Annotated in this window: 53 protein-coding genes, 1 pseudogene and 2 riboswitches (1 of these 56 only partly in view); of the genes and pseudogenes, 26 read left to right on the forward strand and 28 right to left on the reverse strand. The window is 70.1% G+C overall.

The features are described 5' to 3' along the window. Nucleotides 1–642 (forward strand): hypothetical protein (locus KXR53_RS30050; RefSeq protein ID WP_437379212.1); only part of this gene is annotated, 642 nt, incomplete at its 5' end. 298 nt (nucleotides 643–940) lie between these two features. On the opposite strand, the gene KXR53_RS30055 is transcribed toward KXR53_RS30050, so the two are convergent. Next, entirely contained in the window at nucleotides 941–1909 is a 969-nt protein-coding gene (locus tag KXR53_RS30055) for an adenylate/guanylate cyclase domain-containing protein (RefSeq protein ID WP_437379214.1), read from the reverse strand. 175 nt (nucleotides 1910–2084) lie between these two features. Here KXR53_RS30055 and KXR53_RS30060 point away from each other — a divergent pair, with 175 nt between their 5' ends. Further along, nucleotides 2085–2363, forward strand: a complete 279-nt coding sequence (locus tag KXR53_RS30060; protein ID WP_437379216.1) for a hypothetical protein — start codon at nucleotides 2085–2087, stop codon at nucleotides 2361–2363. A 3-nt stretch (nucleotides 2364–2366) separates the two neighbouring features. Here KXR53_RS30060 and KXR53_RS30065 read toward each other — a convergent pair whose 3' ends face one another. Then, nucleotides 2367–2750, reverse strand: coding sequence for a rhodanese-like domain-containing protein (locus KXR53_RS30065; RefSeq protein WP_437379218.1), 384 nt, complete (start codon nucleotides 2748–2750; stop codon nucleotides 2367–2369). Nucleotides 2751–2764: 14 nt separating this feature from the next. Continuing rightward, a complete protein-coding gene (locus KXR53_RS30070; RefSeq protein ID WP_437379220.1) occupies nucleotides 2765–3349 on the reverse strand; it encodes a carboxymuconolactone decarboxylase family protein in 585 nt (194 codons plus the stop codon). 210 nt (nucleotides 3350–3559) lie between these two features. Between KXR53_RS30070 and KXR53_RS30075 the strand changes: the two genes are divergently transcribed. After that, entirely contained in the window at nucleotides 3560–4531 is a 972-nt protein-coding gene (locus tag KXR53_RS30075; protein ID WP_437379222.1) for a phosphoribosylaminoimidazolesuccinocarboxamide synthase, read from the forward strand. A gap of 165 nt (nucleotides 4532–4696) precedes the next feature. On the opposite strand, the gene KXR53_RS30080 is transcribed toward KXR53_RS30075, so the two are convergent. Continuing rightward, nucleotides 4697–6706 carry an alpha/beta fold hydrolase gene (locus KXR53_RS30080; RefSeq protein WP_437379224.1) on the reverse strand — a complete coding sequence of 670 codons (2010 nt, stop codon included), beginning with the start codon at nucleotides 6704–6706 and terminating at the stop codon, nucleotides 4697–4699. 10 nt (nucleotides 6707–6716) lie between these two features. Beyond that, entirely contained in the window at nucleotides 6717–7124 is a 408-nt protein-coding gene (locus KXR53_RS30085; protein ID WP_437379226.1) for a tellurite resistance TerB family protein, read from the reverse strand. Between the two features lie 158 nt (nucleotides 7125–7282). Between KXR53_RS30085 and KXR53_RS30090 the strand changes: the two genes are divergently transcribed. The 4 genes from KXR53_RS30090 (at nucleotide 7283) to KXR53_RS30105 (ending at nucleotide 11921) form a co-directional block, all read left to right on the forward strand. Beyond that, nucleotides 7283–8236, forward strand: a complete 954-nt coding sequence (locus KXR53_RS30090) for an AEC family transporter (RefSeq protein ID WP_437379228.1) — start codon at nucleotides 7283–7285, stop codon at nucleotides 8234–8236. A 100-nt stretch (nucleotides 8237–8336) separates the two neighbouring features. After that, the gene (glgC, locus tag KXR53_RS30095; protein WP_437379230.1) at nucleotides 8337–9599 is read left to right on the forward strand and encodes a glucose-1-phosphate adenylyltransferase; all 1263 of its coding nucleotides are present in this window, start codon (nucleotides 8337–8339) and stop codon (nucleotides 9597–9599) included. An 82-nt stretch (nucleotides 9600–9681) separates the two neighbouring features. Then, nucleotides 9682–11151 (forward strand): glycogen synthase GlgA, encoded by a 1470-nt coding sequence (gene glgA / locus KXR53_RS30100; RefSeq protein WP_437379232.1) that lies wholly within the window; start codon nucleotides 9682–9684, stop codon nucleotides 11149–11151. Continuing rightward, nucleotides 11148–11921 (forward strand): alpha/beta hydrolase, encoded by a 774-nt coding sequence (locus KXR53_RS30105; RefSeq protein ID WP_437379234.1) that lies wholly within the window; start codon nucleotides 11148–11150, stop codon nucleotides 11919–11921. The genes glgA and KXR53_RS30105 overlap by 4 nt, the downstream gene beginning before the upstream one ends. Here the strand turns inward: KXR53_RS30105 and KXR53_RS30110 are convergent, their stop codons facing one another. Beyond that, on the reverse strand, nucleotides 11922–12200 hold the full coding sequence (locus tag KXR53_RS30110) for a hypothetical protein (protein ID WP_437379236.1): 279 nt from the start codon (nucleotides 12198–12200) through the stop codon (nucleotides 11922–11924). Nucleotides 12201–12383: 183 nt separating this feature from the next. Here KXR53_RS30110 and KXR53_RS30115 point away from each other — a divergent pair, with 183 nt between their 5' ends. Continuing rightward, the gene (locus KXR53_RS30115) at nucleotides 12384–13772 is read left to right on the forward strand and encodes a serine hydrolase (RefSeq protein ID WP_437379238.1); all 1389 of its coding nucleotides are present in this window, start codon (nucleotides 12384–12386) and stop codon (nucleotides 13770–13772) included. Nucleotides 13773–14015: 243 nt separating this feature from the next. On the opposite strand, the pseudogene KXR53_RS30120 reads toward KXR53_RS30115, so the two are convergent. From KXR53_RS30120 to KXR53_RS30130, 3 genes and pseudogenes are all read right to left on the reverse strand, one after another. Beyond that, nucleotides 14016–14225, reverse strand: a pseudogene (locus KXR53_RS30120) (type II toxin-antitoxin system prevent-host-death family antitoxin); the annotation flags it as partial. A gap of 24 nt (nucleotides 14226–14249) precedes the next feature. After that, nucleotides 14250–17036, reverse strand: a complete 2787-nt coding sequence (locus KXR53_RS30125) for an ATP-dependent DNA helicase (protein ID WP_437379240.1) — start codon at nucleotides 17034–17036, stop codon at nucleotides 14250–14252. A 218-nt stretch (nucleotides 17037–17254) separates the two neighbouring features. Continuing rightward, nucleotides 17255–18148, reverse strand: a complete 894-nt coding sequence (locus tag KXR53_RS30130) for a fructose bisphosphate aldolase (protein ID WP_437379242.1) — start codon at nucleotides 18146–18148, stop codon at nucleotides 17255–17257. Nucleotides 18149–18367: 219 nt separating this feature from the next. Between KXR53_RS30130 and KXR53_RS30135 the strand changes: the two genes are divergently transcribed. From KXR53_RS30135 to KXR53_RS30170, 8 genes are all read left to right on the forward strand, one after another. After that, a complete protein-coding gene (locus KXR53_RS30135) occupies nucleotides 18368–19987 on the forward strand; it encodes an ABC transporter substrate-binding protein (RefSeq protein WP_437379244.1) in 1620 nt (539 codons plus the stop codon). Between the two features lie 122 nt (nucleotides 19988–20109). After that, entirely contained in the window at nucleotides 20110–20367 is a 258-nt protein-coding gene (locus tag KXR53_RS30140; protein WP_437379246.1) for a type II toxin-antitoxin system prevent-host-death family antitoxin, read from the forward strand. A gap of 326 nt (nucleotides 20368–20693) precedes the next feature. Beyond that, nucleotides 20694–21443, forward strand: coding sequence for a methyltransferase domain-containing protein (locus KXR53_RS30145; protein ID WP_437379248.1), 750 nt, complete (start codon nucleotides 20694–20696; stop codon nucleotides 21441–21443). A gap of 242 nt (nucleotides 21444–21685) precedes the next feature. Continuing rightward, entirely contained in the window at nucleotides 21686–22297 is a 612-nt protein-coding gene (locus KXR53_RS30150) for a putative adhesin (protein WP_437379250.1), read from the forward strand. A gap of 183 nt (nucleotides 22298–22480) precedes the next feature. Further along, complete coding sequence (locus KXR53_RS30155; protein WP_437379252.1) at nucleotides 22481–23194, forward strand: hypothetical protein; 714 nt, start codon at nucleotides 22481–22483, stop codon at nucleotides 23192–23194. Between the two features lie 298 nt (nucleotides 23195–23492). After that, nucleotides 23493–24473 carry an ABC transporter permease gene (locus KXR53_RS30160; RefSeq protein WP_437379254.1) on the forward strand — a complete coding sequence of 327 codons (981 nt, stop codon included), beginning with the start codon at nucleotides 23493–23495 and terminating at the stop codon, nucleotides 24471–24473. 208 nt (nucleotides 24474–24681) lie between these two features. Continuing rightward, complete coding sequence (locus KXR53_RS30165) at nucleotides 24682–25512, forward strand: ABC transporter permease (protein WP_437379256.1); 831 nt, start codon at nucleotides 24682–24684, stop codon at nucleotides 25510–25512. Further along, entirely contained in the window at nucleotides 25509–26345 is an 837-nt protein-coding gene (locus tag KXR53_RS30170) for an ABC transporter ATP-binding protein (RefSeq protein WP_437379258.1), read from the forward strand. Before KXR53_RS30165 ends, KXR53_RS30170 begins: the two co-directional genes overlap by 4 nt. 14 nt (nucleotides 26346–26359) lie before the next feature. On the opposite strand, the gene KXR53_RS30175 is transcribed toward KXR53_RS30170, so the two are convergent. The 3 genes from KXR53_RS30175 to KXR53_RS30185 are packed head-to-tail and all read right to left on the reverse strand — an operon-like array spanning nucleotide 26360 to nucleotide 28225. After that, nucleotides 26360–26719: a VOC family protein gene (locus KXR53_RS30175; protein ID WP_437379260.1), complete on the reverse strand. Its 360-nt coding sequence runs from the start codon at nucleotides 26717–26719 to the stop codon at nucleotides 26360–26362. A 27-nt stretch (nucleotides 26720–26746) separates the two neighbouring features. Next, entirely contained in the window at nucleotides 26747–27598 is an 852-nt protein-coding gene (locus KXR53_RS30180) for a helix-turn-helix domain-containing protein (protein ID WP_437379262.1), read from the reverse strand. A gap of 42 nt (nucleotides 27599–27640) precedes the next feature. Then, a complete protein-coding gene (locus KXR53_RS30185; RefSeq protein WP_437379264.1) occupies nucleotides 27641–28225 on the reverse strand; it encodes a DUF6506 family protein in 585 nt (194 codons plus the stop codon). Between the two features lie 118 nt (nucleotides 28226–28343). Between KXR53_RS30185 and KXR53_RS30190 the strand changes: the two genes are divergently transcribed. Further along, nucleotides 28344–29240 (forward strand): LysR family transcriptional regulator, encoded by an 897-nt coding sequence (locus KXR53_RS30190; RefSeq protein ID WP_437379266.1) that lies wholly within the window; start codon nucleotides 28344–28346, stop codon nucleotides 29238–29240. 5 nt (nucleotides 29241–29245) lie between these two features. On the opposite strand, the gene KXR53_RS30195 is transcribed toward KXR53_RS30190, so the two are convergent. The 3 genes from KXR53_RS30195 to KXR53_RS30205 all read right to left on the reverse strand — a co-directional run bounded on the left by KXR53_RS30195 (nucleotide 29246) and on the right by KXR53_RS30205 (nucleotide 31858). Next, nucleotides 29246–29791, reverse strand: coding sequence for a methylated-DNA--[protein]-cysteine S-methyltransferase (locus KXR53_RS30195; protein ID WP_437379268.1), 546 nt, complete (start codon nucleotides 29789–29791; stop codon nucleotides 29246–29248). 159 nt (nucleotides 29792–29950) lie between these two features. Continuing rightward, entirely contained in the window at nucleotides 29951–30922 is a 972-nt protein-coding gene (locus tag KXR53_RS30200; protein WP_437379270.1) for a DUF4436 family protein, read from the reverse strand. 30 nt (nucleotides 30923–30952) lie between these two features. Then, nucleotides 30953–31858 (reverse strand): LysR family transcriptional regulator, encoded by a 906-nt coding sequence (locus KXR53_RS30205; RefSeq protein ID WP_437379272.1) that lies wholly within the window; start codon nucleotides 31856–31858, stop codon nucleotides 30953–30955. Nucleotides 31859–31964: 106 nt separating this feature from the next. On the opposite strand from KXR53_RS30205, the gene KXR53_RS30210 reads away from it, so the two are divergent. Next, a complete protein-coding gene (locus tag KXR53_RS30210; RefSeq protein WP_437379274.1) occupies nucleotides 31965–33011 on the forward strand; it encodes an SDR family oxidoreductase in 1047 nt (348 codons plus the stop codon). 11 nt (nucleotides 33012–33022) lie between these two features. Here KXR53_RS30210 and KXR53_RS30215 read toward each other — a convergent pair whose 3' ends face one another. After that, complete coding sequence (locus tag KXR53_RS30215; protein ID WP_437379276.1) at nucleotides 33023–33766, reverse strand: tRNA-uridine aminocarboxypropyltransferase; 744 nt, start codon at nucleotides 33764–33766, stop codon at nucleotides 33023–33025. A 292-nt stretch (nucleotides 33767–34058) separates the two neighbouring features. On the opposite strand from KXR53_RS30215, the gene metG reads away from it, so the two are divergent. Continuing rightward, a complete protein-coding gene (gene metG / locus KXR53_RS30220; protein ID WP_437379278.1) occupies nucleotides 34059–35798 on the forward strand; it encodes a methionine--tRNA ligase in 1740 nt (579 codons plus the stop codon). Nucleotides 35799–35836: 38 nt separating this feature from the next. Here metG and KXR53_RS30225 read toward each other — a convergent pair whose 3' ends face one another. Further along, complete coding sequence (locus tag KXR53_RS30225) at nucleotides 35837–36667, reverse strand: helix-turn-helix transcriptional regulator (protein WP_437379280.1); 831 nt, start codon at nucleotides 36665–36667, stop codon at nucleotides 35837–35839. Here KXR53_RS30225 and KXR53_RS30230 point away from each other — a divergent pair. After that, entirely contained in the window at nucleotides 36648–37874 is a 1227-nt protein-coding gene (locus KXR53_RS30230) for a hypothetical protein (RefSeq protein ID WP_437379282.1), read from the forward strand. The genes KXR53_RS30225 and KXR53_RS30230 overlap by 20 nt on opposite strands. Here the strand turns inward: KXR53_RS30230 and corA are convergent. After that, nucleotides 37796–38767 (reverse strand): magnesium/cobalt transporter CorA, encoded by a 972-nt coding sequence (gene corA / locus KXR53_RS30235; protein ID WP_437379284.1) that lies wholly within the window; start codon nucleotides 38765–38767, stop codon nucleotides 37796–37798. The two genes, KXR53_RS30230 and corA, sit on opposite strands and share 79 nt — an antisense overlap. A 192-nt stretch (nucleotides 38768–38959) precedes the next feature. Between corA and KXR53_RS30240 the strand changes: the two genes are divergently transcribed. Together KXR53_RS30240 and KXR53_RS30245 are read left to right on the forward strand one after the other, a co-directional pair. Then, the gene (locus tag KXR53_RS30240) at nucleotides 38960–39475 is read left to right on the forward strand and encodes a hypothetical protein (RefSeq protein ID WP_437379286.1); all 516 of its coding nucleotides are present in this window, start codon (nucleotides 38960–38962) and stop codon (nucleotides 39473–39475) included. A 50-nt stretch (nucleotides 39476–39525) separates the two neighbouring features. Further along, a complete protein-coding gene (locus KXR53_RS30245; protein ID WP_437379288.1) occupies nucleotides 39526–39987 on the forward strand; it encodes a hypothetical protein in 462 nt (153 codons plus the stop codon). A 14-nt stretch (nucleotides 39988–40001) separates the two neighbouring features. On the opposite strand, the gene KXR53_RS30250 is transcribed toward KXR53_RS30245, so the two are convergent. Then, nucleotides 40002–40391, reverse strand: a complete 390-nt coding sequence (locus KXR53_RS30250; RefSeq protein WP_437379290.1) for a Rid family detoxifying hydrolase — start codon at nucleotides 40389–40391, stop codon at nucleotides 40002–40004. Between the two features lie 307 nt (nucleotides 40392–40698). Here KXR53_RS30250 and KXR53_RS30255 point away from each other — a divergent pair, with 307 nt between their 5' ends. After that, complete coding sequence (locus tag KXR53_RS30255; RefSeq protein WP_437379292.1) at nucleotides 40699–41898, forward strand: alpha/beta hydrolase family protein; 1200 nt, start codon at nucleotides 40699–40701, stop codon at nucleotides 41896–41898. Between the two features lie 56 nt (nucleotides 41899–41954). On the opposite strand, the gene gcvPB is transcribed toward KXR53_RS30255, so the two are convergent. From gcvPB to KXR53_RS30280, 5 genes are all read right to left on the reverse strand, one after another. Beyond that, nucleotides 41955–43481, reverse strand: a complete 1527-nt coding sequence (gene gcvPB, locus KXR53_RS30260; protein WP_437379294.1) for an aminomethyl-transferring glycine dehydrogenase subunit GcvPB — start codon at nucleotides 43479–43481, stop codon at nucleotides 41955–41957. Further along, nucleotides 43481–44827, reverse strand: a complete 1347-nt coding sequence (gene gcvPA / locus KXR53_RS30265) for an aminomethyl-transferring glycine dehydrogenase subunit GcvPA (RefSeq protein ID WP_437379296.1) — start codon at nucleotides 44825–44827, stop codon at nucleotides 43481–43483. Before gcvPA ends, gcvPB begins: the two co-directional genes overlap by 1 nt. Then, the gene (gene gcvH / locus KXR53_RS30270) at nucleotides 44827–45204 is read right to left on the reverse strand and encodes a glycine cleavage system protein GcvH (RefSeq protein WP_437379298.1); all 378 of its coding nucleotides are present in this window, start codon (nucleotides 45202–45204) and stop codon (nucleotides 44827–44829) included. The genes gcvPA and gcvH overlap by 1 nt, the downstream gene beginning before the upstream one ends. A 21-nt stretch (nucleotides 45205–45225) precedes the next feature. Next, entirely contained in the window at nucleotides 45226–46344 is a 1119-nt protein-coding gene (gene gcvT, locus KXR53_RS30275; RefSeq protein WP_437379300.1) for a glycine cleavage system aminomethyltransferase GcvT, read from the reverse strand. 54 nt (nucleotides 46345–46398) lie between these two features. Further along, a riboswitch (glycine riboswitch) is annotated at nucleotides 46399–46494 on the reverse strand. 1 nt (nucleotide 46495) lies between these two features. Next, a riboswitch (glycine riboswitch) is annotated at nucleotides 46496–46595 on the reverse strand. An 86-nt stretch (nucleotides 46596–46681) separates the two neighbouring features. After that, nucleotides 46682–47383, reverse strand: coding sequence for a hypothetical protein (locus KXR53_RS30280; RefSeq protein ID WP_437379302.1), 702 nt, complete (start codon nucleotides 47381–47383; stop codon nucleotides 46682–46684). Nucleotides 47384–47421: 38 nt separating this feature from the next. Here KXR53_RS30280 and ispH point away from each other — a divergent pair, with 38 nt between their 5' ends. Further along, nucleotides 47422–48408 (forward strand): 4-hydroxy-3-methylbut-2-enyl diphosphate reductase, encoded by a 987-nt coding sequence (ispH, locus tag KXR53_RS30285; RefSeq protein WP_437379304.1) that lies wholly within the window; start codon nucleotides 47422–47424, stop codon nucleotides 48406–48408. Nucleotides 48409–48410: 2 nt separating this feature from the next. Then, the gene (locus KXR53_RS30290) at nucleotides 48411–49475 is read left to right on the forward strand and encodes a lysine-2,3-aminomutase-like protein (RefSeq protein ID WP_437379306.1); all 1065 of its coding nucleotides are present in this window, start codon (nucleotides 48411–48413) and stop codon (nucleotides 49473–49475) included. 3 nt (nucleotides 49476–49478) lie between these two features. Here KXR53_RS30290 and KXR53_RS30295 read toward each other — a convergent pair whose 3' ends face one another. The 4 genes from KXR53_RS30295 to KXR53_RS30310 form a co-directional block, all read right to left on the reverse strand. Then, complete coding sequence (locus tag KXR53_RS30295; protein ID WP_437379308.1) at nucleotides 49479–49967, reverse strand: hypothetical protein; 489 nt, start codon at nucleotides 49965–49967, stop codon at nucleotides 49479–49481. 159 nt (nucleotides 49968–50126) lie between these two features. Then, nucleotides 50127–53261 carry a multidrug efflux RND transporter permease subunit gene (locus KXR53_RS30300; RefSeq protein WP_437379310.1) on the reverse strand — a complete coding sequence of 1045 codons (3135 nt, stop codon included), beginning with the start codon at nucleotides 53259–53261 and terminating at the stop codon, nucleotides 50127–50129. 2 nt (nucleotides 53262–53263) lie between these two features. Then, entirely contained in the window at nucleotides 53264–54430 is a 1167-nt protein-coding gene (locus KXR53_RS30305) for an efflux RND transporter periplasmic adaptor subunit (RefSeq protein WP_437379312.1), read from the reverse strand. A 281-nt stretch (nucleotides 54431–54711) separates the two neighbouring features. After that, nucleotides 54712–55218: a hypothetical protein gene (locus KXR53_RS30310; RefSeq protein ID WP_437379314.1), complete on the reverse strand. Its 507-nt coding sequence runs from the start codon at nucleotides 55216–55218 to the stop codon at nucleotides 54712–54714. A 150-nt stretch (nucleotides 55219–55368) separates the two neighbouring features. On the opposite strand from KXR53_RS30310, the gene KXR53_RS30315 reads away from it, so the two are divergent. Next, on the forward strand, nucleotides 55369–55566 hold the beginning of the coding sequence (locus tag KXR53_RS30315; RefSeq protein ID WP_437379316.1) for a homoserine kinase. The gene runs 768 nt beyond the window's last position; only the first 198 of its 966 coding nucleotides appear in the window; its start codon is at nucleotides 55369–55371; the stop codon falls past the right edge of the window.

Here is a 55566-nt window from a genome sequence, read left to right on the forward strand (position 1 = left end):
CCGCCCGTCCCCGCCCAGCCCCCGGCCGCCGCCCCGGCTCCCGCACCGGCCCAGCCGCCGGCGCAGCCGGCCTCCGCCTCGCTCGCCGGCACCCGCGTGTTCAGCGATGATTTCAGCGACGGCAACTACACCGCCAACCCGGCCTGGATCTCGCTGCAGGGCAGCTGGACCGTCGACGGCCGCGGCCTGCACAGCGACACCAAGGCGGCTGCGGGGCAGCAGGGCGGGGTCGCGGCGATCGCGCTGCAGCAGGGGCTGAAGAACAGCTTCGGCCTCGAATTCGATCTCACCGACGTCGCCAATCAGGGGCAGTTCGAGATCCGGGTGTATCAGGGCGCGTCGAAGGACTCCGGCTACCGGCTGGTCTACCTGCCGTCCAACAGCCCGGTCTTCGCCCTGTACCGCGCCGGGCGGTCGGGCATCACCCAGGTGGCGCAGACCACCAACACCGCGCCGCTGCGCCGCGGCGACCGCACTCGCATCACCTGGACCCGCGACGCCGCCGGCCGGATGGTGGTGGCGCTCGACGGCAAGACCATCATCGAGGCCAGCGACAACGGCTTCCGCGACGGCTGGAACGGCGTGATGCTGGTCAATTTCGGCGGCGACTTCGCCCTGCGCTCGGCCCAGGGCGTGAATTGATCCGGGGCGGGCTGCACTCATACCGGATCGAAGAAAGCGATCGTTCCTTGACAACGGTTTGCCGTGTCAAGCGCTTTCAGCTCCTTGACCGCTTCTCAGCCTTATCCGGCCATCAAACTTCAACGCCGGATCGGCTGAGATGGGTGGGAAGCGGTAATTCGCATCCGCTCGGTTAACGAGAAAGTTGCGCCAATACCGGGCATCGAAGTCAAGCCAGGAGGCTGGGCTTTTCTCGCTCGTACCGGTTCACGCCGGGCTAATGCCGTTGACACCACCGAGTCCAGTATCCGCCCGACCTTCATCCGCGATTTGTGACTTCGTTGGCCTTGATCACCCTGGCGGCAAGGTTCCGGAACATCTCTCGCTCAGGTTCAGAAAGTGCTGCCATGACCCGGTCCTGCGCCGCGGTTGCGATGGGGCGCAGCCGCTCACGAATGTCGCAACCCGCTTCCGTCAAGGTCAGGCCTGATGGCGCTCTCGCAATAAGCCCCCGTTGCTCAAGTCGTTTGACGATTTGCCTGACCTTCTTGATGTCGAGCGCGAGCCAATCGGACAATTCACGCTGATCAATACCTGGTTTATCTTCCAGAGAAGCGAGGATCGGAGCTTCGAAGAATTCCAAGCCGACGGTCTTTGTGGCCTCCCGCATGGCCTTGGACATGATGTCAAAGAGACGCCTCAGAAGATATATTTCATGTATACGATGGACCGGGGGAAGCGCCTGGGCCCGTTGGCCCGCTGGACGCGCCAGAAAGGCACGGATGGGTAAGTCGAGGTTCTTCACCGATTGCAGCCCGAGATCTTCGAAGACTATCGGCAGAACGCGGTGGACGTACTGGTGAGCTGACTCTGACAAGCACACTGTCCCCGGCTGAGCCAGACCCTGCATCCGTGCGGCCACGTTGACACCACCGCCAAAGAGATCGCCGTTCCTGACGATCACCTCGCCAACATGCAATCCAATCCGAAAGGAAACCCGACGCTCCTCGGGAACCTCCTCATGCACGGCGGCCACCCGCTCCTGGATGCCGAGTGCACACTGCAGTGCGTCAACGGCGCTTGGGAACTCTGCTAGAATGCTGTCCCCGGCGGTGTTCGCAATGCGACCACCGTGCTGTGCAATGAGACGGTCCGTAATTTCTCGGTGGGAAGAGAGAAGACGCAGTGTGCCGGCCTCATCCGCGTTCATCAAAAGTGTGTAGGCGGCGACGTCGGCACAGAAGATTGCGGCAAGCCGACGCTGAACGGTGGGGGCCGGATTGTTCATTGTCGTTCGCGCCCCTCCTGCCTGACTGACATACATCTCATGACCGGCGTGCTACGCCGAGGCTGCTTCCAAAGGACAGCATTTACAAGAGCGACGTCTCGGCCGGAAGCGCGTACCGGCACCGCAAGACCTGGCCGTCGCGGAGGGCTGCTGTGGGCTCAATCGAGCCGTTCATTTGGTCCGCCGCGACACGCGGGAGTCCTGGTCTGCCGGTCGCAAGCTCTACGAGCCCGGCGACATCACCGTCCCGGTGCTGCTGGTCCAGGTCGAATGGGACCTCGACGTGCCGCTCGGCGTGGCGCAGGCCTACTTCACCAGCCTGACCGGCGCCCCGTACCGGCGCTGGATCGAGATCGGCGAGGGCACCCACATGGTGCTGATGGAGAAGAACCGCCTGCAGGCCTTCCGCGCCATTGCCGAGTTCCTCGACGAGACCTACGTGCCGGAGGGGTGAGGGTCAGGCCGGAACCGGCTCCACCGCGCCGCCGGCCTCGGCCCAGTCCTTGAAGGCGCCGAGGTTGCGCACGTCCGTGTAGCCGAGATCCTGCAGCGCCTTGCCGGCCAGCGCCGACCGCCCGCCGGAGGCGCAGTACAGGATCACCGTCCGGTCGCGGCGGAAGGCCGGGTCGTGATAGGGCGACTCCGGGTCGGCGCGGAACTCCAGCATGCCGCGCGAGACATGCAGCGCGCCGGCGACCTTGCCGGCGGCCTTCAGCTCCGGCGCATCGCGCACGTCGACCACCAGCGCGCCCTGCTGCATCAGCGCGGCCGCCTCCTCGCGGCCGACCCGCGGCACCGCGGCATTGGCGGCGGCAAGCATCTCCTTGACCGATGTCGGCATCGGGACCTCCTGGGTTACGAGGGCTTGCGTCCGACCGCGAGCGCGGCCGCGAAGCCCTCCGGGTCGATGAAGGCGGGCTCAGGCCCGGCGCCGGTGGCGTCGAAGAACCGGGCCATGAAGCAGCGCAGCGCCGCGCACAGCGCGATGTCGGCGATCTGCATGTCGCGGAAGCCGGCGGCGCGCAGCGCGTCGATGTCCCGCTGGGTGATGCGCGAGGCGTCGCGGGCGACGGCTTCGGCATAGGCCAGCATGGCGACGTCGCGGGCGTCCAGCCCGGCCGTCCGGAAATCGGCCTGCACGGCCAGGACCTTGTCCCGAGATCCCAGATCCTCCACCAGCATTCTGCCGTAGACCATCGAGCAGTAGGTCGAGGGCACCTGCTTCGCGGCGACGAAGGTGATCAGCCGCCAGTCGCGCGGGGAGAGGGAGAAGTTCGCCTTCACCTTGGCATAGAACTCCTCCCAGGCCGGCAGCAGGTCGGGGCGTGCCGTCCAGCAGGCGGTCGCCGACATGACGAAGCCGAGCTGCGTCCGGTCCGCCGCATAGGAATCCGCGACCTTGCCGGTCGCATCCTCTTCCCGGATCGTCTCCAGAAACATCGTGCACGCCTCCAGCCGGCCGGCTGCCGCCGCAGCGGACACCGGACCGCCGCCGATCAGGATCGGGAGCAGGCGAGGGGCCGTCAATCTCCCGAATGGGAGGTGACAAGGGCGCCGGATTGTGCGTCGGGCGCAATAGGCCCGATTTCGGATGTGCGCGGAACCCAGCCGCGTTAAAGATCGCATCGGCTTCCCGAAGGACGAAGAACGATGGATTTCACGGTCCTGGACGACCGCCCCTATCCGGTGCTCGCCGACGCGACGATCCCGGAGTTGCCGGCCCATTACCGCGGCAAGGTGCGCGATAATTACGACCTGCCGGACGGGCGGCGCATCATCATCGCCACCGACCGGATCAGCGCCTTCGACCGGATCCTGGCGTCGATCCCGCTGAAGGGGCAGGTGCTGACCCAGACCGCGCGCTTTTGGTTCGAGGAGACGCGCGACATCTGCCCGAACCACGTGCTGGACTATCCCGACCCGAACGTCGTGGTCGGCCGCCGGCTCGATATCCTGCCGGTCGAGATCGTGGTGCGGGACTATCTGGCCGGCACCACCGGCACCTCGATCCTGACCCTGTACAAGGCCGGCCAGCGCCAGATGTACGGCGTCCGCCTGCCCGACGGGCTGCGCGACAACCAGAGGCTGCCGCAGCCGATCATCACCCCGACCAGCAAGGCCTTCGACGGCGGCCATGACGAGCCGCTGACGCCGGAGGAGATCGTCTCCCAGGGCCTGCTGACCGCAGGGCAGTGGCAGCAGCTCAGCGACACTGCCTTCGCGCTCTTCGCCCGCGGGCAGGAGATCGCGCGCCGGCACGGCCTGATCCTGGTCGACACCAAATACGAGTTCGGCACCGACGCCGACGGCCGCATCGTCCTGGCCGACGAGATCCACACGCCGGACAGCAGCCGCTACTGGCTCGCGCACAGCTATGAGGACCGCTTCGCCCGCGGCGAACGGCCGGAAAGCTTCGACAAGGACTTCGTCCGCAGCTGGGTGGCGGCGCGCTGTGATCCGTACAAGGATCCGATCCCGGAGATCCCGGCGGAGGTGATCCGCGACACCACCCAGGTCTATGTCCGCGCCTACGAGACCATCACCGGCCGCCGCTTCGAGATGCCGGACCGGAGCCGGCCGGTGCTGGAGCGGATCCGGGAGAATCTGGCGAAGTACTTCTGAGGCCGGCACCCGCCCCCTCACCCGAAATCGCTGACGCGATTTCGACCTCTCCCCAAGGAGAGGTGTAGGGGCGCCGCACCGATTCCCTCTCCTTGGGGAGAGGGAGGGGCCCGTCGCGCAGCGACGGGAGGGTGAGGGGGAGGACTGTGCCGCCGGGGCGTGCCTCTACGGCGCAATCCGCTCCGCCACCACCGTCCGCCCCTCGATCGTGCCGGTGATGCGGGCCACGGCGTCGGTGTCGCGGTCGTTCCAGGCCAGGGCCAGCGTGCCCACCGCCGCGCCCGCCAGCGTCAGCTCGGCAGTGACGTCGCCGGTCGCCTGGTTCCAGCGGATCGTGCCGGACACGGCCAGGTCCTCGGCCCAGCGGATCTGGTCGAGGGTGAAGGCATAGCCTTCGTCGAAAGCCTCGAAGCTGAACCGGCCGCCGCGCAGCCCGACGCCGCTGCCGGTCGAGTTGACGAAATAGCGCGCCAGCACGTCGCCCGCCGTCTCCGCCGCCGCGGAAGCGATGCGCAGGTCGGTCTCGGTCGCGGCATTGCCGGCATCGGCCTTGGCCGGTGCCACCTCGCCCGCCTTGACAGCGAAGGCCGGCACGGTGCGGATCGGCCGGATCCGTTGGGTGCAGGAGGTGTCGCCGGCGTCGCCGCCCGAGCGCACGAAGGTCAGCACGATCGGCGCGACGCAACCGGTGGCGTCGGCGCCCTTCGGCGGCACGAAGATCGCCTGGTCGGTGATCGCAGTGATGTGAGTCAGGTTGCGGAGCTGGACATAGGTCGCGTCCGGGAACAGCCGCGCCGTCTCCAGCCCCTCGATCGGCGAGGTGATGCTGTCGATGTCGCCCGACAGCACCAGGGTCGGCACCGCCGGGAAGGGCTTCTCGGGGTCGGCCGCGCTGCCGGGAACGACATCCTTCGGCGGCGCCGGCCAGTCGAGGCACAGGTCGCGCCGCTCCCATTTGTGCGGCGAGGCGTCGACCTCGGCGATGGTGAAGGGGGCATAGACCTCGCGGTCGGTCGCCTGCTTCCGCGCCGTGGCGCGGGCGAGTTGGCGCCGCCGCTCGGCCGGCGACGCCTCGGCGCGAAACAGCCGCGGATAGTCGCTGCAGACCACAGCGACATAGAGGGCGGTGGAGAAGGCGGATGGGTCGGCCCCCGGCGTGTTCCAGGACGAGGCCTCGGCCATCAGCCGGTGCAGCGGCACCGGGTCCCGGGCATCGAGAAAGGCGCGCGCCGCGGCGTCCAGCTCGCGGTAGAAGGTCGGGCTGCCGCCGGCGCTGTTCATGGTCAGGAACAGGGTCGGGGCGTCGACCGCGATGCCGACGGTGTTGCCGTCGCCGTCCGGCGCCTCGGCCTTGCCCGGCCTGGCCCGCAGCGCCGCCACCAGGCGCTCGATCCGGTCGAGCGAGCGGCCGCCGAGGGCGCGGCAGCTCTGCGAGCGTTGGCACACCAGCTCGAACCCGTCGCGGGCGGTGGCCCATTCGGTCGCGAACCAGGGCGACAGGCCGATGGTCGGATAGGCGCTGTCCAGCACCAGGGTGCGCAGCCGGTCCGGATGGCGCTGGGCGAAGACCTGGCCGAACCAGGTGCCGTAGCTGTCGCCGTAGAAGTCGATCTTGCCGATCTGCAGCGCGTCCAGCACTGCCGCCACGTCGTCGGCCGCCGGCGCCGTGCCGTACATCCAGGCGGCGGGACCCAGCTGCCGGCCGCAGGCGGCGACGGCCGCCGGCACGAACTCGCCCGCCTCCTGCAGCGCCTGGCACTGGATCGGGTCGGACAGGCCGGTGCCGCGCTTGTCGACCAGCAGCGTGTCGCGCCGGTCGCGCAGCGGCTCGAACAGCTTCAGATAGCCCTCCCGCGTGCCGGTGGAGGAATAGCCGGGCCCGCCTTCCTGGGCCAGGATCACGCCCTCGGCCGGCTGGTCGATGTCGCGGCGCGGGTAGTATTCGAAGCCGATTGTCACCGTGCCGGGCAGCGCGCCGGCGGGATCCAGCGGTCGGGTGATCCGGCCGCAGAAGCCGCCGAAATCGGGCTGGCAGGCGGTCAGAGTCAGGCTGCCGACCTGAAGCGTCGCGGCCGGGGCCTCGGCCGGGGGCGGTGCCTGTTCCTGCGCCACGGCACCGCTCGCGGCCAGCAGGGCGGCGGCGAGCCACAGCCGGGGCGGCCGCGCCAGCAGCATTTGACGGTCTCTACAAGGTCCGGTGCCGGGCGCGGGAGCCGCGCTCGATCGCCGCCGCCACCAGCCGGTCGACCTCGAACTTGTCGCGCATCAGCTCCAGGAGGCGCAGCTCTGGCTGGCTGGCGCTGCCGTCCGCGGCGATCGAATCGCAGGCGATGGCGTAGGCGGTCTCGCGCAGATGCTTCGGCAGCGTCTCGGCGATGATGTCGAGGGCGCGGTCGATGCCGTCATCCTGCTGTAGCAGCTCGATGCAGTCGCGGGTCAGGTCCGGGATGCGGTCGATGTCGAAGCCGCGGAACACCGGCAGGAACCGCACCATCTCCGACAGCGTCTCGACCTCCGCATCGGTCATGTTCTTGTCGGCCACGGAGGCAAGCACCATGGTGTAGATCAGGGCGCCGTGGGCGTCGGTGGTCATGGCAGTCTCCGCTGGCCGGCGAGTCGCGGGAAGGATCGCCCCGGATATCGCCCGGATCGCGCCGGGGCGTCAAGGCGAGCGGCCCTGACCATGGCGCCGGCCCCGGCCGCGACGACCGCGCTTCCCCCGCCCCGATGCGGCATGGCATGAGGGGCGCCATGCAGGCGGTCATCGACGTGGCGTTGCCGGTCTTCGGCGTGATCTTCCTCGGCGTCTTCGCCGGGCGCATCCGGCTGCTCGGCCGGGCCCAGTCCGAGGCTTTGAACGGCTTCGTCTACTGGATCGCGCTGCCGGCGCTCCTGTTCCTGGCCATGGCCCGCACCCCGGTGGCGGAGATCGTCAACCTCAACTTCATCGGCGCCTTCCTCGGCGGCATCCTCGCGGTCTGGCTGCTCGGGGCGGTCCTCGGCGCGCTGCTGCACCGGGCCGATGCCAGTGAGGCGACGATGCAGGGCATGAGCGCCAGCTTCTCCAACACCGGCTATATGGGCATCCCGCTCTTCGCCGCCGCCTTCGGCCCGGCCCGCGGCCTGCCGCCGGCGTCGCTGGCGACCGTGATCATGAGCGCCGCCTGCGTCGGCCTGGCCGTGGTCGCGCTCGAGCTGACCGGCCGCAACGGCCGCGGCGTCCTGGGCGCCGCCCGCGACGTGGCCCTGGCCCTGCTGAAGAACCCGCTGGTGGTGGCGCCGGTGCTGGGCGTCGCCTGGTCCGGGGCCGGGCTGTCGATACCGGCACCGCTGGCCACGCTGCTGTCGCTGCTCGGCGCCGCCGCCAGCCCCTGTGCCCTCTTCGCCATCGGCCTGTTCATGGCCGGCCAGGCGCTGCGCACCGGCCTCGGCGAGGTCGGCTGGATCTCGGTGCTGAAGCTCTTGTGGCAGCCGCTGATCACCTGGCTCCTTGCCGCCACCCTGTTCCCGATGGATCCGTTCTGGACCGCCAGCGCCGTGATCCTCGCCGCCCTGCCGACCGGGGCGCTGACCTTCGTCGTCGCCCAGCGCTACGGCGTCTATGTCGAGCGCAGCTCGGCGGTGATCCTGGTCTCGACCGTGGTCTCGGTGCTGACCCTTTCGCTGCTGCTGGCGATCTACGCGCCGCGCTTTCCGGCCGGGTGAGCGGCAGGCAGTCCTATAAAATTTGGCACAAACGAACGGTGCCGGATCGCGAAACCTGATGTTACTCTCCCGGAAATATCCGAAGCCGGGAGGATCCCCCATGCGTGACGACGGTCCGGTCCGCCAGCTCCCCAAGCGCACGATCGCGCTGGTCCTCGCCGGCGGACGGGGCAGCCGGCTGAAACAGCTGACCGACCGCAGGGCCAAGCCCGCGGTCTATTTCGGCGGCAAGTTCCGGATCATCGACTTCGCGCTGTCCAACTGCATCAACTCGGGCATCCGCCGCATCTATGTGCTGACCCAGTACAAGTCACACAGCCTGCTGCGCCACCTGCAGCGCGGCTGGGGCTATCTGCGCGCCGAGATGCATGAGTTCGTCGACCTGCTGCCGGCGCAGCAGCGGGTGGACGAGGCGATGTGGTACCGCGGCACCGCCGACGCGGTCTGGCAGAATCTCGACATCTTCGAGGCCGAAGGGCCCGACCACGTCCTGATCCTGGCCGGCGACCACGTCTACAAGATGGACTACGCGGCGATGCTCGAGGATCACGTCCGCAGCGGCGCCGACGTCACTGTCGGCTGCGTCGAGGTCCCGCGCATGGAGGCGACGGCCTTCGGCGTGATGCATGTCAACGATCAGTGGCGGGTGACCAGCTTCCTGGAGAAGCCGGCCGACCCGCCGCCGATGCCGGGCCGGCCCGACACCGCACTGGCCAGCATGGGCATCTATGTGTTCAGCATGCGCTTTTTGGCCGAGCAGCTGCGCCGCGACGCCGCCGACCCGACCTCGGAGCACGATTTCGGCAAGAACATCGTGCCCTATCTGGTCGAGAGCGCCCATGTCCGCGCCCACCGCTTCTCCGAGAGCGCGATCCCGAACCCGAGCTATGCCGAGCCTTATTGGCGCGACGTCGGCACCATCGACGCCTATTGGGCCGCCAATATCGACCTGACCACGGTGACCCCGGCGCTCGACCTGTACGACCAGGACTGGCCGATCTACACCTATCAGGAGCAGCTGCCGCCGGCGAAATTCGTGTTCGAGGACGGGGCGCGGGTCGGCAAGGCGGTGAACAGCACGGTCTCCGGCGGCTGCATCGTCTCCGGCTCCACCGTCCGGCAGTCGGTGCTGTTCTCGAAGGTGCGGGTCAACTCTTTCGCCCGGCTGCACGAGGCGGTGGTGCTGCCGGAATGCGACATCGGCCGCCACGCCCGGCTGAACCGGGTGGTGCTGGACCATGGCGTGAAGATCCCCGAAGGGCTGGTGGTGGGCGAGGATCCGGAGCTCGACGCCCGCCGCTTCCACCGCACCGAGACCGGCATCGTCCTGATCACCCAGCCGATGATCGACGCGCTGGGCTGACGGCTGGCCCCTGTGCCATTGTCGTCGCCGCCTGCCCACCGGCGGGGATGGCGGGCTGCGTCGAAGCGGAGGATCGAGCCGGATGAACGTCCTGCACGCGGTGTCGGAGATCTATCCGCTGGTCAAGACCGGCGGCCTGGCCGATGTCGCCGCGGCGCTGCCGCCGGCGCTGGCGGTGGCCGGGGTCTCGGCCCGCGTCCTGGTCCCGGCCTATCCGGCGGTGCGCCAGGCGATGCGGCGGCCGGAGCTGGTGCTGGAGGATCCGGCGCTGTTCGGCGGCGGCCCGGCGCAGGTGATGCTGGCGGAGCTCGAGGGCGTCGCCGTCCCGGCCTATGTGCTCGACAGTCCCGGCCTGTTCGCCCGGGACGGCAACCCCTATCTCGGCCCGGACCGGCAGGACTGGCCGGACAACCACCGCCGCTTCGCCGCCCTCGGCTGGGCCGCCGCCCGGCTCGGCCTCGGCGCCGATCCGCAGTGGCGGCCGGACATCGTCCACGGCCATGACTGGCAGGCCGGCCTCGCCCCGGCCTATCTGTCGTTCTGGGCCGGCGCAGCCCCCTCGGACGCCAGGCGCCCGCGCACCGTCACCACGATCCACAATATCGGCTTCACCGGCTGGTTCCCGGCGGAGACGGCGGCGGAGCTGGGATTGCCGCCGGAAAGCCTGTCCATCGACGGGCTGGAATATTTCGGCGGCGTCGGCTTCCTCAAGGCCGGGCTCTACTACGCCGACCGCATCACCACGGTCAGCCGCACCTATGCGCAGGAGATCCAGACGCCGGATTACGGCTATGCCCTGTCCGGCCTGCTGGCCGCCCGCGCCCCGGACCTCGTCGGCATCGTCAACGGCGCCGACTACGCCGTCTGGGACCCGCGCCACGACCCGCATCTGCCAGCGCCCTACGGGCCGGACGACCTGTCGAACAAGGCGGCGTCGAAGGCGGCGCTCCTGAGGGAATTCGGCCTGCCGGAGGATGACGGCGCCCCGCTCTTCGCCATGGTCAGCCGGCTGACCGGGCAGAAGGGCTGCGATCTGCTGCTGCATGCCGTCCCGGCGCTGGTCGCGGGCGGCGGCCGGCTGGCGCTGCTCGGCTCCGGCGACGGCGAGCTCGAATCCGGCTTCCGCGCCGCCGCGACGGAGCATCCCGACAACGTCGCCGTCCGCATCGGCTACGACGAGACTCTGTCCCATCTGGTGCAGGCCGGGGCCGACGTGCTGCTGGTGCCGTCGCGCACCGAGCCCTGCGGCCTGACTCAGATCTACGCGCTGCGCTACGGCACGCTGCCGCTGGTGCGCCGCACCGGCGGCCTGGCCGACACCGTGGTCAATGCCAGCCACGACGCCATCGTCGAGGACCGCGCCACCGGCTTCAGCTTCGACGACCCCACCGCCGCCGCCTTGGCCGGTACAATCAGCTGGGTCTGCGGCCTGTGGCGCGACCAGGCGCTGTGGGCGCAGCTGCAGCGCCGCGCCATGGCCCAGGATTTCAGCTGGGAGCGCGCGGCCCGGGACTACGTCGCCCTCTATCGCGACCTGCTGGCGGCGCCATGACCGAGCAGACTGGAACCATCCCGGCGGCCGACGGCGCGCCGGTCGTCTGGCGTCGCCGCGCGGGCGCCGCCGACGGCCGCCCCGGCCTCCTCTTCTGCGGCGGCTTCCGCTCGTCGATGGCGGGGGAGAAGGCGAGCTTCCTCGACGGCTTCGCCGCCGAACGCGGCCTCGCCTTCCTGCGCTTCGACTATCGCGGCCACGGCGCCTCGGGCGGCGTGTTCACGGAGCTGACGCTGGGCGACTGGATCGCCGACGCCCTTCTGGTGCTCGACCGGCTGACCGAGGGCCCGCAGATCCTGATCGGCTCCTCCATGGGCGCCTGGGTCGCGGCCTGCGCCGCGGTCGCCCGGCCGGGCCGGGTGGCGGGGCTGGTCGGCATCGCCGCCGCGCCCGACTTCACCGAGGATCTGATGCTGCCGGCCCTGGGCGAGGAGGGGCTGGCGCGGATGTGCCGCGACGGCTTCATCGACCGGCCCTCGGCCTATGGCGACGGCCCCTACCGCATCACCTGGCGGCTGATCGAGGAGGCGCGCTCGCACCTGCTGCTGCGCGGCCCGGTGCCCTTCGCCGGGCCGGCGCGCCTGCTGCACGGAATGGCGGATCCGGACGTGCCCTGGCGCCAGAGCCTGAAGCTGGCCGAGGCCCTGTCCGGCCCCGACGTCCGCCTGACGCTCATCAAGGACGGCGACCACCGCCTGTCCCGGCCGCAGGACCTGGTACTGCTGGGGCAGGCGGCGGAGGAAGTCGTGGCAGCCGCCAGGAGCGGGTGACTACGACAGGAACCCGAGAATCAGCCGGGCCGCCAGCGAGGCTACGACGCACACGGCGATCATGACGGCCAGGCCGCGAGCGGTCCGGTCAGCCCCCTCCGGCAGGATCTCCTTCGCCAGGAACATCAGCGACACGCCCGTCGCCACAGGAATGCCCTGGCCCCAGTCCGGGGTGCGGGCGATCAGCTGCGCCGTAGCCATGCACACGGCAAAAACTACGCCGATATCGAAGAGACTGCGGATCGTCGGCGATCGGAGCGGCTTGTCGAAGGCGGCCATCCGGCCCTCATGCGCAGTTGCGTCCGAACGCAATCCTATCAGACATTGCAGATCGGGTTGAGCGCCGCTCGATTCGGGCCTCCTCCCATGGAAGGTGGTGACGTCGACGCTGCCCGGATAGGCTGGCGGTTGCAAATCCTGCCTGCGCTATGACGGCCCATTGCGCCGCGCCGGGAGATGCCGATGCTGCGATCCTTGATCCTGACCGGGGGCCTCTGCCTGACGACGGCCATGGCAAACGCCCAGGCGCCCTCGCCGGTGCCGCCGGATGCCGAGATCCGCGCCATGCTGGCCGACCGGATCGACGTCCGGCAGCAGGGCGTCGGCATCGTCGTCGGGGTGATCGGGCAGGAGGGGCAGCGCATCGTGTCCTATGGCCGGCTGGACCGGGACGATCCGCGGGTGCCGGACGGCGATACCGTCTTCGAGATCGGCTCGGTCGCCAAGGTGTTCACGGCCCTGCTGCTGGCCGAGATGGCGCGGCGGGGCGAGGTGGCGCTGGACGACCCGGTGGCGCAGCACCTGCCCGTCGGGGTCCGGGTCCCCAAGCGCGGCCGGGCCATCACCCTGCAGGAGCTGGCCACCCACACCTCCGGCCTGCCGCGCATGCCGGAGAATTTCGCGCCGCGCGACCCCAGGGACCCCTATGCCGACTACACGCCGGCGCAGCTCTACGACTTCCTGTCCGGCTACCGCCTTCCCCGCGACGTCGGCGCCGAATTCGAATACTCCAATCTCGGCGCCGGGCTGCTCGGCCGGGCACTGGCGCACCGGGCGGGCACCGACTACGAGACGCTGGTCCGGACCCGGATCGCCGACCCGCTGGGGCTGCGCAGCACGGCGATCGTGCTGCCGCCCGAGCTGCAGGCCCGCCTCGCCCCCGGCCACGACGCGGCCTTGGAGACCGTGCCCAACTGGTATTCGCCGACCCTGGCCGGGGCCGGCGCGCTGCGCTCGACCGCCAACGATCTCCTGACCGTCCTCGGCGCCGCGATGGGCTATGACGACTCGCCGCTGCGGCCGGCGATGGACGACATGCTGGCGGTGCGCCGCGACACCGGCCATCCGGGCGATGCGGTGGCGCTGGGCTGGATGGTCAAGTCGCGCGGCGAGGACGAGCTGGTCTGGCACAATGGCGGCACCGGCGGCTACCGCTCCTTCGTCGGCTTCCTGCGCAAGGCGCGGATCGGCGTGGTCGCGCTGTCGAACACCTCGACCGAAATCGGCGTCGACGACATCGGCTTCCACCTGCTGGACCCCGCATTGCCGCTGTCCCCGCCGCCGAAGCCGCACCACCAGGTCGCGGTCGATCCCGCCTTGTTCGACGCCTATGTCGGGCGCTACCGGCTGGCGCCGGATTTCATCCTCACCGTGACGCGGGACGGCGACCGGCTGATGGCTCAGGCCACTGGGCAGGGAAAGTTCGAGATCTTCCCGGAAGGCGAGCGGCGGTTCTTCTACAAGGTGGTCGACGCCCAGATCACCTTCGAGACCGACCAAGCAGGCCGCGCGGTCCGGCTGATCCTGCATCAGGGCGGGCGCGACCAGCCGGCCGAGCGGATCGCGGATTAGAGCGGAGCAGGTTCAGGCCGGCTCGGGTCATTCCATCGCATCAAGACGGTGAGTTGTTGCCTCTCCCGCTTGCGAAACCTTCTCACAACTCCCAACACCGTCATTGCGAGCGCAGCGAAGCAATCCAGGGCCACTCGCATTGGCTCCTGGATTGCTTCGTCGGCTTCGCCTCCTCGCAATGATGAAGAGGGGACGGGCGTTGTAAAAAAGTCTCGCTTGCGGGAGAGGCAGCGCGAAGAAGCGTCACAGATCGACGTCGCGGAGCTTGAAGTTCATCCGCTCGAACTCGATGTCGACCTTCGGCGCGGACAGAAGATGTTCGGCCAAACTTCGGTGCGGTTTGACCAGCTTGCGGTACTCGGCCTCGGAGATCACGACCACCGCCGGCCGGCCGCGATGAGTCACATGCTGCGGCCCTTCCGTCAGTGCCTTCTCGACCAGCTCGCTGAACCGGTCTCTCGCGTCGCAGCCGCCAGCTCATTCGACACTCCTGTCCAGGTGAGTGACAGCAGCCACCGGCTCAAGGGCCAGGAACTCCCGCGTGATCGCCACCGCCTCGGCCAGGCCGATGCGCTGCACCTCGACCCCGGGCGGGAAGGCGGTGCACAGGCGGGTCGGCATCATCGGGTCCAGGAGGACGAAGACGCCGCGGTCGTCCGCCCGCCGCACCAGCCGGCCGAAGGCCTGTTTCAGGCGGAAGCGGGTCTGCATGTCGGTCCAGCGCTGCTTGCCGAAATGACTGCCGCGGGCGCGCGACAGGATGTCGGGGCGCGGCCAGGGTACCCGGTCGAACACCATCAGCCTGAGGGCCCGGCCCGGCACGTCGACCCCGTCGCGCACCGCGTCGGTGCCCAAGAGGCAGGCATCGGTCTCGCCGCGGAAGATGTCGACCAGGGTGCCGACATCCATGCCGTCGACATGCTGGGCGTAAAGCGGCAGCCCCGCCGCCTGCAGCGCCGGGGCGATGGCATGGTGCACGGCGCGCAGCCGGCTGACCGCGGTGAACAGCCCCAGCGCGCCGCCGCCGGCCGCCAGGAACAGCTCGCGATAGGCGGCGCCCACCTGCTCCAGGTCGTCCTTGCGCACGTCGCGCACGATCAGCACCCGGGTCAGGGACGGGTAGTCGAAGGGCGAGGGCACCTGGGCCCGGATCGCCGGCCGCGGCAGGTGGCCCGCGCCGGTGCGGTCTTCCGCCGCCCGCCAGTCCTCCGGCTGGTCGCCGGCGCCGTCGGTCAGGGTGGCGGAGGTGACGACGATGCCATGCGCCTGCCGCACCAGCGCGTCGACGAAGGGCCGGGTCGGGTCGACATAGTGGCGGTAGAAGCCGAAATCGAGCTCGCGGCCCTCCACCCGCTCCACCCCGAACCAGTCGACCAGCCAGGGCGGGGTCGGTTCGGCCAGGCCGGACAGCATGGCGCGCCAGCCGCCGATCTCCATCTTGGCGCGACGGTCCAGCGACCGGGCCGCGGCGTCCAGCCGCTGCCGCTGGTTCGGGTCCAGCGACCCGGCCTCCTCGTCCAGCCGCTCGCAGAACGACTTGGCCAGAGCCTGCAGCGGCACCTGCAGCTCGGCCAGCGCCGCGTCCAGCGCCTGGGCGGCGTCGACCAGCCCCTCCACCGGATCGGTGGTGTCGCATTCCAGGCTGTAGGGACCGTCGGAGCCCTGGGCCCGGGCATAGACCTGGGTCCGGGTCAGGGCCAGGAAGCGCTCGGCCGGGCCGCGCGGCTGGTCGTCATGGATGCGCTTGCCCCAGCCCGGGCCGGGCAGGGCGCGGGCGGCGCGCTCGATCTCCTCCAGCGCCGTCAGCGCGTTCTCGTCCGGCAGCAGGTCCTCCACCCTTCGGCGCAGGCCGCGGCCGCGGCTGGCCCGGCGCCCGCCCTCCTCATGGCCCAGCAGCCAGCGCCGCAGGTCGGTGGCCTCGAGCCCGGTCAGGTGCCCGGCGAAGGCCGAATCGGCAGCCTCGAACAGATGGTGCCCCTCGTCGAAGACGAAGCGGCTGGGCGCGTCGCGGTCGTCCACCCCGCCCAGCGCCGCCTGGATCATGACCAGGGCATGGTTGGCGATCACGATCTGCGCCTTGCGCGCCCGGCGGATGCCGCGCTCGATGAAGCAGCGGCTGTAATGCGGGCAGCCGGAATGGATGCACTCGCCGCGCCGGTCGGCCAGCGCCAGGCTGTTCGGCCGGCCGATGATGTCGGCCAGCCAGCCGGGGAAGTCGCCGCCGGTCAGGTCGCCGTCACGGGTCGCCGCGGCCCAGCGCGCCATCAACCCCAGCGGCACCGCGTCGCGCGGGTTCAGCGCCAGGCCGCGCACCGCGTCCTCGTAGTTCAGCAGGCAGAGGTAGTTCTCGCGCCCCTTGCGCAGCACCACCTGGCGGGCCTTCAAGACCGGGTCCGGGAACAGCCGGTCCATCTCGCTGTCGATCTGGTGCTGCAGGTTGCGGGTGTAGGTCGACACCCACACCGGCGCGCCGTTCTTCTGGGCCCAGACCGTGGCCGGCGCCAGATAGCCCAGGGTCTTGCCGGTGCCGGTGCCGGCCTGGGCCAGCACCACGGTCGGGTCGTCCGGCGCCGGCCGCGGGGCGAAGGCGGCGGCGGCGGCGACGGCATAGTCGCCCTGCTGCGGCCGCGGCTCGGCGCCCTCGCCCAGCATCTGGGCGAGGCGGGTGCGAGCCTCGCGCGGCTCGACCGGGTGCTGCGACGGCGGCGGGTTCGGCGGCTCCGCCTCCCATTCCGGCAGATGGGCCCAGACCTGATAGGCGCCGCGCTTGCGGTGATCCTCGACCGGCGCCCGCAGTCCCAGCGCCTTCAGCACGAAGGGTGCCCAGGGCCAGCCGGCCTCGCCCATCCGCGTCGCCAGCCCGGCCGGATCGCTGCGCTCGTCGGGGGCAGGAACCGACAGGCTGCGCAGCAGCGCCTCGGCCAGGCGGGGCAGGGCGATCGCCGCATCCTCCAGGCTGGCCGGCACCGGCAGGCCGAGGGCGGCGGCCAGGCCGCGCGGCGTCGGCACGCAGAACCGGCCGGGCCGGGCGAAGGCGAACAGCTCCAAGAGGTCGAAAGCGCCCAGCACCTCGAGGCCGCAGCGCCGCCCCACCGCCTTGGCGTGGCACAGCAAGAGGGGCGGCCCGTCGATTCGCCGGCGCAGCTCGGCCGCGTCCAGCGTCATCAGCTCCCCGTCCGCGGTCAGCAGCACGCCGCCCTCGGGGGCCAGCACCAGCGGCTCGGCTTCCGGCAGGGATAGGATCGGGGCAGGCGGGGCGATCATGCGCGCACTATAGGGTCCCGCGCCGCCCGCACCAGCCCCGACGATGCGCTTTGGTCACGAATTGTTCTGGCCGGCTGGGGGCCTTCCTGCCCATCCCTCACCGTCATTGCGAGGAGGCGAAGCCGACGAAGCAATCCAGGGGCCACGCCGAGCGGCCCTGGATTGCTTCCCCCGGCTCAAGGCCGGGGTCGCAATGACGGTGTCGGGTGTTGCAGCCCTTAGCTCTGGACAGACGCCTGGTAGATCTGGTCGACCGAGGCCGCGATCGCGGCGTTGAACTCCGCGTCGCTCATGTCGCGCTTCAGGTCCTCGACCAGGGCGCGCGAGAAGCTGGCGATCATGCCGGGGTTGGCGGCCAGGCGGCGGCAGGCGTCCGCGCGGGTGTAGCCGCCGGACAGCGCCACCACCCGGGCCGCGCCCTTGTGCGCGATCACCTCCGAATAGAACCCGGGCTCCTCCGGAAGGGTCAGCTTCAGCATCACCTGCTGCCCGGCTGGCAGCGCGTCCAGGCCCTTCAGGATCTCGGCCCGCAGGATCCGCTCCGCCCCGGCCTTGTCGGGGCTCTTGATCAGCACCTCGGGCTCGAGGATCGGCATCAAGCCATGCGCGGCGACCTGCGCCCCCAGCTCGAACTGCTGCGCCACCAGCGCGGCGATGCCGCTCTGCGACGCCAGGTTGGCGACCGAGCGCGCCTTGGTGCCGTAGATCCCCAGCGCCTTCGCCCGCTCCAAGAGCGGGTCCAGCCCCGGGATCGGCTTCATCAGGCTGACGCCGTCGGCCTCGGGCTGCAGCCCCTTGTCGATCTTCAGGAACGGCACGACGCGGCGTTCCTTCCAGAGGAACTCAGGCACCGGCCTGCCCTCCGCCTGCCCGTCCATGGTCTTCTCGAACAGGATCGCGCCGATCACCTTGTCGCCGGTGAAGGCCGGCGCGGTCATGATCCGCACCCGCATCTCATGCATCAGCCGGAACATCTCGTCGTCGCCGCTATAGGCGCTGTCGGGGATGCCATAGAGGCGCAGGGCGCCGGGCGTCGATCCGCCGCTCTGGTCCAGCGCGGCGATGAAGCCGGGCTTCTCCAGCATCTGCGCCGCCATCGCGCTATGAGCCATGTTGCTATCCTCCCTGGATCGGGCAGGGGCGGGAGGTCGGGCCTCGACCGCGTGCCTGTGGGCTGGCCTCTGTTGTGGCACGCTGGCCGCGGCCGACGCAACTTCTCCGGCCGGCTGATCCGGAATTCACGGCAACCCTTCGTCCTTTGGAAGGGATTGTACTTGTGACGGCTTTCCGCTCGGCTAGACTTCCCGCCCGTCGCAAGAGGTGCTGCCGCCATGCCCGTCCGGTTTCCGCTGTCCCGTCGTGCCCTCCTGTCCGGCGTCGGCATGACTGCCGTGGGGGCGGCGGCGTCGGCGCTGCGCCCGCGCGGCGCCTGGGCGCAGGACCCGATCAGGGGCGGCACCCTGACCGTCGCGGCGGACACCGAGCCGCGCAACCTCAACCCGGCGCTGGTCGCCTCCAACGGCGTGTTCTACGTCGCCAGCAAGGTGGTCGAGCCGCTGGCCGAGATGGCCTATGACGGCAGGCTGACCCCGGTGCTGGCCACCGGCTGGGACGGCAGCGCCGACGGCCGGACCGTCACCTTCACCCTGCGCGACGGCGTCACCTGGCACGACGGCCGGCCCTTCAGCGCGGCCGACGTCGCCTTCTCGGCGACCGAGCTGTGGGCCAAGCGGCAGAATCTCGGCCGGGTGGTGTTCAAGGACCTCGAGGGGGTGGACACGCCGGACCAGCGCACCGCCGTGTTCCGCTTCCGCCAGCCGACGCCGCTGCAGCTGATCGAGAACGCGCTGCCGGCCCTCACCGCCGTGGTGCCGAAGCACCTGTTCGAGGGCACGGAGATCGACAGCAACCATCACAACGAGCAGCTGGTCGGCACCGGCCCGTTCCGGTACCGCGAGCATCGGCCGGGCGAGTACTATCTCTTGGAGCGGAACCCCGACTACTGGAACCGCGGCCTGCCCTATCTCGAGCGCATCGTCTACCGGGTGCTGCCGGACCGCGGCGCCATCGCCGCAGCGCATGAGGCGGGGGAGATCCAGCTCTCCGCCTTCTCCGCCGTGCCGCTGGAGGAGCTGGAGCGGCTGAAGGCGCTGCCGGACATCGCGGTGGTGCGCAAGGGGTACGAGGGCATCACCTACCAGCTGACGGTCGAGATCAACCATCGCCGGCGCGAGCTGCAGGATGTCCGCGTCCGCCGCGCCATCGCCCATGCGATCGACCAGTCCTACGTGGTCGGCACCATCTTCCGCGGCTATGCCGAGGCCGCGACCGGCCCGGTGCCGAAGACGGGCGTGCCCTTCTACACGCCGGACGTCGCCACATATTCCTACGACCCGCGCAAGGCCGAGGCCCTGCTGGACGAAGCCGGCTTCCCGCGCCGCGACGGCGGCGCCCGCTTCGCCCTGCGCCTCTTGCCGGCGCCGTGGTTCGAGCAGACGCGCCAGATGGGCGACTATCTGCGCCAGGCGCTGCAGGCGGTGGGGATCGACGTCACCCTGGTCACGAACGACGCGGCGGGCCACACAAGGGCGGTCTACACCGACCACGCCTTCGATCTCGCGATCGGCTCGCCGGTCTACCGCAACGACCCGGCGATCTCGACCACCATCCTTTACCGCGGCGGCCTGCCTTCCGGCGTGCCCTTCTCGAACCAGTACGGCTACGATGACCCGGCGATGAACGACCTGATCGACCGCGCGGCGGTTGAGCTCGACCGCGGCCGGCGCATCGACCTCTACCAGCAGTTCCAGCAGCGCGCGGCCGACCAGCTGCCGCTGATCGTGGCGGCGGAGTTCACCTTCATCACCGTGGCCAGCCGCCGCCTGCACAACATCGCCACCAATCCGAGATGGGCGACCTCATCCTGGGCGGATACGTGGATGGAGGGGTGAGGGCGGTTTTGGCTACCTCCATCGTCATTGCGAGCCCCGAAGGGGCGTGGCAATCCATAGGTGGCGCCGAGGTTGACCACAGGCCGGTGTGGTAGCGTATCTCCATCGAAACGGAGGGCCGCATGCCGATCAACACCCTCTCCAGACGTGAATTCATCCGGCACCCCGGCCGAGCCAGGACGCTCGCCGGCGACGGCCCAGTGTTCATCACCGATCGCGGCCGGCCCGCCCATGTGCTGATGACGATCGAGGAGTACCGTAAGCTGACCGGCGGCGGTCGCAGCATCATCGACATGCTGACGATGCCGGGCCACGAGGATATCGAGTTCGAGCCTCCGCATCTGACCGATCCGCTGCACCGGCCGGCCGACCTGTCCTGATGTTCCTGCTGGATACGAACGTCGTCTCCGAATTGCGGCAGGCGACCTTCGGCAAGACCGACAAGGGCGTGTCACCCGGAACGTGTCCGACTTCGCACCGACCGGCGTTCGGGTTCTCAATCCGTGGGATCTGGCACGGTGAGGTACTATGGGCCGGATACACTTTGTGGGATCGCGACGAGGGCGCAGCGGACGAATGCGGTCGCTGATCTCCACTATACGATCTTAGGGCGTGAATTCATAAACGGGTTGCCGGGTACCGACCCATTGCAGGCCTGCTCCGGCTTGTGGTTAGGGATCATGGGCCCGCCATGGAGAACTAAGACATGGCCATCGGAGGTGAGTTCACTCGCCGGCTGCTGAACGACGCCGGGATCGCCGGCGGCATGCGCGTACTCGACGTCGGATGCGGATCGGGAGATGTCACCCTGCTTGCGGCGGAGTTGGTCGGACCGACCGGCGCCGTCGTGGGCGTGGATCACGAGGCCGGAGTGATCGCGGCGGCGCGCGACCGCGCCGGGAGCGAGGGGTTCAGCCACGTAGCCTTCGAAGTGGCCGATCTCGCGAGTCTGTCCGACCTGGGCGTGTTCGACGCGATCGTCGGACGTCGGGTGTTGATGTACCAGCCCGACCCCGTGCAGGCGCTCCGAAACCTGCACCGATTCCTGCGGACCGATGGCCTGGTCGTTCTGCAGGAGCACGACACCACCATGGTGCCCGCGAGCGTCCGGCAGATGCCTCTTCACGCCATGGTGCAGGGCTGGATCAAGCAGACGCTCGAGCGAGAAGGCGCCGACACCCACATGGGTTTCCACCTGCATGAGGCGCTCACCGCCGCGGGCCTGATGGTCGAGCAGGTGCGCGCGGAGCCGATCGTGCAGACGCCGACGCAGAAGTACCCCGTGGGCGCGATCATTCGCGCCATGCTCCCGAGGATCGTGCAGCACGGAGTCGCGACCGAAGAAGAGGTCGACATTGAGACGCTGGACAGCAGACTCGACGCAGAGCGCCTGAGCACGGGTGCGACCTATGTGGGTGACGTCATGTTCGGAGCCTGGGCCAGGAAGCGGACCTAAGTCTGCCCGCGCCCTCCCGCGATTTTGCTGATGTGGTGCGCATAGCGCATCGGCTTTTCTCTTTTCGACACTCCTGTGAAATCTCGCCGCACGTCGCCCGGCGATCTCGGAAAGTCTTCATTCCATAGGCGCGATATCATATGGATCGGGCATCCATGACGATGCCGGCCCGTCGTGCACGCCCTGGCCCGATCGCCACTGCGGGCGTCCCGTCGGGATCGGCGAGACGGAAGGAGACACGCGTGCCCCTGATCCAGAACATCGTCGGCGACCATCTGCGGGTCTGGACCCGGACCGCCGGCCGCCCAAGCACCCAGGCCTGCGGGATCTCCGCGCACGGCACCGATCTCAGCCCCGGTCGCACCCTGCGCGCCCCGGATGTCACGCTGGTCTACTACACCCCGCACGGCATCACGCTGCCGGACCCGAGCCTCGAACGCTTCACCGCCGGGGCGCTGCGCCAGGTCGAGACTCTCCGCACCGCCGACTCGCCGGACTACGCCCTGTCGAAATACACGAACTCGCGGGCGGAGGGCGGCCGGCGCCACAACCAGGGCGGCGAGAGCTATGCCAGCGTCGGCGCGCTGCCCGAGACCATGGCCGCCAAGGCGCAGACGGCTCGGGACAACGCCGCCGCTTTCCGCAGCGCTGGCCAGGAGAGCTACGCCCTCTCGCTTGAGGATGATGCGGCCCTCTACGCCAAGGGCTGCCAGTACGACGTGGTGACCATCCGCAACCGGGCCTGGCGCACCTCGCTCAACCCGCTGACACTGTCCGAGGTCATCACCACGCTGTGGAACGCCGGCTACCGCTACAGCACGATCCATTGCGTGTTCTGCCGCGGCGGCGGCTGAGCGGCTGTTCGGGATCGCGCCGGGAGCATGATCGAGCGGTTTCTGGTCGGGGGCGCCGCCTTTGCAGACCGGCGTCATCGCGAGCCCCCGTGGGGCGTGGCGATCCAGCCCGCGGTGGGGCAGGGCGCGAGTGGGTGCATCGTCCAGTTGCGTTAGCCTGCGATTTTGTTCATGATATGTTCCATGGACATGGCGCAGACTGATGACGAGGCGGGCGAGGCCCGACCGTCCGATCCCGACCTGAATTGGACGGGGTGGGCGCTGGACAAGCTGCGCGAGGTGGTCGAGATCGACATCCGCTGCAAGCGGCTGACCGAGCGGCAGCAGCAGGCGACCCTGGCAGGGCCGGAGGAGCCGCCGGACTTCCCGCTGATGCAGTCGCGCCTGTCGCGCTCGATCCGGCTGTCGATCGCGATGGCCGAGCGGATCCGCGGCGACTACCTGCACCGCCGGGCCGAGGGCGAGGAGTCGGGGGCGCTGGAGCGCCGCCGCCGGCGGCGGGAGCAGGCCGTCAAGGCCGTGGTCGAGGCGGTCGCGGCCGCCGAGGCTGCGGACCTCGCCATGGCCGGCGAGATCGTCGACCCCGAGGAGACCGAACGCCTGCGGTCCGAGGTCTGGGAGAGGCTGACCGAGGACGAGGTGCTGGACGTGCAGCTCGACACGCTGTCGGCCGGTGAATTCGTGCGGGAGGTCTGCCGCTGGCTCGGCCGCCGGCTGGACCCGAGCCGGTTGCCGCAGGGCTGGGACGATGTCGCCGGGGCCAATGACAACGCCGGCTCGCCCGGCGCGAGAACGGACGCCGTCGCCGCAGACGCCGGGGATGGCTGGCCTGAACAGCCGGACGCGGCCGACGACGGCCGCCCGCCATCCATGCCCGCGAAGCTGGACAGCAGTTGAGTGTCGGCGCTGCCGCGAGATGCTTCTGCTCATAAAGGCCCGGTGGTTTTTGCCGCTCCCGCTTGCGGGAGAGGTCGGAGGCGCTTGCGCCTCCGGGTGAGGGGAGGGTGTCGAGGCCAGTGCCCGCCCTCACCCGGTCTCGCTGCGCGAGCCCGACCTCTCCCGCCAGGCGGGAGAGGTGACGCCCAAGCCGGGACCGTTTTGGCGTCTTTCCGCGACGACGGGACGGCCCACAACCCCGTGGCGTTCCGGATTCACCGCGCTAAGCTGCGCCTCCCGCGGATCCCGGAGCCGCCCGATGAAGTCGCTCCTCGTCCGGCGCCTGGTCCAGGCGGTGCCGGTGCTGCTGATCGTCGTCTGCCTGGCCTTCCTGCTGCTGCGGCTGGCGCCGGGCGATGCGGTCGATGCGCTGGTGGTCGAGATGGGCGGCGGCGACCCCGGGCTGACCGCCCGGCTGCGCGCCGATTACGGGCTCGACCAGCCCTGGCCGGTGCAGCTCGGCCTCTACCTCGCCCATGTCGCGCGGCTCGACCTCGGCTGGTCGGTCGGCTTCTCGCGGCCGGTGCTCGGCCTGGTGCTGGAGCGGGCGGGCAACACCGCGCTGCTGATGGCCGCGGCCCTGGCGCTGGCGCTCTCCACCGGCATCCTGCTCGGCGTCGCCGCCGCCCAGAGCCATCTGAAGGGGCGGGGCTGGGCCGACACGCTGATCACCGGCTTCGGCCTCCTGCTCTACGCCATGCCAGGCTTCTGGATCGGCCTGATGCTGATCGTCGTCTTCGCGGTCAAGCTGCGCTGGCTGCCGCTGGCCGGCCTCGCCACCGTGCCCAGCTTCGACACCGGCTGGGCCTACGCCGCCGACGTCGCCCGCCACCTGGTGCTGCCCACCGTGGCGCTGTCGCTGATGTATGTCGCCGTCTATATGCGGCTGATGCGCGCCGGCATGCTGGAGGTGGCGGGCAGCGACTTCGTCCGCACCGCCCGGGCCAAGGGCCTGTCGCCGCGCCGCATCACCTGGCGCCACATCGTCCGCAACGCCCTCCTGCCCATGGTCACGGTGTTCGGCGTCCATTTCGGCATGCTGCTCGGCGGCAGCGTTGTGATCGAGAGCGTCTTCGCCATCCCCGGCCTCGGCCGCCTGGCCTATGAGGCGGTGACGAAGCGCGACCTCAACCTGCTGCTCGGCATCATCCTCGCCAGCGCGGTGATGGTGATCCTGGTGAACCTGCTGGTCGACCTGCTCTACGCCCGGCTGGATCCGCGGCTGAGGGGGGCGAGATGACGATCGCCTGTTTCTCGGGGCAAGCGAGATTGCCTCTCCCGCCGGACGCGGGAGAGGTCGGGCTCGCGTCAGCGAGACCGGGTGAGGGCTGGTCCCGGCCTCGACAAAATCCCCTCACCCGGAGCCGCTTCGCGTCTCCGACCTCTCCCGCAAGCGGCAGAGGCAACCGGAGCGCGCGATCCCCGCTCTGCCGCCCGGAGCGATCCTGATGCCCGTGCTGCGCCGCTTCCTGGCCGACCGCAACGGCCGGCTCGGCCTATTTGGCCTCCTGCTCGTGCTCGGCATGGCGCTCTCCGCCGGCTGGCTGTTCCCGGGCGACCCGCTGGCCGTCACCGGCCCGGCGCAGCTGCCGCCCTTCCAGGACCCGGCGCATTGGCTCGGCACCGACCGGCTCGGCCGCGACGTGCTGGCCCAGCTGTTCCACGGCGCCCGGGTGTCGCTGCTGGTCGGCGCCGCGGCCGCCGCCGTGGCGGTCGGCATCGGCCTCCTCATCGGCACCGCGGCCGGCGCTCTCGGCGGCTGGGCCGACGAGGCGCTGATGCGGCTGACCGAGGCGTTCCAGACCGTGCCCAGCTTCGTCCTGGCCTTGGCGCTGATCCTGGTGCTGGGCCCGTCGCTCGGCCATGTCGTCCTCGCCATCGGCCTCGGCGCCTGGCCCAGCCCGGCCCGGGTGGTGCGGGCCGAGATCATGGCCCTCTCGCGCCGCGACTTCGCCGAGGCCTATCGCGCGCTCGGCATGGGCTGGCTGGAGATCGCCTTCGCCCGCCTCCTGCCCAACGCGCTGGCGCCCGTCCTGGTGCTGGCGACGGTGATCACCGCCAGCGCCATCCTGATTGAATCGGCGCTCTCCTTCCTCGGCCTCGGCGATCCGAACCGGGTCAGCTGGGGCAGCATGATCGCCGACGGCCGCGCCGTGCTGCGCAGCGCCTGGTATCTCTCCGCCATTCCCGGCCTCGCCATCGTCCTCGCCGTGCTGTCGGTCAGCCTGCTCGGCGAGGCACTGACCGCGGCGCTGGACCCGCGGCGGATACGGCGGTGACCGCCGGCCTGCTCTCGATCCGCGGCCTGACCGTCGACTATTTCGGCGAGGGCGCGGCGGCGCGCGCTGTCGACGGCATCGATCTCGATCTGAACCGGGGCGAGACGCTGGCCCTGGTCGGCGAATCCGGCTCCGGCAAGTCGACCGTGGCGCTGGCGCCGCTCGGCCTCTTGCCGCCCAACGCCCGCGCCGCCGGCTCGATCCGGCTGGCGGGGACGGAGCTGCTGGGCCTGCCGGAAGAGGCGCTGCGCCCGATCCGCGGCCGCCGCATCGGCATGGTGTTCCAGGAGCCGGCGACCTGTCTGAACCCGGTGCTGACGGTGGGGGAGCAGGTGCGCGAGGTGCTGGAGGCGCACCGGCTCGGCCGCGGCCGGGCGGCGCGGGCGCGGGTGGCGGAACTCTTGGTCGAGGTCGGCATCCCCGACCCCGCCGCCCGGGCCGGGGCCTATCCGCACGAGCTGTCGGGCGGCCTGCGGCAGCGGGCGATGATCGCCATGGCCCTGGCCGCCGATCCTGAGGTGCTGATCGCGGACGAGCCGACCACGGCACTCGACGTCACCATCCAGGCCCAGATCCTCGACCTGTTCCGCAGCCTGCGCGACCGCCGCGGCATGGCCGTGCTGCTGGTCACCCACGATTTCGGCGTGGTGGCGGAGCTGGCGGACCGGGTGGCGGTGATGCAGGACGGCCGGGTGGTCGAGACCGGCCCGGCGCGGCAGGTGCTGGACGCGCCGCGGCACGGCTATACCCGCCGGCTCCTGGCTGCGACCCTGTCGCTCGACGCCCCGCCGCGCTGGACGGCGCCGCCCGAGCCGGCCGGGGACGGGCCGTGACCCGGACCGCCGCCTCACCTCATGCACACCGCCTCGACATTGTTGCCGTCCGGGTCGATCAGGAAGGCGGCGTAGTAGGTCGGGCTGTAGTCGGTGCGCAGCCCGGGCGCGCCGTTGTCGCGGCCGCCGGCGCCCAATCCCCGGGCGTGGAAGCGGTCGACCGCCGCCCGATCGGGCGCGCGGAAGGCGACATGCGTCCCGGCGTCGGCCGTCGCGGACCGGTACAGCCACAGCGCCGGCGCGCCGGCCGGGCCGAGCCCGGCCTCGGCTTCGCCGCGGGAGCACAGCTCATGGCCGAGGGGCGACAAGACAGCCTCGTAGAAGCGCAGGCTGGCGTCGAGGTCGCGGACCTTCAAGCCGATATGGTCGTACATGTCGGATCCTCCGTGGTGGGACGGAGGTCATCCTGCGGCGGGCAGGGCCAGCCTTTCTTGGAAGATCTTGCGGTCGCCTCTGGCCGCGCGGCGGAAGCGCTGCGGCGAGACGCCGGCGGCGCGGTGGAAGCTGCGCACGAAGTTCGACAGGTCGCCGAAGCCGACCTCATACGCGATCTCGGTCACCGGCCGCGCCTCCCCTGCCAGCAGGCGGGCGGCGCGGCGCAGCCGGGCCCGCAGCAGGTACTGGTGCGGGGTGACGCCCAGGCTCGCGGCGAAGACGCGCAGGAAGTGGAACGGGCTCAGCCCCACCGTCCGGGCGGCGCCGCCCAGGTCGATCGGCTGGTCGGCGTTGGCGTCGATCCACAGCGCCGCCTCGACCGCGCGGCGGCGGTCGCGCGCCGCCGGCTCGGCCCGGCGCCGCTGCCGCCCGGCGACGAGGTCGACGAATCGCACGGCGAAGGCGATGCCCACCTCGTCCAGCCCCAGGTCGCTGTGCCCCTCGGCCGCGGCCTGGGCCAGCTCGCCCAGCACCATCAGCCCGGGCAGCGGCGGCAGCGCGCCGGCGCGCCAGGCGGCGCGGTCGTCGCCGATGGCCTCGACCAGCGCCGGCGCCAGCTCGAAGGACAGGCATTCGTCGCCGCCATGGTGGTGCTCATGGGTGCAGGTGAACTCGTCGCCCGGATGGCCGACCAGCACCGACCCCGTCACCAGCTCGTCGACCCGGCCCAGCTGCCGGCAGCCGAAGCTGCCGCGCCGGACATAGGAGACGGAGTAGCCGGTGTGCAGCTCGGTGAAGGGCCGGTCGCCCGGCCCGGCGCTACACCGGTAGTCGTACACCGTGATCGACGGGTGCTGCAGGATCGTCTCGGCGGGCATGCTTCGACTCTGCGCCCGGCGGCGCGGCCGGGCAACCCCGGGTCAGCCGGCCAGGACCTCGGCGCCGTAGCCGACCGATCCGACCGGGCAGCGTCCGTCCACCGCCTCGATCACCCGCGACACCGCGGCGGAGTCGAAATCGCCGAACAGCTCGATCAGCGTCACGCCTTCCGCGACGAGGCCCGTCGCGATCCGGGCCGCGGCGTCGGCGTCCGGCACCGCGACCATCGTGGTGTGGTGGCCGTCGCGCTCCCGCACCGTCCGGTCGACGGCCGGGTCGGCGCCGGGCTCCAGCGAGATCAGCGCCTCGCGGCCCGGCCGGCCGGCCTCGAACCCCGCCTTGTAGGCCGCGACGCCGGTCAGGGACTCGAAGGCGTAGGCGACGGATCCGACCACCGCCCGGCCGGCGACCGCCTCGGCCACCCGGGCCCGCCACGGCAGCGCGAAGCCGCCGCACAGGGCGATGCGGTCGACGCCGTCGTGCGCCAGCGCCGCCGCGATCCGCGGCGCGTCCTTCGGGTCCGACAGGCCGATGATGGTCATGCGGCCGCCCGCCCGCTCGCGCGTGATCCGGTCGGTCGCGGGGTCGGCATCGATGCCGAGATAGAGGAAGGCTTGGTTGCGCATCGTCCTGCTCCTGTCCGGCGGCAGGCGCCGCCTGCGGGTTCGATGCCCAAGACATGGCAAGGCGGACTGATCGACGGAATTGGTGAAGTTTTCACGAAAATGATCGAAGATATCGATCATGCTCGACGCGCTGACCTTGGACCAGATGCGGGCCTTCGTCGCCGTGGCCGACGCCGGCAGCTTCCGGGCCGCGGCCGTCCGCCTGGCCCGGGTGCAGTCCGCGGTCAGCCACGCCGTGGCCAATCTGGAGGCGCAGCTGGGCGTCGCCCTGTTCGACCGCAGCGGCCGCCGCCCGGTCCTGACGGCGGAGGGGCGGGCGCTGCTGGCCGACATGCGCGCCATCCTGCTGAAAGCCGACCTGCTGCGCTCCCGCGCCAAGGGGATGGGCGAGGGGGTGGAGCTCGGCCTGTCGATCGCGGTCGACCCGCTGTTCCCGGAAGACCGGCTCGCCACGGCGCTGGCGGCGATGCATGCGACCTTCCCTTCGGTCGGAGTGCGGCTGTGGCCAGCGCCGCTCGGCGCGGCCGAGGCGGCGCTGCGCGACCGGCGCTGCACCCTGGCCCTGACCACGGCCGGAATCGCGGATCCGCGGATCGAGGCCGAGGTCGTGCTGACCCTGCCCTTCGTCGCCGTCGCAGCGCCGGCCCATCCGCTGGCCGCCCTCGGCGACCGGCCGCTGTCGGCCGCGGTGCTGGCGGACCACCTGCAGATCGTGGTCGAAGACCCGTCGGCCCTGACCGGGGGCCGCGACTTCGGGGTGCTGTCGCCGGGTACCTGGCGGGTCGGCGACCTGCCGACGAAGCGCGCCCTGATTCGGGCCGGGCTCGGCTGGGGCCGCCTGCCGGCCTGGCTGGTCGAGCGCGACCTGGCGGAGGGGTCGCTGGTGCGGATCCCGGCGGGTGCGCTGGGCCGTCAGGGCGAGGAGGTGATCGCCGCCGCCCTGGCGCACCGGATCGAGGACCCGCTCGGCCCGGCCGCGCGGCGGCTGCGCCAGACGCTGCTTCAGGCCGGCTGACCGGGTCAGAGGTCGAACAGCGACGCCTGGGCGGCGGCCGCGGCGCCTTCGATCCGCAGCATCCGCAGCTTGGTGTCGACCCCGCCGGGGGCGGAGAAGCCGCCGGGCTTGCCGCCGGCCGCCAGCACCCGGTGGCAGGGCACGACGATCGGGAACGGGTTGTGCCCCATCGCCTGGCCGACATCGCGGGCCAGCAGCGGGTCGCCCAGCTGCTTGGCGATCTCGCCATAGGTCATGGTCGATCCCGGCGGGATGCTTCGGGCGATGGCATAGACCCGGCGCTCGAACTCCGGCACGCGGTCGAGGTCGAGCGGCGCGGCCGACAGGTCGGCGGGCTCGCCGCGCAGCAGCGCCGTGATGCGGTCTATGATCTGCCGGATCTCGGGCGTCGGCGTACCTTCCTCGGCGCCGGGGCAGCGCCGCAGCAGCCGGGCGCGCGTCGTCGCGGCGCTGGACCCGGGCAGCTGGACGCCGGTGATGCCGCGCGGGCCCCAGGCGATGCCGCAGGTCCCGAGCGCGGTCTCGAACAGGGTGTAGAGATGCTCGCTCATGGGTCGGATCCTACCACCGGCCGTCCGGCCCGGCCGCCCGATCCTTGCGGTCAAATCGCGGAAATCGGACCCGCATGCCGAAACGCGACCTCGCCGCCGTCCCGGTGCACGAGTTCGACGGCCGGTCGATGTGAGGAGCCTGCCGGGGGCGTGGCCGCTTCAGGGTCGGGGGCCGCGGCGCGCCCAGGCCGCGACGAACAGGCAGAGCGCGATGACGGCGCCGAGCTCGGCCCAGAAGAAGATGACGATGTCGGCGCGGACGCCCAGCGGCGGCTCGCCCGGCAGCGCGCTGCGCAGCGCGGGCAGCGCGAAGATCACGGCGCCGAGCGCGCCGGCGAGCGTGACCTCGATCCGTCGCATGCCGATGAAGACGAGGCTGCCGATGACCAGGGCGCAGAGCGCCATCACGACGATGGCGACGTAGATCGCAATGCCGAAGAACGCGACGGCTCCCGTGCGGCGGACCGCGAATTGAAGCTGCAGTTCATCGGCGTTCTGTGCCGCCGCCGGCTGCGCCTTCACGGTGTAGCCGAGGAGGCCTTCCCAGACCGTGACCCGGATCGGCAGCGGCGTCTCGGTGTCGTCCTGGCCTCGTTCGCTCACCGCCAGCGTCATGGCCGAGACATACCGGTCCAGCGGATAGTCGCGCACGCTTCCGTCCTCGAGATCGAATTCGAAGGTGACCTCGGGGAGGGGCTGGCCGGCCCCGATCTGCACATGCTCGATCTGCTTGCCGCGCCTGATCTTGATCAGGAAATCGTGATCTGCGGTCGCCGCCGCCGCACCGGCCAGAGAGGGATCAGGCGTCACGCTGATCCGCATCTGCAGGGAATCGTTGACCGGATCGACTTGAATCGGCTGCACATAGAGCCTGACCCGCGCATCGCCGGCCGGGGCGCCGAACTCGGCTTCGGCCGGCGCGCTCGACACATCGAACCGGGCCAGCATGAGGACATAGGCAATCGCGCATCCGGCCAGCAACACGGCCAGCACCAGAGCCCGGCGCAGCGGCGAAGCGGGCCGTGGCTGTGGAGCTTCACCTCCGGCTGCATCAGTTGCCGGTTTGTCGGAGACGTCCATGGCTTCGCACCGGGGTTTACGGATCATTTCAAGCCGGAGCCCGGACGGCAAGGTTTGATCGGCCCGGTTACGCCCGATGGCTTAGTCCCGGTCCAGCCCGGGGATGCCCGGCAGCTCGATCGACAGATGGTCGACGAAGGCGCGGACCCGGCGCGGCACGAAGCGGCCAGAAGGGTAGACCGCATGCACCTCCAGCGGGGCATAGGCGTAGCCGCGCATCACCCGCACCAGTTCGCCGCTGTCCAGCAGCGCCTGCACCAGCGGCAGCCGGGCGCCGCCGACGCCGATCCTGGCGCGGATCGCCTCGATCAGCACGAAGGCGTTGTTGGCCAGGAAGCGCGACCGCACCCGCACCTCCAGCGGCCCCTGCGGCCCGATCAGCGGCACCGCCTCGCCGGCCGCGACCCAGCTGAAGCGGACATGCGGGTGGCGCGCCAGCTCCTCCGGCGTCTCCGGGCTGCCATGGGCGGCGACGTAGTCCGGCGCGGCCACCAGGATCCGGCGCAGCGTCGCCAGGCGCCGCGCCACCAGGCCGGGCGAGGTCAGATCACCGAGGCGGATGGCGACGTCGACGCCCTCGCCGATCAGGTCGGCGTAGCGGTCGTCGGCGATCAGCTCGACCGCCAGGGCGGGATGGCGCTGCTGGAAGCCGATCAGGATCGACGCCAGATGCGCCTGGCCCAGCCCGGCCGGCGCATGCACCCGCAGGCTGCCGGTCAGCTCGCCCGGGGTCTCGGCCAGGCTGTCCTCGGCCTCCGCCACCGCCTCCAGGATGCGCCGCGCCTGGGCGTAATAGCGCTCGCCCGCCTCGGTCAGGGCCAGGCGGCGGGTGCTGCGGTTGAGCAGGCGGACGCCCAGCCGCCGCTCCAGCGCCGCCACCTGCTGGCTGACCGCCGGCTGGGTCAGGCCCAGATCCCGGGCCGCCGCCGACAGGCTGCCCAGCTCCGCCACCCGGACGAAGGTGGCCATGGCGGTGAACCGGTCCATGCGATCATCTCAAAGTTTCATTTATGGATGATAGTAGAGGCGCCCGGCTACTCAAGGAATCCGGAATGGATGATCTCTGGGCCGAGACATCGGCACGGAGAGAGCGATGGACCGGAAGGTGGCGCTGGTGGTCGGCGCGCAGGGCGTGATCGGCCGCAACCTGGTGCAGCATCTGGCGACCTTGGAGGACTGGGACGTCATCGGCCTGTCGCGGCGCGGCGGCGAGCCGGAGGGCCGGGTCCGGCACGTGGCGGTCGACCTGCTCGACCCTGCCGATGCGCGGGACAAGCTCGGGGGGCTGCGCGAGGTCACCCACATCTTCTACGCCGCCTTCCAGGACCGGCCGAGCTGGGCCGAGCTGGTGGCGCCGAACCTCGCCATGCTGGTCAACGCGGTGGAGGCGGCCGAAGCGCCCGGGTTGCGCCATGTCAGCCTGATGCAGGGCTACAAGGTCTATGGCGGCCATCTCGGCCCGTTCAAGACCCCGGCGCGCGAGGACGATCCCGGCCCGATGCCGCCGGAGTTCATGATCGACCAGCTGGCCTGGCTGCAGGCCCGGGCCGCGGAGCGGGGTTGGGGCTGGTCGGCGATCCGGCCGGCGGTGGTCGGCGGCGCGGCACTCGGCAACCCGATGAACCTCGCCGTCGCCATCGCCGTCTACGCCTCGATGGCGAAGGAGCTCGGCGTGCCGCTGCGCTTCCCGGGCAAGCCGGGCGCCTACGGCAAGCTGCTGCAGATGACCGATTCCGGTCTGCTGGCCCGGGCCACGCTCTGGGCCGCGACCGACCCGCACGCCGCCGGCCAGGCCTTCAACATCGCCAATGGCGACCTGTTCCGCTGGACCGACCTGTGGCCGCGCCTGGCCCGCTTCTTCGATCTCGAGGTGGCGCCGCCGCTGCCGATGCCGCTCGAAACGGTGATGGCGGACAAGGAGCCGCTGTGGCGCTCGATGATCGATCGGCACGGCCTGATGCCGACCCCGTATCGCGACGTCTCGTCCTGGCGCTTCGCCGACTTCGTCTTCGGCTTCGACTACGACATGTTCGGCGACACCACGAAGTCGCGCCTCTTCGGCTTCCACGACACGGTCGACACCGAGTCGATGTTCCTCGACATCTTCCGCGACCTGCGCCGGCGCCGGATCATTCCGTGACGGAGGCGGCCCTACCGCATCCGAGGCGGGCCGCGGCGCTGCGGGCGGCGCCCCGCCTGGCGACGATCGGGCCGGGGCCGGGCCGGCTGCGTGGCGCGGTAGCGGTCGAGCATGCGGGCGAAGCTGGCCAGGAGCGCCGTCTCGATCTCCGGCCGTCTCTCCAGCCGGCTCAGCAGGAAGGCCGCGGATTCCAGCGTCGACAGCGCCTCGCGCCGGGGCTCGCGCCGCAGCTTGCCGTACAGCGACGGGCGCTGCGGCTTCAGCGCGATGCGCCTTCCCTTCAGCATCCAGGGGTTGCGCCACCACAGCGTCTTGGCCTGGCTCCAGGTGCCGTCCAGCACCACCACGCCCTCGACCTCGGCCAGCGCCGCCTCCTGGTCGGGCAGGGCGGCGCCCTTCTTGTCCAGCACCACCAGCTCCCGCCCCGGCGGGAAGTCCTGCGGCCGCATCGAGCCGAGATACAGCACCGCCCAGCGCTTCGGGTCGGCCGGCCGGCCCAGAGCCGCGGCCAGGCTGGGCCAGGACAGGCCGATCTTGAACACGGCATCGGTCAGGTGCAGAGCCGTCAGCCGGGCCGTGCCCAGTTCCTTCGCCTGCTCCTGCGGGTGCTGCAGGATCAGGAGGCCGATCCGGTTCTCGATCGGCACGACCTCGTCGCAGACGCAGATCGACGCCGGCTTCAGGCAGCGCGTGCACTCCGCGTCCGGCGCCGCGGGCTCGGGCGCGATGTCGTCGGTGTCGAAGGGATCGGTCATGCCGGTGTTGAACCGCAGTCCCGGCGCCGAAGCAAGCCGGGATCGGCGCGGGCTTGCATCGAGCCGGCCGACGCCGGATCATGGGGCATCGCGTCAACCATCGGATGTCGCCCATGGTCCCCCTCCGCCGCGCCGCACGAATGCGCCGGCCCGTCCCGCAGGAGAGCTGCCGGAAGGGGTGACCCGCGCCTGAGCGCGTGTGCGAGCGTCGGACCCGCAACCCTCCCGGTCTCCCGCGGAGGGTTTTTCATGCCCGCGGTCCGGCGCCCACACACGAGACCAGGAAGCTCCGATGGCCAAGGTTCTGATCACCAGCGCGCTGCCTTACATCAATGGCGTCAAGCATCTCGGCAACCTCGCCGGGTCGCTGCTGCCGGCCGATATCCATGCCCGCTTCCGGCGTCAGATCGGCGACGAGGTGCTGTTCATCTGCGCCACCGACGAACACGGCACCCCGGCCGAGCTGGCGGCCGCCGAGGACGGGCTGGAGATCGCCGCCTATTGCGAGCGCCAACACGCGGCGCAGGCCGACATCTACCGCCGCTTCGCCCTGTCCTTCGACCATTTCGACCGGTCCTCCGGCCCCCGCAACCATGCCCTGACCCAGCACTTCTTCCGGCGCCTGGAGGCGCGCGGCCTGATCGCGGAGCGGGTGCTGGAGCAGATCTGGTCGCCGACGGATGGCCGCTTCCTGCCCGACCGCTACGTCATCGGCACCTGCCCGCATTGCGGCTACGGCCGCGCCCGCGGCGACCAGTGCGAGTCCTGCACCCGGACGCTCGACCCGACCGATCTGATCGCGCCGCGCTCCGCCCTCTCCGGCGCCACGGATCTCGAACGGCGGCCGAGCCGGCACCTGTTCCTGCGCCAGTCCGCCCTGGTCGGCGAGCTTGAGCGCTGGCTCGACAGCCGCCGCGGCTGGCCGCCGCTGGTCGCATCGATCGCCCGGAAATGGCTGGCCGAAGGGCTGCGCGACCGCTGCATCACCCGCGACCTCGCCTGGGGCGTGCCGGTGCCGGAGCCGGGCTATGAGGGCAAGGTGTTCTACGTCTGGTTCGACGCGCCGATCGCCTATATCGCCGCGACCCAGGGCTGGGCCGACCTCGATCCCGGCCGGCGGGACTGGCGGGCCTGGTGGTGGGGCGCGGGCGATGTCGAATATCTGCAGTTCCTGGGCAAGGACAACGTGCCGTTCCACGCCATCGGCTTCCCCTGCACGCTGCTCGGCTCCGGCGAGCCGTGGAAGACGGTCGACGTGATCAAGGGCGTGAACTGGCTGACCTATGATGGTGGCAAGTTCTCGACCAGCGAGGGCCGGGGCGTGTTCCTCGACCACGCACTCGACCTGGCGCCGGCCGATACCTGGCGCTGGTGGCTGGCCGCCAATGCCCCGGAAGGCGGCGACACCGACTTCGCCTTCGGCCGCTTCGCCGCCGAGGTCAACCACGACCTGGCCGACGGCTTCGGCAACCTGGTGCATCGGGTGCTGAGCTTCACCGCTGCGCGGTACGGTGGCGCCGTGCCGGAAGGCGGCGAGCCGGGGGAGGCGGAGCATCGCCTGGCGGCCGCGCTCGACCGGCACCTGGCCGATCTCCGGGCGCATCATCGCGGGCTCGCGCTGCGTCGCGCGGCGGCGGAGGTCCGGGCGATCTGGCGTCTGGCCAACGCCTATCTCGCGGAGCAGGCGCCCTGGACCGCGATCCATACCGATCCCGGCCGGGCCGCCGTCGTGTCGCGCACGGGGATCAACCTGATCCGGGTCGCGGCGGTCGTGGCCTGGGCTTTTATCCCCGGAGCTTCCGGCCGGGTGCTGCAGGCGCTGGGGACGGCCGACCCGGTGCCGGCTTGGCCGGAGCCCGGCCGGGCGGCGCTGCACCGCATCGCGGCCGGCCAAACGGTCTCGACCCCGCCGATCCTGTTCGGGAAATTCCCGCCCGGCTGGGCCGAGGCGCAGCGGCAGGCCTTTGCCGGGCATGGCGAGACCGCGGCCGACCGGGCGCTCGCGGCGGACTGGCTAATGCACATTCCCTAGCCTCCGGCAGGAGGCCGAGGTCGCGCCCGCACGATTGCCTAAAGCGCCTCGATCCCGTCCTCGGCTTCCGCCAGGAACGGCCGTGGATCAGCCAGCCGGAAGTTGGTCGCGAGCGGCCGGACCGACTTTATCCGGTCGATCCGGAAGAAGCGGATGGCGCCGCGCAGCCGGTCCCACGCCAAAAGGTACCACACCGGTACGTTCAGATAGAGAAACTGCGGCTCGACCTCGCGCGACGTCGCCGCCCCGTGTTGATCGACATAGTCGATGGCGATGCATCGCATGTTGAAGAACGCATCGGCGATGCCGGCGAGGGCTCCTCGCTGCGGCGGGGAGAACGAGGCGAGCACCTGCTCCGACGCCGGCGTGCCGACCAGAATCCGTTTCCGCAGCGACCGGATCTTCGGCTGGTAGCTTTCCGAAAAGGCGGCGACGACCTTGCGTTTGATCGGCGCGAGCTGCTGCAGAAGCAGCGGAGAATTCATCCGCTCGGCGATCGCGATGCTGAGCAGGAGATCGATCGCTTCCGCCGTGCTGAGATGAAGCCGGCCAAGCACCCAATTGCGTTGCAGCCGCAGGCCGCCGCCCCGCCCGCGATCGGATTCGATCGGGACGCCGCCGTCGCGCAGGATCTCGAGATCACGGTTGAGCGTACGAACGCTGACGCCGAGCTCGGCTGCGAGCTCCGCGGCCGTCATGTGCTCACGGGCCTTGAGAAGCGCCGTGAGCTCCTCCAGCCGGCGCAGCCTGGAGGAGGTATCCCGCCTGCCCATCAGACAAATATGCCGTTTTTTGTCGTATTTTGCCATATACCGGCTGCTGGCAGCGCCATTTGGATGGATGGCCGAAATGACGGATTTGTCGAGCATGACGGCGCCAAAACTCAAGGACTTCTTCGATGCGAGCCTCGTGCGAGCGCTCGCGTCCGAGATGTCGAGAGCCGACCCGGGCTTCGACGCCGCCGCGTTCATCGCACACGGGAGCGACGGGCTCGATCGTCTGGAGCTCAGCGCGCGGGCATGGCATCTGGCGGAAGGGCTGCAGAAGTCCCTGCCGCAGCCCTTCCCGCGGGCGGCCGACGTGCTCGTCGCTTCGCTCGGCCCGGAGATTCCGCCGACAGGCAATAACGGCCTCTCACCCCTGCGCTATATGCCGCATGTGTTCTTCGTGCAGAAATACGGGCTCGACGACTTCGAGGCGGCGATGCGGGCGCAGTACGAGCTCACCAAGCGGTTCTCCGCGGAATCGAGCATCCGCGCCTTCCTGGTGCGGTACCCGGACAGGACATATGCGCGCCTCCTCGAATGGGCGCGCGACGAAAACGCCCATGTGCGACGGCTCGTCTCGGAAGGAAGCCGGCCGCGGCTTCCATGGGCGCCGCGGCTTCGCGCGTTCCAGATCGACCCGCGCCCGGTCATCGTGCTGCTCGAGTTGCTCAAGGACGATCCCGAACGTTATGTCCAGCGCTCTGTTGCCAATAATCTGAACGACATCGGCAAGGATCATCCCGACCTCGCGGTCGAGCTGTGCCGCCAATGGCTCGCCGGCGCGTCGCCCGGGCGCGAGTGGATCGTGCGGCACGCGTTGCGCTCGCTCGTGAAGAAGGGCCATCGGGGGGCACTGCAGGCGCTCGGGGTCGACGGCAAGCCCGAGATCAGCGTCACGGGAGCCCGGCTCGCGCCACGACGCGTCGAAATCGGCGGCGCGCTTCGCTTCTCGTTTACGGTCACCAGCACCGCTGGAACCGTGCAGGATCTGCTCGTCGACTACGCCGTGCACTTCGTCAAGGCGAATGGCGAGACGCGGCCGAAAGTGTTCAAACTTCGCAGGATGGCCTTGCCGCCCGCAGCGCGGGTGGATCTCAGCAGCATCGTGTCCTTCGAAGACATGACGACCCGGCGCCATTATCCGGGCCGCCACCGGATCGACGTTCTGATCAATGGCGTTGCCTACCCGCTCGCCGAATTCGAGGTGCGGCGGAGCCCGCCGGGTTCGTCCTACAGCCAGCCCCAGCGCTTGAACCGCCAGTACAGGAAGCCGCAGAGGCCGGCGATCACGCCGAGCACGCCGAAATAGCCGTAGGCCATGTGCAGCTCCGGCATGTTGTCGAAGTTCATGCCGTAGATGCCGGCGATCGCCGTCGGCACCGCCAGGATCGCGGCCCAGGCGGCGAATTTCCGCTGCACCTGGTTCTGGCGCGAGGCTTCCAAGAGCAGGCCCGCCTCGAAGGTGTGGGTGACGATCTCGCGCAGCGCGTCGACATGGTCGCTGACCCGCTTCACATGGTCGGCGACGTCGCGGAAATAGGGATGCATTGCCTCGTCGATGCATCCCACCTCGGTATGCTCGAGTTGGCGGCACACCTCCGCCGTCGGGGTGACGGTGCGGCGGATCACCATCAGCTCGCGACGCAGCGCATGGATGCGCTCGATATCGGCGGCGGTCAGCGGCTCCTTCAGCACGCGCTGCTCCAGCGCCGTCACCTCGTTCTCGATCGCCTCAACCACCGGCGTGTAGTTGTCGACCACGAAGTCGAGGATCGAATACAGCACGAAATCCTCGCCGTGCTTCAGCAGCGAGGGGGTGGCCTCCGCCCGCTCCCGCACCTTGGCGTAGGAGGAGGAGGGGCCGTGCCGCACCGAGACGACATAGCCGGGTCCGATGAAGATGTGGGTCTCTCCGAACTCGGTCTCGTCCTTCACCCGATGCGCGGTGCGCAGCACCACGAACAGGGCGTCGCCATAGGTCTCCAGCTTCGGCCGCTGATGCGCCTTCAGCGCGTCCTCGATCGCCAGCGGGTGCAGCCCGAACTGCTGCGCCAGGTCGCGCAGCTCGGCTTCCTCCGGCTCGCGGATGCCGATCCAGACGAAATGGCCGGGCTTCTCCACCCAACGCCGGCCCTCCGACAGGGCGATCTCGGCGACGCGCTGTCCATTCGCATAGGCGGCGGCCGCAACCAGATGACCCAAGATCCCCTCCGTCCACCGACGAGGGCCGCACGATAGCACGGTGCCGGAGGACCGCCAGCCGGGCCGTGGCGGGCAACGCCCGAAATTGGTGGCGGTTGAGATTCTACATTGATCGACATTCGTAATAGGCTGATGTTACGGTGATTCTCAATTCGGCCCGATGGCTCGAAGACCGTGGCTCAAGACGGTGCGATGCCTGCCAGAACGTGCAGACTCCCGATTGCAATTCTCCTTCTGGTTTCGGCGGCGCCCCTTGCCGGCTGCGGCTCCCTGCTGCATGAGGGCACGGCGGATCTTGCCGGCATCGGCGGCGCGGCCGCAGCGACCGCCGTCACCGACAACGCCCTGGTCGCGACCGGCATCGGACTCGGCGTCCGTTCCGCCGCCAATGCCGGGCTGCAATATGGCGAGCGCAAGGTGCATCAGGCCGAGCAGGACCGGATCGCCGCCATCGCCGGCCCGCTGGCCATCGGCCAAGTGGCGCGGTGGGACATCGCGCATGACGTGCCGATCGAGGCCGACGCCCAGGGCGAGGTCACGGTCAGCCGGCTGATCGGCGCGCCGCCGCTTGCCTGCAAGGAGATCGTGTTCTCGGTCGAGGACGAGAAGGACCGTGCCTTCTATGTCGCCGTCATCTGCCAGAACGGCGAGACCTGGAAATGGGCCTCGGCCGAGCCGGCTACGGAGCGGTGGGGTTCGCTGCAGTGAGGGGGCGGCGGCGCCGTCTCCCGCGGCTCCTGTGCCTGCTGCCCGTCCTGATGCCGCTTGCCGGCTGCGGCATGGTGGCGGACGTCAGCGGCATCGCCACCGGCGGCACGGTCGGCGCCATCACCGCCAACCCGGTGGTCGGCTACAGCGTCGGCATGGGCACCCGGGCCGCAGTCGCCGCGGGGGTGAAGTCGGTGATGCGCGGCCTGCATCGGGACGAGCAGGACGTGATCGCCGGCGTCGCCGGCCGGATGCGGCCGGGCGAGACCCAGCTGTGGCGGGTCGAGCACGACCTGCCCTTCGGCTATGCCGACGAGAACGGCGCGGTGCAGGTCACCCGGCTGATCGAGACGCCGCTCGTGACCTGCAAGGAGATCCTGGTCACGGTTGAGGAAGGCGAGGGCACCAAGGCCACCCGCGGGATCACTGTCGGAACCATCTGCCGCCAGGGCGAGACCTGGAAGTGGTCCTCGGCCGAGCCGGCGGTGGAACGCTGGGGCTTCCTGCAGTAGCGCTGGACCGCCGGTCACTCCCGCGGCATCGCCGCGACCATCTCGATCTCGACCCGGGCGCCGAGCGGCAAGGCGGCGACGCCGATGGTCGAGCGGGCCGGGTAGGGCGGCCGGAAATGGCGCTCATAGACCGCGTTCATGGCGGCGAAGTCGTCCATATCGGTCAGAAACACATTGACCTTCACCACCGCGTCGAAATTCAGGTCCGCCGCCTCCAGCACATGCCTCAGATTGGCCAGGCACCGTTCGGTCTGAGCGGCAACATCGCCCTCGATCAGGCGGCCGGTGGCGGGATCGATCGGGGTCTGGCCGGAGAGGAAGAGCAGATCGCTGCGCCCGACCACGCCGTGCGAATAGGGGCCGATGGCCTGCGCCTGCGCACTCGTCACAGCCCTGCGTGCCATCGCACCCCCATCTCGCCCCCTCAGGCGTAAGCCGCGCCACGCGGCGCAGGGCGATGATGCCGCGACCGTACGGTGGTTGGAAGACGGTTTTGCGATACCGGCAAGATTTCACGGCCCCGGACCGGCTGCGATCCCGCTTGTCGGCCGGCTGCCCCGTCCATAAGACTTCCCCCCTGTGCTCTCCCTGGCGGCAGCCGCCGTGGGCGGGCGTTGATGCGGATATTTGGGGGCAACAATCGGGCGGGGCGCCGACAGCCGGGATGAAACCCGCGCGAGCGATCCCGATCGGAGCGGGGAGAGTCACATCATGCACAGAATGCCGGCCGTTCCGGCCGTGAAGCTGCGTGCCGGGACGTCGCGTGGCGCCGCCTGGCGCAGCGGGCTGATCGCCCTGGCCGGGCTGCTGCTGGCCGCCTGCCAGACCAGCGGCCCCCAGATGGCGGCGATCGGCGGCAGCAATCAGCAGCTTCCGGGCCTGATCCGGGCGCCGCTGTCGCTCGAGGTGACGATGCCGGACGGCGCTCATGAGACGCTCGAGGCATTCGTCACGCGGCCGAGCGCGCCCGGACGCTACCCGGTCGCGCTGATCACCCACGGCACGTCAAAGGGGGCCTACAACCGCACGCTGACGCCGAACCGGTATGCGGCCACCGCCATCACCTTCGCGCGCCGCGGCTATGCCGCCGTCATGGTCCTGCGGAGGGGCTACGGCCACTCGACCGGGCGCGACGAGATCGCCGGCGTCAGCTGCGACAATCCCGACCATCAGCGCGCGGGGGAGGTTGCCCGCACCGATCTGCTGGCGGCGCTGGAGGCAGTGCGCCGCCAGCCCTGGGCGTCGCCGGACAAGGCGGTCCTGCTTGGTTCCTCGACCGGCGGCTGGGCCGTCCTGGCCGCCGCCGCGGTGAACCCGCCCGGCGTGCAGGCCGTGCTCGACTTCGCCGGCGGGCGCGGTGCCTCCTGGCCGCAGGTCTGCGGCAAGAAGAGCCTGATGGAAGCCGCGGCCGCCTTCGGGCAGACCGCGCGGACGCCGGTGCTGTGGATCTATGCCGAGAACGACAAGGAGTTCCCGCCGGTGCTCGCCCGGGAGATGTTCTCGCACTACCAGGCCACCGGCGGCGCCGGGGAGCTGTTCATCACCGCCGCAAACGGGGGCAACGGCCATTTCATCATGACGTCGGCGCCGACACTGTGGTGGCCGCGGGTCGGCGAGTTCCTCACTGCCCACGGGCTGCCGTCTGAGGAGGTGATCAAGCCCCAGACGGCCGAGAGGATGCCGGCACCGGCATCTTTGTCGGACAGGGGCGAGCGGAGCTTCAAACGCTATCTCGCCAGCCAGAGCTATGAGAAGGCCTTCGCGTCCGACGGCGAGAAAAGCTGGGGCTGGGGCGGCGGCTACCGGACGCAGCAGGAGGCGGCGCAGGCCGCGCTATCCCTCTGCCGGCTCAGTTCTTCGCATTGCATTCTCTATGCCGTCGGCGACCGGATCGTTCTGCCGGAGCCCTGATGTCCCTGGATCAGCCGGCGCGGCGCCCCTCCGTAAGGAAGGGCGCCGCCCGGCTTCTACTCCGCCGCCTGGGCCAGCGGGGCGTCAGGCGTCCAGCGCAGCACCGGCTTGCGGGCCGCGGCGGTCTCGTCCAGGCGTCGGCGCGGGGCGTGGTAGGGCGCGCCCCTGAACCACTCCGCCTGGCCGGCCTTCGCCTTCTCGACCAGCGACCGCATGGTGCCGATGAACTGGTCCAGCGTCGCCTTGCTCTCGGTCTCGGTCGGCTCGATCAGCATGGCGCCGTGGACGACCAGCGGGAAGTACATGGTCATCGGGTGGAAGCCCTCGTCGATCATCGCCTTGGCGATGTCGAGCGTGGTCACGCCCGTGTCCTTCAGCGCCCGGTCGTCGAACAGCGCCTCGTGCATGCAATAGCCGTTGTCGAAGGCCGGGCTCAGCACGTCCTTCAGCCGGGCCTGGATGTAGTTGGCGTTCAGCACGGCATCACTCGCCACCTGCCACAGCCCGTCGGCACCGTGGCTCATCATGTAGGCCAGGGCCCGGACGAACATGCCCATCTGGCCGTGGAATGCCTTCAGCCGGCCGAAGCTGTGCTCCGGCGCGCCTTCGCGGCCCTTGTGCTCGGCGACGCGGAAACCGTTCGCGTCATGCAACACGGCCGAGATCGGGGCATAGGGCGCCAGCGCGGCCGACAGCACCACCGGGCCGGAGCCCGGGCCGCCGCCGCCATGAGGCGTCGAGAAGGTCTTGTGCAGGTTGATATGCATGGCGTCGATGCCCAGGTCGCCCGGGCGCACCCGGCCGACGATGGCGTTGAAGTTGGCACCGTCGCAGTAGAAGAAGGCGCCGGCTTCATGCACCACCCGCGCGATCTCGACGATATCGCGCTCGAACAGCCCGCAGGTGTTCGGGTTGGTCAGCATGATCGCTGCCACGTCCGGCCCCAGCTTGGCCTTCAGCGCGTCCAGGTCGACATGGCCGTCCGCCGTCGCCGGGATGGCATCGACGGTGTAGCCGATCGCGGCCGCCGTCGCCGGGTTGGTGCCATGTGCCGATTCCGGCACCAGCACTCGGGTGCGATGGCCCTCGCCGCGTGCCTCCTGGGCGGCGCGGATCGCCATCATGCCGCACAGCTCGCCATGCGCGCCCGCGGCCGGGGGCAGGGCCACGGCCGGCATGTTGGTCAGGGTCTTCAGCCAATGCGCCAGGGTGTCGATCAGCTCCAGCGCCCCCTGCACGGTCGCGACCGGCTGCAGCGGGTGGATGTCGGCGAAGCCGGGCAGACGCGCCATCCGCTCGTTCAGCCGCGGATTGTGCTTCATGGTGCAGGAGCCGAGCGGATATAGCGCCGTGTCGATCGCCATGTTCATCCGCGACAGGCGGGTGTAGTGGCGCATCACCGTGGGCTCGGCCAGGCCGGGCAGGCCGACCCGGGCGCGCGGCTTGACCGATCCCAGGCGCAGCGTGTCGGTCGCGGGCTCCGGCAGGTCGACACCGCAGTGGCCGGGCGTGTCCTGCTCGAAAATCAGCTTCTCTTCGATATCCAGGCCGCGATTGCCGGTGAAGGTGTCAACCTGGGTCATCACAGCACCTCCGACAGGCCGGCGCAGAGCGCGTCGATATCGGCCTCGGTATTGGTCTCGGTCGCCGCCACCAGCAGCAGGTCGGCGAAGGCCGGGCGGTTGGCGTAGATCCGGCTGACCGGCACGCCGCCCAGGATGTTGCGCTTGGCCAGAACGTCGATGACCAGCTCCGCCGGCTTCGGCAGCTTCACCGTGATCTCGTTGAAGAAGCTCTGGTTCAGCACCGCGACGCCGGGCACCTTGGCCAGCTTCTCGGCCAGGGTCACGGCCTTGGCGTGGTTGATCCGGGCCAGCCTGGTGAATCCGGCCTCGCCCAGCAGCGACAGGTGAATGGTGAAGGCCAGGGCGCATAGGCCGCTGTTGGTGCAGATGTTGCTGGTCGCCTTCTCGCGCCGGATGTGCTGCTCCCGGGTCGACAGGGTCAGCACGTAGCCGCGCTTGCCCTCGGCGTCGACGGTCTGGCCGCAGAGGCGCCCGGGCATCTGGCGGATGAACTTCTCGCGCGTCGCGAACAGGCCGACATAGGGGCCGCCGAAGTTCAGCGCATTGCCCAGCGACTGGCCCTCGCAGACCACGATGTCGGCGCCCATCTCGCCCGGCGGGGTGAGGAGGCCGAGCGACACCACCTCGGTCACCACGACGACCAAGAGGGCGCCCTTGGCGTGGCAGGCCTCGGCCAGGGCGGACAGGTCGTGCACATGGCCGAACACCGACGGGTTCTGAACCACGACACAGGAGGTCGTGTCATCGATCCGGCTGGACAGGTCCTCGACCCCGTCCGGGTTGGGCACCGCCTCGTCCAGGGTGAAGCCCGTGAAGTCGGCATGGGTGCGGCAGACGTCGCGGTACTGCGGGTGCAACCCGCCGGAGATCACCGCACGGCTGCGTCGGGTGACACGGTTCGCCATCATGATCGCTTCGGCGCAGGCGGTGGAACCGTCATACATCGAGGCGTTGGCGACCTCCATCCCGGTCAGGAGGGCGACCTGGGTCTGGAACTCGAACAGGTACTGCAGCGTGCCCTGGGTGACTTCGGGCTGGTACGGCGTGTAGCTGGTCAGGAACTCGCCGCGCTGGATCAGGTGGTCGACCGTGGCGGGGACGTGGTGGCGATAGGCGCCGGCGCCGCAGAAGAACGGCACCGACCCGGCCGGCACGTTCTTCGCCGCCATGGCGCCCAGGGCGCGCTCGACCTCCAGCTCGCCCTGGTGCGGCGGCAGCTCCTTCAAGGGGCCGGGCAGCCGCGCGCTCTGCGGCACGTCGCGGAACAGATCATCGACCGAGCCGGCACCGATCGCCGCGATCATCTCGCGACGGTCGGCCTCGGTCAGGGGCAGGTAACGCATCAGTGCAGGCCCTCGACATAGGCATCATAGGCGGCTTGGTCGAGCAGTGCGTCGACCGCGGCGGCGTCGGCCAGCTTGATCTTCATGAACCAGCCCTCGCCGGTCGGGTCGCTGTTGACCAGGGCCGGGTTGTCGACCAGCGCCTGGTTGACCGCGATCACCTCGCCGGCGACCGGGGCATAGACCTCGCTCGCCGCCTTGACCGACTCGACCACCGCGGCCTCGCCGCCGGCGGTCAGCTGCTTGCCGATCTCAGGCAGCTCGACGAAGACGACGTCGCCCAGCTGCTCCTGCGCATAGGCTGTGATGCCGACAGTGGCGGTGTCACCATCGACGCGGATCCATTCGTGGTCCTTGGTGTAGCGAAGCGTGCTCATGCTGCTGGCGTCCCTGTTCGATCAGCGGTGGAAATTCGGGGCGACGAAGGGCAGGGCGGCCACCGCCGCCGGATGTGCCTTGTCGCGGATGAGGAGGGAGACGGGCGTGCCGGGGGCGGCGAAGCCGGCCTCGACATAGCCCATGGCGACCGGGCCGCCGACCGTCGGGCCGAAGCCGCCCGAGGTGACGCGCCCGATCTCGCGCCCGTCGGAGGAGAGGATGGGCGTACCTTCCCGCGCAGGGGCGCGGCCCTCGGGCTTCAGGCCCACGCGCTTGCGCGCCGGGCCCGCGGCCAGCTCCTTCAGGATGCGGTCGGCGCCGGGGAAGCCGCCCTGGGCGCGGCGGCGCTTGCCAATGGTCCAGGCCAGACCGGCCTCGACCGGGCTGGTCGTCGTGTCGATGTCATGGCCGTAAAGGCACAGGCCCGCTTCCAGCCGCAGCGAATCGCGGGCGCCGAGGCCGATTGGCGCCACCTCCGGCTCCACCAGCAGCAGGCGGGCGATGCGCTCCGCCTCCTCGGCCGGGACCGAGATCTCGAACCCGTCCTCGCCGGTGTAGCCGGACCGGCTGATCGTGCATTCGACCCGGTCGAGGGCGAAGGTGCCGGATTCCATGAAGGCTAGGTCGTCCGCGCCGAAGGCGTGGCGGGCCAGCACCTCGGCCGCTTTCGGGCCCTGCAGCGCCAGCAGGGCCTGGTCGTCCAGCCGCACGAGGCGGGCGCGGCCGGCCAGCTTCGCTGCGATATGAGCGAAATCGGCATCCTTGCAGGCGGCGTTGACCACCAGGAACAGCCGCGCCGGATCGGGCGTCCGGGTCACCATCAGGTCGTCAAGAATGCCGCCCTCGTCGTTCAGCAGCAGCGAATAGCGGATGCGGCCCGGCGCCAACGCGGCGATGTCGCCAGGCACCAGCGTCTCGATCAGCGCGGCCGCGTCCTCGCCCGGCTCGGCCTCCAGCCAGGCCTGGCCCATATGGCTGACATCGAACAGCCCGGCCGAAGCGCGGGTGTGCAGATGTTCCTTCATGATGCCGGCCGGGTACTGCACCGGCATCTCGTAGCCGGCGAAGGGGACCAGCTTGGCGCCGAGCTCGACATGCAGGTCGAAGAGCGGGGTGCGCTGCAGGGGGGTATCGGTCACGGTCCGGTCCTCTCGACAAAAGGTGGGCGTGCGAGGCCATCCTCGCGCGCCACCCCCTCTGTCTGGGACCTGAGAGAATCGCCGGGAACTCTGTCCGGCTTACCCCATCGGTGAGGCTGCGGCGCGCGCCGCTGCCTGCTCTCCAGAGTGCCTTACCCTGACGGTCCTTTGGCCTGAGAGTTTCCGGGGCGTTTGCTCCTTCGGCGCCGGTTCCGCGGTCATGCGGTCCCGGTCTCTCCCGCCAGGGTCGTAGGCCGTATCAATGCGCAGGCGGACACTCGTCCGTCGCGCCGAAAAAGTCAATCCGCGACGGCTACGGGCCAGCTTCCGTCATTTGTCATTGCGGCGGGCCGCCCGTGCTCGGGTCGCGCGGATCGGGCACCACCGGTGCGATGGTGCGGCGGCCGGCGGCCTGGGCGGCGGCGCCGGGCGTCCGCGGGTCGTTGCGATGCTTGTTGAACTCGAGCTGCTGCGGCGTCAGCTGAAAGCCGATCATGACCTTGTACGAGCCGCCCTCCGCCGGGCTAGAGACGGGGATCACCTGCTCCAGCGGCTCCTGGATGGTCTCGCGCGGGGTGACCTGCAGCCGGGGCACCGGGATCTTCACGTCGAAGTTGGCCTTGTTCAGGATCCGGTCCTGGGCGTCGGTGACGGCGACGAAGTACTGCACCGGGACGTCCTTCTCCAGCCAGGCGGCCGGGCCGCGCCAGGCGGTGAACTCGACATTGACGTTCATGGTTACGGCGTTGTCGCCATAGGTGCAGTCGCCCCGGGTGTTGGTGATCCGCGCCTCGACCAGCACGTCCTTCGGGTCGGTGCTGTTGTTCCGCACCAGATCATAGACCGCGGCGTCCTGCGGAATGACGATCTGGGGGCATCGCAGCCCGGCCTGCTGCGCCGCATTGTCGCCACCACAGGCTGCTAGGCCGAGCAGCAGGAGGACGGAGCCGCCGGCGCCGATTCGCCCTGAGACGCCGTACCGCGCTTTTTTTGAGAGAGCACCTATATTAGGGTCGCGGCGCAACAGTTCGGCGGGCATCGCCCTCTCCTTCAACAACGGGTTCAGGACCATAGGAAATGGCACAGGCTGGCACAAGCGCAGGCGCGGGCACGCGGGACACGCGGCCGCCCTTGACGGTGATGCTGGCCTCGCCGCGCGGGTTCTGCGCCGGCGTCGACCGCGCCATCCAGATCGTCGAGCGTGCGATCGAGAAATACGGCGCCCCGGTCTATGTCCGGCACGAGATCGTGCACAATCGCTTCGTGGTCGAGGCGCTCGAGGCCAAGGGCGCGATTTTCGTCGAGGAACTGGACGAGGTGCCGGACGACGCGCCCGTCGTGTTCTCGGCCCATGGCGTGCCGAAATCGGTGCCGGCGGAGGCGGAGCGGCGCAAGCTGCTCTATCTCGACGCCACCTGCCCGCTGGTCAGCAAGGTGCACCGCGAGGCCGAGCGGCACCATCGCACCGGCCACACCGTGATCCTGATCGGCCATGCCGGCCACCCGGAGGTGATCGGCACTATGGGCCAACTGCCGCCCGGCGCGGTGCGGCTGGTCGAATCGGTCGAGGACGTGGCGGCGCTGGAGGTCGACGACCCCGACAATCTCGCCTTCGCCACCCAGACGACGCTGTCGCTCGATGACACGGTCGAGATCGTCGACGCGCTGAAGGCGAAGTTCCCCGGCATCGCCGCGCCGAACAAGCAGGACATCTGCTACGCCACCACCAACCGGCAGGAGGCGATCAAGGGGATCGCCCCGCATTGCGACGCGGTGCTGGTGATCGGCGCCCCGAACTCCTCGAACTCGGTGCGTCTGGTCGAGGTCGCCCGCCGCGCCGGCTGCTCCAAGGCGATGCTGGTGCAGCGCGCGGCCGAGCTCGACTGGTCCTGGTTCGACGGCATCTCCACCCTCGGCATCACCGCCGGCGCCTCGGCGCCCGAGGTGCTGGTGGAGGAGGTGATGAAGGCGCTGCACGAGCGCTACGCCGTCACCATCGAGTCAGAGCCGGTCACGGTCGAGACCATCACCTTCAAGCTGCCGCGCGAGCTGAACGCCGTCTGATCATGCCGAGAGACGGGCATCTTCCGCCGCAGCGCCTGCGGACTCCTGAAGCATTGGTCGAGGCCGGCCTGGCCGGACCCGAGCGGCTGGAGGAGCTGCGCGCCGTGGCCGCGCGCTACGCCATCGCCGTCACCCCGGCGATGGCGGATCTGGTCGACCCGGCTGATCCTGCCGACCCGATCGCGCGCCAGTTCGTGCCCGACGCGGCGGAGCTGGAGACGCGACCCCAGGAGCTGGCCGACCCGATCGGCGACGGCGCGCACAGTCCGATCCCCGGCCTGGTCCACCGCTATCCGGACCGGGTGCTGCTGAAGCTCCTGCACGCCTGCCCGGTCTATTGCCGCTTCTGCTTCCGGCGCGAGATGGTCGGGCCGGGCGGCGAGGCGATGGGCGAGACCGATCTCGCGGCCGCGATCGACTATATCCGTGCCCGGCCGCAGGTCTGGGAGGCGATCCTGACCGGCGGCGACCCGCTGATGCTGGCGCCCCGCCGCCTGGCCGAGGTCGTGGCGCGACTCGATGCCGTGCCGCATCTCGGCGTGATCCGGCTGCACAGCCGGGTGCCGGTGGTGGAGCCGGATCGGGTGACGCCGGATCTGGTCGCCGCGCTCAAGGCGCAGGACAGCGCCGTTTGGCTCGCCATCCACAGCAATCATCCGCGCGAGCTGACGCCGGCGGCGCGGGACGCGATCCGGCGCCTGGCCGATGCCGGCATCGCGCTGGTGTCCCAGACCGTGCTGCTGCGCGGCGTCAACGACGACCCGGCGGTGCTGGAGCAGCTGTTCCGCGACTTCGTGCGCCTCCGGATCAAGCCCTACTACCTGCATCACGGCGACCTCGCCCCCGGCACGGCGCAGTTCCGCACCGGGATCGAGGACGGGCGGCGGATCATGAAGGCGCTGCGCGGCCGACTGTCGGGCCTGGCCCAGCCGACCTATGTCCTCGACATCCCCGGCGGCCGCGGCAAGGTGCCGATCGGGCCCGACTACCTCGCCGGCTCGGACACCGAAGGCTGGACGGTCGAGGACCCGAACGGCGCCCGCCACGCCTATCCGCCGAAGGGGTGATCGTCACTCCTGGCCGGTGAGGGGACGGAGAGACAGCAGCCGCCGGCGAACCGCCACGATGCCGCGGCTGAACAGGATCAGCATTACACCGATCGCCAGCCGTGCAGCGGTGGAGACGAAGCCGCCGAAATCGTCCGGCGCGATATCCGGCATGGGAATGTTATTCTCGGTCACGTAGCGGTAGTGCAGCCCGGCCTTGCCCCAGTAGTAGAAGGCGTCGGCGATCCCGATCGCGACAAAGTACAGGCCGAGCGCCGCAATCGCGATCTCTTCGACCGCGCGAAGGTCGGGGCCGCCGCCCTGGCCGGGAGTGGCCGGCTCGACCAGCAGGCGATCGACGATACGCCCCGATCCCCAGAACATGACGATGCCGATCAGGCCCGCGATGGCCGGCGGCACGAACGCCATGGTGATGAGGTCGCGGGCCGTCATCGGCTCCTCGATGGGCAGCGCGCGCCCCAGCAGGATCGGCAGATCGGTCACGGCGGACACGATGACAATCAGCCCGGCGATCTTGACCAGAAGGCGGGCGATTTCCCGGCATGGCATGACCCCCCGGTTCAGCCGGCAGGCAGCGTATCAGGAAGGTGCGCCCGCACTCCAGCCCGCCGCCATGCTCTCGCCTCGGTCAACAGGGCGCGCCGTACCGCCTCATTCCCCGGCCGACGGCGCGGCCTCGGCGGCCAGGTGCGGCGGCATCGCGCCGGCCTGCTTACGGCGGCTTGCCAGCCAGACCCGGAGCTTGTCGAGATACAGATAGACCACCGGCGTCGTATAGAGGGTCAGGGCCTGGCTCAGCAGCAGGCCGCCGACCATGGCGTAGCCCAGCGGCTGCCGCAGCTCCGACCCGGTGCCGGAGCCCAGCATCAGCGGCAGGCCGCCCAGCAGCGCCGCCATCGTCGTCATCATGATCGGGCGGAAGCGCAAGAGGCAGGCCTGGCGGATCGCCTCGAACGGCGTCAGCCCCTGGTCGCGCTCCGCCTGGATGGCGAAGTCGACCATCATGATGCCGTTCTTCTTGACGATGCCGATCAAGAGGATGACGCCGATCAGCGCGATGACGCTGAAGTCAAAGCCGAACAGCATCAGCAGGACGAGGGCGCCGGCGCCGGCCGAGGGCAGGGTCGACAGGATCGTCAGCGGGTGGATGTAGCTCTCATAAAGCACGCCGAGGATGATGTAGATGACGATCAGGGCGGCCGCGACCAGATAGGGCTCGCTGGCCAGCGAGGACTGGAAGGCCTGGGCGTTGCCCTGGAAGGTGCCGGTCAGCGAGGCCGGCACGCCCAGCTCCCGCTCGGCCTGCTGGATCGCCGTCACCGCATCGCCCAGCGCCACGCCCGGCGCCAGGTTGAAGCTCAGCGTCACCGCCGGGAACTGGCCCTGGTGGTTGATCGACAGGAAGGCGGTCGGTCGGGTGGTCCAGTGCGCCAGGGCGCTGATCGGCACCTGCTCCCCCGTCAGCGGCGACTTGACGTAGATCCGGTCGATCGCCGAGGGCTTGTCCTGCAGCTGGGGCAGCACCTCTATCACCACATGGTAGCTGTTGACCTGGGTGAAGTACTGCGCCGCCTGGCGCTGGCCGAAGGCGTCGTACAGCGTGTCGTCGATCAGCTGCGGCTGGATGCCGTAGCGGGCTGCGGCGTCGCGGTCGATGTCGAGCGTCAGGGTGGTGCCGCCGGTCTGCTCGTCGGTGGCGACGTCGCGCAGCTGCGGCAGCGTCCGCAGCTTGTCGTAGACCTTGGGCGCCCACTGGTTCAGCTCGTCGATATTCGCGTCCTGCAGCGTGTACTGGTACAGCGTCCGGGTCGGCCGGCCGCCGATGTTGATGTCCTGGGCCGGCTGCAGGAACAGGGCCGCGCCCTCGACCTTGGCCAGCTGCGGCCGCAGCCGGTCGATGATCTGGCTGGCCGAGGCCTGGCGCTGGTCGCGCGGCTTCAGAGTGATGAACATGCGGCCGTTGTTCAGCGTCTGGCCGCCGCCGGCACCGAGCGCCATGGCGACGGTGGCGACATCCGGGTCGGCGGCGACGATCTTCCCGAGCTCCTCCTGCTTCTGGCTCATCTCGGCGAAGGAGATGTCCTGCGCCGCCTCGGAGGTGCCGAGGATCAGGCCGGTGTCCTGCTGCGGGAAGAAGCCCTTGGGGATGATGACGAAGAGATAGCCGGTGACGGCGATGGTCGCGAGGAAGACCACCAGGGTGATGCGCCGGTGCTTCAGCGCGACGTCGAGCGACCGGCGGTAGCCCGCCAGCAGCAGGTCGAAGCCGCGCTCCGACAGCCGGTAGAGGCGCCCGTGCTTCCCGCTGTCGTGCTTCATGAATTTCGAGCACATCACCGGGGTCAGCGTCAGCGAGACGATGGCCGAGACCAGGATGGTCATCGTGACGGTGATGGCGAATTCCCGGAACACCCGGCCGACGATGCCGCCCATCAGCAGCAGCGGGATGAACACCGCAACCAGCGACAGGCTGATCGAGAAGATGGTGAAGCCGATCTCGCCGGCGCCTTTCAGCGCCGCCTGCACCGGCGACAGCCCCTCCTCGATATGGCGATGGATATTCTCCAACATGACGATGGCGTCGTCGACGACGAAGCCGACGGCGATGCTGAGGCCCATCAGCGACAGGTTGTCCAGGCTGTAGCCGAAGGTGTACATCAGCGCGAAGGTGCCGACCAGCGCCAGCGGCACGGTCACGCTTGGGATCGCCGTGGCCCAGAAGTTGCGCAGGAACACGAAGATCACCATCACCACCAGGGCGATGGTCAGCACCAGCGTGAACTGCACGTCGGCGACTGAGGCGCGGATCGTGGTGGTGCGGTCGCTGAGAATGTCGACCTTTACCGCCGGCGGGATCGCCGCCTGCAACTGCGGCAGCAGCGATTTGACGTGGTCGACCACGTCGATGACGTTGGCGCCGGGCTGCTTGAACACGATCAGCAGCACGGCGCGCTCACCGCCGGCCCAGGCGGCCAGCTTGGTGTTCTCCGGCCCCTCGACCGCCTGGCCGATGTCGCGGATGCGCACCGGGGCGCCGTTCTTGTAGGCGATGATGACGTCGTTCCAGGGCTCGGCCTTCAGCTCCTGGTCGTTGTCGTAGATGGTGAAGGTCCGCGTCGCGCCATCGATGCTGCCCTTCGGGCTGTCGGCGGTGGCGTCGGCGATGACGCCGCGCAGATCCTCCAGTCCGATGCCCAGCGCCGCCAGCTTCTGCGGGTCGACCTGCACCCGCACCGACGGCTTCTGCTGGCCGCCGATGGTGACCTGGGCGACGCCCGGCACCTGGCTGATGTTCTGGCTCAGCACGTTCTCGGCATAATCGTCGACCGCGGTCAGCGGCAGCGTGTCGGAATGGGCCACGATCACCAGGATCGGGGCGTCGGCCGGGTTGACCTTGCGGTAGGTCGGCGGCGACGGCAGGTCCTTCGGCAGCTGGCCGCCGGCGGCGTTGATCGCGGTCTGCACGTCCCCGGCCGCCGCGTCGATGTTGCGGTCGAGGTCGAACTGCAGGGTGATCGAGCTGTTGCCGAGGGTGCTGCTCGAGGTCATCTGCGACACGCCGGCGATCTCGGCGAATTGCCGCTCCAACGGCGCCGTCACCGACGAGGCCATGGTGGTCGGGTCGGCGCCGGGCAGCTGGGCCGAGACCTGGATGGTCGGGAAGTCGACCTGCGGCAGCGGCGCCACCGGCAGCAGCGGATAGGCGACCAGGCCGACCAGCAACACCCCGGCCATGAGCAGCGAGGTGGCGATCGGCTTGCGGATGAAGGGGGCCGAGATGCTCATGGTCAGGCGCCCGGCTGGCTGGGGGTGGCGGCGGCCTCGCGGATCTGCACCCGGGTGCCCGGCTGCAGCCGGTACTGGCCGGCGGTGACGACGCTGTCGCCGGCGTCGAGGCCGGTCTCAACCACGGCGGTGCCGTCGGTGATCTGGCCGATGCCGACCGGCCGCAGCTCGACCGTGGCGTCCGGCTTCACCGCGTAGACATAGAGGCCGTCGGGCCCGCGCTGCACCGCGGTGGAAGGGACGGTGACCACGTTCTGCTCGGTGCGCAGCAGCAGGCGGACGTCGACGAACTGGCCGGGCCACAGCTGGTTGTTCTTGTTCGGGAAGGTCGCCTTCAGCCGGATCGTGCCGGTGGCCTGGTCGATCTGGTTGTCGACCAACTCCAGCGTGCCCTGGTCCAGCGGCTTGTCGTCGCCGCGGGTGTCGGCGAAGACCGTGAGCGGACCCTTGGCCATCGCTGCCTGGATGTCCGGCAGGTCCTCCTCCGGCAGGGTGAAGATCACCGAGATCGGATGCAGCTGGGTGATCACCACGAGGCCGCCGGTGTCGGTGGCGTGGATGATGTTGCCCTGGTCGACCAGCCGGATGCCGGTGCGGCCGTTCAGAGGCGAGGTGATGGTGGTGTAGCTGAGCTGCGTCGCGGCGTTGTCGATGGCGGCCTGGTCGCCCTCGATCTGGGCCTGCAACTGCGCGATCAGCGCCTTCTGCGTGTCGACGCTCTGCGCCGTTGCATACTGGTGCAGGTTCTCGAAGCGCTGCAGGTCGAGCTGGGCGTTGGCCAGCTGCGCTTCGTCCTTGGCCTTGGTCGCCTTGGCTTGGTCCAGCGCCGCCTGGAATGGTCGCGGGTCGATCTGCGCCAGCACCTGGCCGGCGGTGACGTGCTGGCCTTCCTGGAAGGATACGGTCTGCAGCTGGCCGTCGACCCGGCTCTTCACCGTCACCGTGTTCAGCGCCTGCACGGTGCCGAGGCCGGTGAGGAAGACCGGCACGTCGCGGCGCTGGACGGTGGCCGCATCGACCGGCACCGCGGGCGGCGGGGCGGCCGCCTCAGGCGCGGCCGAGGCGGTGGTGCCGCGCAGCTCGTGGCCGACCAGCACGGCGGCGCAGAACACGAATAGGGCGATCGGGGTGCCGATCCGAAGCACCGTCCGGCGGGCGACAAGGGGCATCTGCATCCCTCCAGCGGGACAATCGAGAGAAGCGGGCGCCGCCGGCCTGGACAGCCGCGGCGCCCGCGATGGACGTCTTCTCCCGCTCGATCGGTTGATCCGATGCTCCCGCGAGGCCCCAGGGGAAGGGCCGGGACGGGTGTCGAATTCGTGCGCGTATGACTAGAAGATGTTTTTCCGGATTTTGAGAAGTCAATGTGGGAGAGCTCGATGATGACAGGATGACGCAGCGGGAGGATTGTAATAGACTTGGCAAGACATTAAGTCAGAAGTGATATTTATTAAATTTCGGTAAGCAGAGTTTCATTCGAGATCGGCGCTGACCACGTGTTGCAGTGCGGAATCGTACGACGACGCACCGCAATCGCGGCGGGCCTCAGGCCGAGCCGCCGGCGTTCCGCGCGACTCTCACGAAGATCACGCAACGCGATCCGGCACGCCGCCTTGGACGCGGCTCCAGGCAGGGTCGAAGAGGAACAATCATGTCTCTGCTCAGACATCCCCGCCCCGCGGGGTTCGTGGCTTTGCTCATGCTCGGAATGGCCGCCGCCGGGCCTGCGAGCGCCCGCACCGGGCTGCAGTCCCAGCACTATGAGCTGCTGCCGCAGATGGCGCAGGCCGGGTCGACTGACACCCAGGACACGTCCGCGCCATCCTTTGATCATGGTGAGAATGGCGCTGGACGTGATGCGCGTATGGGCGCCATCAGCCATGACCATGGAGAGCACGATCACGACCGTGGCGGAGGGTTCGGCGGCGGCCACGAAGGCGGCCACGAAGGCGGCCATGGCGGAGGCCGGGGGCGGTAAGCGAGCATAGTCTCCCGATCGCAGCGACACGGTCGCACCGGGGCATCGGGCGCGACCGCGTCTCTCCCTTCGACAAGCCGGCCCTTCCCGCTCTATGAAAGCGGGCGCTGTCGCTTCCATCGGGTGCCCATGGCCGTCTACACCGAAGTCACCGACGAGGATGTCGCCGCCTTCGTGGCGGAGTACGACATCGGCTCCGTCCTGTCGCTGAAGGGCATCGCCGAAGGGGTCGAGAACTCCAATTACCTGCTGGTGACCACGGCCGGGCCGCATATCCTCACCCTCTACGAGAAGCGGGTGGCCGAGGCCGACCTGCCCTTCTTCCTC

This window comes from Inquilinus limosus (assembly GCF_051487185.1).
Lineage (GTDB): Bacteria > Pseudomonadota > Alphaproteobacteria > DSM-16000 > Inquilinaceae > Inquilinus > Inquilinus limosus_F.

Excerpts from the sequence above, each read along its gene's own strand:
- KXR53_RS30055 (WP_437379214.1), bottom strand. The coding sequence starts at position 1,909 with ATGAACAATCCGGCCCCCACCGTTCAGCGTCGGCTTGCCGCAATCTTC.
- KXR53_RS30065 (WP_437379218.1), bottom strand. The coding sequence starts at position 2,750 with ATGCCGACATCGGTCAAGGAGATGCTTGCCGCCGCCAATGCCGCGGTG.
- KXR53_RS30070 (WP_437379220.1), bottom strand. The coding sequence starts at position 3,349 with ATGTTTCTGGAGACGATCCGGGAAGAGGATGCGACCGGCAAGGTCGCG.
- KXR53_RS30075 (WP_437379222.1), top strand. The coding sequence starts at position 3,560 with ATGGATTTCACGGTCCTGGACGACCGCCCCTATCCGGTGCTCGCCGAC.
- KXR53_RS30080 (WP_437379224.1), bottom strand. The coding sequence starts at position 6,706 with ATGCTGCTGGCGCGGCCGCCCCGGCTGTGGCTCGCCGCCGCCCTGCTG.
- KXR53_RS30085 (WP_437379226.1), bottom strand. The coding sequence starts at position 7,124 with ATGACCACCGACGCCCACGGCGCCCTGATCTACACCATGGTGCTTGCC.
- KXR53_RS30090 (WP_437379228.1), top strand. The coding sequence starts at position 7,283 with ATGCAGGCGGTCATCGACGTGGCGTTGCCGGTCTTCGGCGTGATCTTC.
- glgC (WP_437379230.1), top strand. The coding sequence starts at position 8,337 with ATGCGTGACGACGGTCCGGTCCGCCAGCTCCCCAAGCGCACGATCGCG.
- glgA (WP_437379232.1), top strand. The coding sequence starts at position 9,682 with ATGAACGTCCTGCACGCGGTGTCGGAGATCTATCCGCTGGTCAAGACC.
- KXR53_RS30105 (WP_437379234.1), top strand. The coding sequence starts at position 11,148 with ATGACCGAGCAGACTGGAACCATCCCGGCGGCCGACGGCGCGCCGGTC.
- KXR53_RS30110 (WP_437379236.1), bottom strand. The coding sequence starts at position 12,200 with ATGGCCGCCTTCGACAAGCCGCTCCGATCGCCGACGATCCGCAGTCTC.
- KXR53_RS30115 (WP_437379238.1), top strand. The coding sequence starts at position 12,384 with ATGCTGCGATCCTTGATCCTGACCGGGGGCCTCTGCCTGACGACGGCC.
- KXR53_RS30125 (WP_437379240.1), bottom strand. The coding sequence starts at position 17,036 with ATGATCGCCCCGCCTGCCCCGATCCTATCCCTGCCGGAAGCCGAGCCG.
- KXR53_RS30130 (WP_437379242.1), bottom strand. The coding sequence starts at position 18,148 with ATGGCTCATAGCGCGATGGCGGCGCAGATGCTGGAGAAGCCCGGCTTC.
- KXR53_RS30135 (WP_437379244.1), top strand. The coding sequence starts at position 18,368 with ATGCCCGTCCGGTTTCCGCTGTCCCGTCGTGCCCTCCTGTCCGGCGTC.
- KXR53_RS30140 (WP_437379246.1), top strand. The coding sequence starts at position 20,110 with ATGCCGATCAACACCCTCTCCAGACGTGAATTCATCCGGCACCCCGGC.
- KXR53_RS30145 (WP_437379248.1), top strand. The coding sequence starts at position 20,694 with ATGGCCATCGGAGGTGAGTTCACTCGCCGGCTGCTGAACGACGCCGGG.
- KXR53_RS30155 (WP_437379252.1), top strand. The coding sequence starts at position 22,481 with ATGGACATGGCGCAGACTGATGACGAGGCGGGCGAGGCCCGACCGTCC.
- KXR53_RS30160 (WP_437379254.1), top strand. The coding sequence starts at position 23,493 with ATGAAGTCGCTCCTCGTCCGGCGCCTGGTCCAGGCGGTGCCGGTGCTG.
- KXR53_RS30165 (WP_437379256.1), top strand. The coding sequence starts at position 24,682 with ATGCCCGTGCTGCGCCGCTTCCTGGCCGACCGCAACGGCCGGCTCGGC.
- KXR53_RS30175 (WP_437379260.1), bottom strand. The coding sequence starts at position 26,719 with ATGTACGACCATATCGGCTTGAAGGTCCGCGACCTCGACGCCAGCCTG.
- KXR53_RS30180 (WP_437379262.1), bottom strand. The coding sequence starts at position 27,598 with ATGCCCGCCGAGACGATCCTGCAGCACCCGTCGATCACGGTGTACGAC.
- KXR53_RS30185 (WP_437379264.1), bottom strand. The coding sequence starts at position 28,225 with ATGCGCAACCAAGCCTTCCTCTATCTCGGCATCGATGCCGACCCCGCG.
- KXR53_RS30190 (WP_437379266.1), top strand. The coding sequence starts at position 28,344 with ATGCTCGACGCGCTGACCTTGGACCAGATGCGGGCCTTCGTCGCCGTG.
- KXR53_RS30195 (WP_437379268.1), bottom strand. The coding sequence starts at position 29,791 with ATGAGCGAGCATCTCTACACCCTGTTCGAGACCGCGCTCGGGACCTGC.
- KXR53_RS30205 (WP_437379272.1), bottom strand. The coding sequence starts at position 31,858 with ATGGACCGGTTCACCGCCATGGCCACCTTCGTCCGGGTGGCGGAGCTG.
- KXR53_RS30210 (WP_437379274.1), top strand. The coding sequence starts at position 31,965 with ATGGACCGGAAGGTGGCGCTGGTGGTCGGCGCGCAGGGCGTGATCGGC.
- KXR53_RS30215 (WP_437379276.1), bottom strand. The coding sequence starts at position 33,766 with ATGACCGATCCCTTCGACACCGACGACATCGCGCCCGAGCCCGCGGCG.
- metG (WP_437379278.1), top strand. The coding sequence starts at position 34,059 with ATGGCCAAGGTTCTGATCACCAGCGCGCTGCCTTACATCAATGGCGTC.
- KXR53_RS30230 (WP_437379282.1), top strand. The coding sequence starts at position 36,648 with ATGACGGATTTGTCGAGCATGACGGCGCCAAAACTCAAGGACTTCTTC.
- KXR53_RS30225 (WP_437379280.1), bottom strand. The coding sequence starts at position 36,667 with ATGCTCGACAAATCCGTCATTTCGGCCATCCATCCAAATGGCGCTGCC.
- KXR53_RS30240 (WP_437379286.1), top strand. The coding sequence starts at position 38,960 with ATGCCTGCCAGAACGTGCAGACTCCCGATTGCAATTCTCCTTCTGGTT.
- KXR53_RS30245 (WP_437379288.1), top strand. The coding sequence starts at position 39,526 with ATGCCGCTTGCCGGCTGCGGCATGGTGGCGGACGTCAGCGGCATCGCC.
- KXR53_RS30250 (WP_437379290.1), bottom strand. The coding sequence starts at position 40,391 with ATGGCACGCAGGGCTGTGACGAGTGCGCAGGCGCAGGCCATCGGCCCC.
- KXR53_RS30255 (WP_437379292.1), top strand. The coding sequence starts at position 40,699 with ATGCACAGAATGCCGGCCGTTCCGGCCGTGAAGCTGCGTGCCGGGACG.
- gcvPB (WP_437379294.1), bottom strand. The coding sequence starts at position 43,481 with ATGACCCAGGTTGACACCTTCACCGGCAATCGCGGCCTGGATATCGAA.
- gcvPA (WP_437379296.1), bottom strand. The coding sequence starts at position 44,827 with ATGCGTTACCTGCCCCTGACCGAGGCCGACCGTCGCGAGATGATCGCG.
- gcvH (WP_437379298.1), bottom strand. The coding sequence starts at position 45,204 with ATGAGCACGCTTCGCTACACCAAGGACCACGAATGGATCCGCGTCGAT.
- KXR53_RS30280 (WP_437379302.1), bottom strand. The coding sequence starts at position 47,383 with ATGCCCGCCGAACTGTTGCGCCGCGACCCTAATATAGGTGCTCTCTCA.
- ispH (WP_437379304.1), top strand. The coding sequence starts at position 47,422 with ATGGCACAGGCTGGCACAAGCGCAGGCGCGGGCACGCGGGACACGCGG.
- KXR53_RS30290 (WP_437379306.1), top strand. The coding sequence starts at position 48,411 with ATGCCGAGAGACGGGCATCTTCCGCCGCAGCGCCTGCGGACTCCTGAA.
- KXR53_RS30300 (WP_437379310.1), bottom strand. The coding sequence starts at position 53,261 with ATGAGCATCTCGGCCCCCTTCATCCGCAAGCCGATCGCCACCTCGCTG.
- KXR53_RS30305 (WP_437379312.1), bottom strand. The coding sequence starts at position 54,430 with ATGCCCCTTGTCGCCCGCCGGACGGTGCTTCGGATCGGCACCCCGATC.
- KXR53_RS30310 (WP_437379314.1), bottom strand. The coding sequence starts at position 55,218 with ATGGCCGCCTTCGTGGCCGCCTTCGTGGCCGCCGCCGAACCCTCCGCC.